Raw genomic sequence first — 54,726 nt, 5'->3', positions numbered from 1 at the left:
GAATGACGGGGACGCTTGGTCGGCTGTGCCTTTCCCAAGCGCGTGAGCGGGTGTAACCGCTCCGGTCATGGGAGTGCCTGAAATGAGCGTCATCGACCCGCGCGACCAGCTGATCTGCCTGCGCGCTGGCGACGACCTGTCGGAGAGCGGCGGCATGGTCCTGCCGCCGATCGCGCAGGCATCGATCTTCCGCAAGGAGACGATGGAAGAGCTTCACCGCGAGCTCGGGCAGGAACACCTCGCGACGGTCTATTCGCGCGGAACCAACCCCACCGTGCGCGTGCTCGAGCGGACGCTTGCCGAGCTGGAGCGGGGTGAGGCGTGCAAGTGCTTTGCCTCCGGCATGGGCGCGATCGGGGCGTTGCTGTTCGGCCTCCTCAAGGCGGGCGACCATGTGCTGTTTGTCAACGACATCTACGGCCCGACGCTCCAGCTCGCGCAAAAGCTCGAGGACTTCGGAGTCTCCCACGACCACATCCTTGGCGGATCGGTCGAGGAAGTGGCCGCGGCGCTGCGCGACGAAACGCGGATGATCTACCTGGAGAGCCCCGGATCGATGCTGTTCGGTCGTGTCGATGTTGAAGGTATCGCTGCGCTTGCCAAGGCGCGTGGGGTACTCTCGGCCATCGACAACACCGTCTCCACGCCGTTGCTGCAGAAGCCGATCACGCTGGGCGTCGACCTCGTGATCCACAGCTGCTCGAAATACATCGGCGGGCACAGCGACGCCATCGGCGGTGCGCTGGTTGGCCCGGAGGACCTGCTCGAGCGCATTTTCTACGACGCCTACCTGTTGCTCGGCGCGCGCATGCCTCCGTTCGAAGCCTGGCTGTTCCTGCGCGGCCTGATGACCCTGCCCGCGCGGATGGAGCGGCACCGGGCCGACGGGCTGGAGGTGGCGCGGTTCCTCAAGGCGCACCCGGCGGTGGCGCGGGTTTTCCACCCCGAACTGGAAGGCAATGCCGGCGCACACTCGGGCCTGTTCTCGTTCGAACTGGGCGAGGGCGGCTTCCAGCGCGCAGTCGAAGTCGCGAACCGGCTCAAACTGTTTGGCAATGCCGTGAGCTGGGGCGGGGCGGAGAGCCTGGTGATGACCGGCCACAAGTTTGATCCCGCAGGCGGCCCCGAACCGCGATTGCCCGCATCGCTGTTGCGCCTGTCCGTCGGTCTGGAAGGGGCTCAGGCGCTGATCGACGACCTCGCCGCCGCGCTCGGCTAGGCTACCGCGCCCCAGTCACCCGACTTGCCGCCGGTCTTGGAGACCACGCGGATGCCGGAAATCTCCATCGTCCGGTCGATCGCCTTGAGCATGTCGAACAGGGTCAGGCAGGCGGTGGATACGGCCGTCAGCGCTTCCATTTCCACACCCGTCGGTCCGGTGGTGCGGACCTCGGCTTTTACCGCGAAGCCGGGCAAGTCATCGTCGGGTGCTATCGTCACGCTGACCTTGGACAGCGCAAGCGGATGGCACAGCGGGATGAGGTCGGCAGTGCGCTTAGCAGCCATGATCCCGGCGATTTCCGCGGTCGAAATCACCGCGCCTTTCGGCGCCTTGCCCTTGCGCACCGCGTCGAGCGTGGCGCTTGCGCAGGTCAATCTTCCCCGAGCCGTCGCGACGCGCGCTGTGGCCTCCTTGCCGGAGACGTCGACCATGTGCGCACGGCCCTGATCATCCAGATGGGTAAGCTCGCTCATGTCCGCCCTTCCAGCAGGACCATGCACGCCTGTCGAGGACAAATCGCTGGCGGGTTTGCCTGCTGACGGCGGCATGTTACGCGATAGGGCAATGGACACGCCTTCCACAGACAAGCCGATTTCGATGGCCGCCCTCGTCGAGAGCGATCCTGCGGCTGCCCTGCCGCGCCTGCGGGCGGCGGTTGCGCGCGATCCGGCACTGGCACCGGCCCATCGCCTGCTGGCGCGTGCGCTGCGCAAGCTGGGCGAGGAGGCTGAGGCGGATGCGGCGGACATGGCCGCGGTCCGGGCGACCGCCGCCGATCCCGAAATGCTGGCCATCGCCATCGCGTTGCAGGACGGGGACCTGCCCCAGGCCGAGGGCCTGCTTCGCCAGCGACTGACCCGCCTGCCGACCGATGCCGCCGCGATACGCCTGATAGCCGAACTCGCAGCGCGTCTCGGGCGACTGCCCGATTCAGAGCGGCTGCTGCGCCGCGCTCTCGAAATCGCCCCCGGCTTTACTGCAGCGCGCGCGAACCTCGCCAACGTGCTCTACAAGCAGAGCCGTTACGAAGAGGCCGCCAAGGTCCTCGATGAGGTGCTCGAGCGTGACCCGGCCAATCCGGGCAACCGCAATTTGATGGCCGCGACGCTGGGCCGCATCGGCGACTATGACGAAGCCTTGAAGCTTTATGGCGAGCTGACAGAAACATTCCCCGACCATGCCAAGCTGCAGATGAGCTACGGTCACATGCTCAAGACGGTAGGGCGGCAGGACGAGGGCATTGCCGCGTATCGTGCCGCACTCGCTGCGCAGCCCGACCTCGGCGAGGTCTGGTGGAGTCTAGCGAATCTCAAGACGGTAGAGTTCACCGACGCGGACGTTGGGGCGATGGAAGCCGCCCTCGAAGGCAATCCCGCGCACGAGGATGCGCTCCACCTCCATTTCGCCCTCGGCAAGGCCTATGCCGACAGGGGCGATGCACAGGCAGCCTTCCGTCACTACGAGCGCGGCAACGCCTTGCGGAGCGAGGAATTGGCCTACGACCCGCAGGCGATCACCGACCAGGTCGACCGGATGATCGCAGTGATGACGCCCGAATTCGTCGCAGCGCACAAGGACGTAGGCGATCCCACGCCGGACCCGATCTTCATTCTCGGCCTTCCGCGCGCCGGATCGACGCTGCTCGAACAGATCCTGTCGAGCCACAGCCAGGTCGAAGGGACGATGGAATTGCCCGACATCCCGGCAATGGCCATGCGCGAGGCGCGCAAGTCGGGCGGCGACCTGCGCGACTGGCCCGATGCCGTGGCGGAGATGGACGCGGCACAGTTCGCCGAACTGGGTGCCGAATTCCTCGAGCGCACCCGCGTGCAGCGCAAGAGCGGCAAGCCCTTCTACATCGACAAATTGCCCAACAACTGGAGCTATGCCGGCTTCATCCACCTGATCCTGCCGAATGCGAAGATCATCGACGCGCGGCGCCATCCGATGGATTGCTGCTTCTCCAATTTTCGCCAGCATTTCGCCAAGGGGCAGGGCTTCTCCTATTCGCTCGACCACATCGGCCGCTACTATGCTGATTATGTGCGGGCGATGGACCACTACGATGCCGTGCTTCCCGGCCGCATCCATCGTGTGATCCACGAACGCCTGCTCGACGATCCCGAGGGTGAGGTTCGCGCGTTGCTGGCCTATCTCGACCTGCCGTTCGAAGAGGCGTGTCTCGAATTTCACCGCAACACACGGGCAGTCCGCACCGCGTCGTCAGAGCAGGTGCGCCGCCCGATCAATCGCGACGGGGTCGGGCAATGGGAGCCCTATCGGGAATGGCTCGGACCGCTCGAGAAGGCGCTCGGAGATTTGCCGACCACATACGTGCGCTAGCAACTTCCTTGCCGTTCGGTCGCTGGGGCCGTTGCAAAAATGCCATGAATTCGACGGAAAGCTGTGGGGAGTCGACGCAGGCCAGCCGTCTGGCCTTGGCAAAACGGCACAATTGTGGCGGTTATGAAGCGGGGACGCATTCAAGGAGGGAATTATGGTATTCGAGCACAAGCGCCGTCGCCTTAGCATGGCGGCCAGCCTGCTCGCGGGGACCGCGCTTACCGCCACGACTCCTGCGCTTGCGCAGGATGCCGGTGCCGCTGAAACGGACTCAGACGTCATCATCGTGACCGCGCAGAAGCGCGCACAGGACCTGCAGGACGTGCCGGTTGCCATCACGGCAATCGGGACCGAGAAGCTCGACCAGCTTCAGGTCAGCGAGCTGCAGGACGTGGTGAAGTTCCTGCCGTCGGTCACGATCCAGACGGCTGCGCCGGGTTTCAGCCAGGTCTATTTCCGCGGCGTCGCCAGCGGCGAGAACGCCAACCACTCTTCGTCGCTGCCGACCGTCGGCACCTATCTCGACGAAATGCCGGTGACGACCATCCAGGGTGCGCTGGACATCCATGCCTATGACCTCGCCCGCGTCGAGGCGCTGGCAGGCCCGCAGGGCACGCTCTACGGCGCCAGCTCGATGGCCGGAACGATCAAGATGGTCACCAATGCGCCCGACTACGGCGACAGCTACGGCGCCATCGACCTCGAACTGAACCAGGTCGCGCATGGCGGCATCGGCGGCACGGCGGAAGGCTTCTACAACGCCAGCCTCGGCTCGAACGCTGCGCTGCGCGTGGTCGGCTGGTATCGCAAGGATGCTGGTTACATCGACAATGTCGCAGGCAGCCGGACCTACCCGACCTCGGGCATTACCCAGAACAACGCTGCCCTGGTCGAGGAAGATTACAACGACGTAGAAACCTATGGTGCGCGTGTCGCCCTGGGCATCGAATTGGACGACAACTGGACTGTCCGTCCGACGGTGATGGGCCAGGTCCAGACCGCCAACGGCAGCTTCTCGCAGGAACGCTCGACCGCAGTCACCGGCGATCTCCAGACGGTCCAGTACAATCCCGAATATTCGAAGGACAAGTGGCTCCAGGCCGCCCTGACCATCGAAGGCAAGCTGGGCAACTGGGACCTCACCGCCACCGGTGGCGGTCTGTGGCGCAAGGACCACGTCGAATCCGACTATTCGGACTACGCGTATTTCTATGACGCACTCTACGGCTACGGCGCGTATTTCTACGACAACAACTACGATCTCATCAGCCCGAACCAGTACATCCAGGGCGGCGACAAATATCGCCGGATGTTCGGCGAAATCCGCGTGGCCAGCCCGCAGGAAGCGCCGATCCGCTTCATCGGCGGCCTGTTCGCCCAGCGCCAGCGCCACGAGATCACGCAGAACTACATCATCGACAATCTGACCGACCTGTTCACGGTCACCGGCACGGAAAGCAATGTCTGGCTGACCCGCCAGACGCGTACCGACCGCGACTATGCAGCGTTCGGCGAACTGAGCTTCGACGTTACCGACCAGCTGACGCTGACCGGTGGTGCGCGCCTCTACAAGTACAAGAACTCGCTCATCGGGTTCTTCGGCTACAACGCCAACTTCTCGAGCCGCACGGGTGAGGCAGCATGTTTCGCCGGTCCGATCGTGGACGGCACGCCCTGTACCAACCTCGACAAGGTCACCTCGGACACCGATGCGATCTGGAAGCTCAATGCGACCTACGAGATCAATCCGGACGTACTGGTCTATGCGACCTGGTCGCAAGGCTTCCGTCCGGGCGGCATCAACCGTCGCGGCACGCTGCCTCCTTACAAGCCGGACTCGCTCGACAATTACGAGCTCGGCTGGAAGACCCGCTTCGGCGACGTCACCTTCAATGGTGCGGTCTACCAGGAGGACTGGAGCGACATACAGCTGTCCTTCCTCGGCGAAAACGGCCTGACCGAAATCCGCAACGCGGGTATCGCTCGCATCCGCGGTCTCGAAGCCGACTTCAGCTACCGTGCGAACGGCCTGACGCTTTCGCTTTCGGGCAGCTACAATGATGCGACGATCCGCAAGGACTTCTGCCGCATCGCCAATCCGGACTTCGATTGTACCTTCGATCCGGGCGATGGTCGTGTGAACGCGCTGCTGGCCCCTGCCGGGACGCGCCTGCCGATCACTGCCAAGTTCAAGGGCAACGCGATTGCGCGCTACGAATTCCCGCTGGGTTCGTGGGACGGTCACGTTCAGGGCGCTCTCGCCCATATCGGAAGCCGGCGGAGCGATCTTCGCACCTTCGAGAACGGGCTGAAGGGTACCTTCCCGGCCTACACCACGCTCGACCTGAGCATCGGGATGAAGAACGACAAGATGCGCTTCGAGCTCTTCGCGACGAACCTCTTCGACGAGCGCGGGGTGATCAACACCGGGGTGCAGTGCCTCGAAACCACCTGCGGCGATCCCGACGGGATCAGCAGCACCGGCGGCGTCTTCTACGACACCGTCATCAAGCCGCGCGTGATCGGTATCAAGACCGGCTTCGATTTCTGATCGGAACCACCGGTATTTGACGGGAAAGGCCGGGCCGAGCGCCCGGCCTTTTTCGTTTCAGCCCGCGAGACGATCGAGCCAGGCCTCGGCCAGTTCACTTGCCTGCTCTGGCGCAAAAGGTGCGTCGCCGAGCGAGAGTTCGAGCCACAGGCCGTCGATGAGTGCGGTGAGGGCTATCGCCGCGAGTGCCGGATCGGCGAGGTCGGGCCGCCATTCGACCAGCAGTTTCTCAAGGTCGGCACGGTAATCGCGATAGACCTCCGCCCTGACCCCCGCGACCGAGGAGTCGCTGCGGGTGAGGCTCCACAACGCGACATAGCTGGCGAGGAGGTCGGGCGACGCGATGGGCGGCCTGAAGCTGGCGGTGAGATAGGCGAGCACGCGGGCGCGCGGATCGGGACCGGCATCGGCCACCGCTGCATCGAGCGCCTGCGCGATCCGGGCGCCCATCCAGCGATAGGTTTCGGCAATCGCTTCGGACACGCCGGAAAAGTAATGCCGCAAAAGGCCTGGGGAGACGCCTGCCTCTGCGCAGATCGCGCGGACCGAAACTCCTGCTGCTCCCTTGTCCGCCAAGACGCGAGCGGTCGCTTCGATAAGGCTCTGTCTGCGCTCGTCGGGATCGGCGCGGGTAAAGGCGGGTTGTGCGCTCATATACAGCTTGTTATACGAGTGTATAGCAAGGAGCGCGCAATGGCAACGCTAGCGGATGTACTTCATCAACCAGACCCCCTCGAAGGGTGGAGCCTGCCTGCGTGGACGTACCACGATGAAGAATTCCATCGCCTCGAGCTCGACCGCATCTTCCGCCCCAGCTGGCAGATCGTCTGCCATGTCAGCGACATTCCCGGCCATGGCGATTGGCACACGCTCGACTATTGCGGCGAAAGCGTCATCGTCGTGCGCGGCAAGGACGACGTGCTGCGCGCCTTCACCAATGTCTGCCGCCATCGCGGCTCGCGGCTGGTCGATGGTGCGGTCGGTTGCGCGAAGAAGCTGGTGTGCCCCTATCACGCGTGGACCTACGACCTCGATGGACGCCTGACGGGCGTGCCCGACAGCGCGAGCTATCCCACGCTCGACCGCGACCGCGCGGGACTGGTGCCGGTCGAACTCGAAATCTGGCGCGGCTTTATCTTCGTCCGGCTGGAGGACGATGGCGGGCCGGGTGTGGCGCAGATGATGGCGCCCTATGAAGCCATGGTCCAACCCTATCGTTTCGAGGAACTCGGCGCGCTGGGTCGTGTGACCCTGCGCCCGCGCGAGGTGAACTGGAAGAACGTCGGCGACAACTACTCGGACGGGCTCCACATCCCCGTCGCGCACCCCGGCCTCACCCGCCTTTTCGGCAAGAGCTACGGCGTGGAAGCCGAGGCCAACGTCGACCGGATGTGGGGTGATATGCAGGACCGCGAGAGCGCCAACTGGTCCGAGCGCATGTACCAGAAGCTGCTGCCGCCGGTGCCACACCTGCCCGAGGCGAGCCAGCGCCACTGGCTCTACTTCAAGCTGTGGCCGAACGTCGCCTTCGACATCTACCCCGACCAGGTCGACTTCATGCAGTGGCTGCCGACCGGCCCGACCACCTGCCTGATCCGCGAGATCAGCTATGTCCTGCCGGATGACAGGCGAGAGATGCGCGCCGCGCGATACCTCAACTGGCGGATCAACCGGCAGGTCAATGCCGAGGACACCATGCTGATCACGCGCGTGCAGGAAGGCATGGCCTCGCGCAGCTTCTCGATGGGGCCGCTGAGCGACAAGGAAGTCTGCCTCAAGCATTTCTGCAAGCGCATGCGCGACACCATTCCCGAGGCACGCCTCGAACGCCAACCCCCTGCCGGCTGGAGCCACAAATGACCAAGCAATACGACGCCGTGATCATCGGCGCGGGCCACAACGGGCTCGTCTGCGCCTTTTACCTCGCCCAGGCAGGGCTCAAGGTCCGCATCGTCGAGCGGCGCGATGTCGTCGGCGGCGCGGCGGTAACCGAGGAATTCCACCCAGGTTTCCGCAATTCGGTGGCGAGCTACACGGTCAGCCTGCTGCAGCCCAAGGTCATTCGTGACATGCGCCTGCACGACCATGGCTATCGCGTGATCGAACGCCCGATCTCCAACTTCCTGCCGCAGGTAGACGGCGGCTACCTCAAGCTCGGCGGCGGGCTTGAGCGGACGCAGGCCGAGTTTCGCAAGTTCTCGAATGCCGACGCCGAGGCGCTGCCCGCCTATTACGATGCACTCGAAGGCGTCGCCGAAGTGCTGCGCGACCTCGCGCTCAAGAGCCCGCCCAATGTCGGCGAAGGGCTGCGCACGCTCATCGCGGGTGCGACGCAGGGCTGGGGAATGTCACGTCTCGACCTTGCGGCCAAGCGCGACATTCTCGACCTCTTCACCAAGTCGGCGACCAGCTTCCTGGGCCAGTGGTTCGAGAGCGAGGCGGTCAAGGCCGCTTTCGGATTTGACGCCGTGGTCGGCAATTACGCCAGTCCCGACACCCCGGGCAGCGCATACGTCCTTCTGCACCACGTCTTTGGCGAGGTGAACGGCAAGAAGGGCGCCTGGGGCCACTCGGTCGGTGGCATGGGCACGATCACGCAGATCATGGCCGATGTCTGCCGCCAGTGCGGGGTGGAGATCAGCCTCGAAGCGCCGGTTGACCAGGTGCTGGTCGATGGCGATGCGGTTGCCGGCGTCCGCCTCGAAAGCGGTGAGGAGATCGCGGCGAAGCGCGTTATTGCCAATGTCGGGCCGAAGCTGCTCTACGGAAAGATGCTCGATGCGAGCCACCAGCCCGAGGATTTCCGTCGTCGGATGAAGGGCTTCAAGGCTGGCGGCGGCACCTTCCGCATGAACGTCGCCCTGACCGAACTGCCGAAGTTCACCTGTCTCCCCGAGCCGGGCGAACATCACCAGTCGGGCATCATCCTCGCCCCGACGCTAGACTACATGGACAAGGCCTTCCTCGATGCGAAAGCGCATGGCTGGTCGAAAAAGCCGATCGTCGAGATGCTGATCCCGAGCACGGTGGACGACAGCCTCGCCCCTCCCGGCCAGCACGTCGCCAGCCTGTTCTGCCAGCAGTTCGCTCCCGAGCTTCCAGACGGTCGCGACTGGGACGACGAGGAAGACGCAGCGGCCGACACTATCATCGACACGGTGGAGGCGCAGGCGCCCGGCTTCCGCGCCTCGATTCTCGGTCGGCAGGTGCTCAGCCCCAAAGGGCTCTACAAGAAGTTCGGCCTCGTCGGCGGCGATATCATGCACGGACACATGAGCCTCGACCAGCTGTGGTCGGCGCGTCCGGTGCTCGGCAACGGCGCCTATCGCGGACCGGTAAAGGGCCTCTACATGTGCGGCGCGGGGACCCATCCGGGCGGCGGCGTCACCGGTGCGCCAGGCCACAATTGCGCGCGCGAGGTCATCTTCGATCGCGGCAACTGGCGGCGCTTCTCCGCGGTTTGACGCGTCCGGCGGCGGTGCTAGGCCTGTCCCGAAATACGAGAGGAATCACTTGAAATGCGTGCCAGTCTGATCGCCGCGAGCCTGCTCGCGCTTGCCGCCACCACCCCCGCTTCTGCCAAGAGCACCCCGGCAGCAGTCCAGCAGGTCATCGACCTGTCGAAGCAGGCAATCGGGATGCGCTCGGTGCGCGGAGAGGGCAACCAGACCGGCAAGGTCGCCGAACTGTTCCGCGACACTCTGCTCAAGGCTGGCTGGGCCGCGAACGACATCGAGATCGTGCCGGTCGACGACACCGCCTACCTGATCGCCACCTGGCCCGGCAGCGATCCGACGCTCGGCCCGATCGTGCTCTCGGCGCACATGGACGTGGTCGAGGCCAAGCCCGAGGACTGGGAGCGCGATCCCTTCACCGCGGTGGTCGAGAACGGGATGCTCTATGGCCGCGGGGCGAGCGACACCAAGTTCGATGCGGTGCAGGCGATGGTCGCGGCGATCACGCTGCGCCAGCAGGGTTTCAAGCCGAAGCGCAGCATCGTCATCGCCTATTCGGGCGATGAAGAAACCACGATGATCACCTCCAAGATGATCGCCGAGAAGCTCAGGAACGCCAAGCTGGTGCTCAATGTCGACGGCGCTTCGGGCTCGCTCGACGAGGCGACCGGCAAACCCGCTTACTGGAGTTGGCAGGGGGCGGAAAAGACCTATGGCGACTTCAAGCTCGAGATCACCAATCCCGGCGGTCATAGCTCGACCCCGCGTGACGAGAACGCCATCGCGCAACTGGGTGCGGCGCTTGCGAAGATCGGGGCCTATCGCTTCACGCCGGAAGTGAACGACATCACCCGCGACTACTTCACCAAGGCCGCGCAGTTCGAAGGCGATCCGCTGCTCGCCGCCGCGATGCGTGCCTTCGCCAAGGACCCGAACGACAAGGGGGCGGTGGCGGTACTGCGCGGCAATCCTTCCTACATCGGCAAGATTGGCACCACCTGCGTGCCGACGATGGTGGAGGGCGGACATGCACTCAATGCCCTGCCGCAGCGCGCCACCGGATACGTCAACTGCCGCATTTTTCCCGGCCATTCCAAGGCCTCGATCATCGAGGAGCTGAAGAAGGTGGCCGGCGAGCCGGCGATGACGATCGAGGAAATCAATCCCGAATATGTCGTCGAGGCCGACGCCTCGCCCTACGACAAGGCATTTGTCGATGCTGCGACCAAGGCGGTCCATTCGGCCTTCGGCAATGTCCCGATTATCGCTTCGCAGGCATCGGGCGCATCGGATTCGATGTGGTACCGCGCCCTTGGCGTGCCGAGCTACGGCGCCAGCGGCACCTTCACCAAGGACAGCGATGACTACTCGCACGGCCTCAACGAGCGCACGCCGATCGGCAATATCGGCAAGAGCATCGACTATTACCACGTGCTGCTGACCGAGCTGGCGAGCAAGTGAAGGCACTCGCACTCGCTGCAGCGCTGATTGCGACGCCCGCTTCGGCGGGCAGCCTCTATGTCGAGGCAGGCAAGCTCCTCGACGTCGGAACCGGGACCGAGGCGAGCGGCCAGTGCATTCTGGTCGAGGGCGAGCGGATAGCGCGGGTCGAACCCTGCGCAGCTACGCCCGAAGGTGCCGAGCGCGTCGACTGGTCGGGCTATACCGTCCTGCCGGGCCTGATCGACCTCCACACCCATCTCGCCGATGCGGGGCAGGATGCGGACGTCGCATTGCCGCTCAGGACCTCGCCGCAGCTGACCGCGCTGATCGGAGCGCACAATGCCAAGGTGACGCTCGAGGCCGGCTTCACCACCGTTCGCGATGTCGGAACCTATCGCGGGCTGACCGACGTGGCATTGCGCGATGCGATCAATCGCGGTCTCGTCCCCGGGCCGCGCATGTTCGTTGCGGGGGCCTATCTGACCCATCCGGGCGGCGGGGGCGAGCTCAACGGCGTTGTGCCCAACGACCAACTGCCTGCGGATATGCGCCTTGGCGTGCTCACCAGTCCCGAGGAAGCCGCCCAGAAGGCCGAATACCTGCTCGGCCACGGAGCCGACTTCCTCAAGATAATCGCCACCGGCGCGGTGCTGGCGATCGGCACCGAGCCGGGCGAGCCGGAAGTGACCGAGGACGAAATGCGCGCCGCGATCGCTGTCGCCAAGGCGCACGGGACCTATGCCACCGCGCATGCCCATGGCGCCGAGGGCATCAAGAACGCCATCCGTGCCGGGGTCCGCAGTATCGAACACGCCAGTCTCATCGACGAGGAAGGGCTCCGGACGGCGAAGGCGCAAGGTGTCTGGCTGGTCATGGACGTCTTTAACGGCGACTACATCGACGACATCGGCACCAAGGAGGGCTGGCCCGAAGAATATCTGCGCAAGAACCGCGAGACGACGCAGATCCAGCGCGACAATTTCCGCCGCGCCGTGGCCATGGGCGTACTGCTCGCCTTCGGCAGCGATAGCGGGGTCTATCCGCACGGCATCAACGCGCGCCAGTTCGCTTACATGGTCGCCAACGGGATGACGCCCGCGCAGGCCATCCGCGCTGCCACGCTGAGCGCGGCGACAGTGGTCGGGAAGCAGGACGAACTCGGCTCAATTGCTGCCGGCAAGTTCGCGGACATGATCGCCGTTGCCGGTGACCCGCTCGCCGATGTGCGCACGCTGGAGACGGTTGCGCATGTCATGAAGGGAGGCGCGCTGGTGAAGTAGCCATCGCTCGGCCTTGCAATCGCTGCGCAAAAGCTGTGAGGCATGGCGCGAGAGCTAGAGAGGTATCGCCGATGAAGATGCGGTCATGGCTGTTCGCCCCGGGCGACAGCGAGCGGAAGATGGAGAAGGCGGTCGAGGGCGCGGCGGATGTCGTGATCTTCGATCTCGAGGATGCCGTCGCCATCGAGAACAAGCCCCAGGCCCGCCGCATGGTCCGTGACTTCCTTGAAGCCAACCCGGACGCCCGCGAACAGATATTCGTGCGCGTGAACCCGCTCGACGGACCGCATACTCTCGATGATCTGGCCGCAATTATGCCCGGCAAACCGGGTGGCATCATGCTGCCCAAGGCCTATGGCCGGCAGGATGTGGAGGCGCTCGACAAGTACCTGTCCGCGCTTGAAGTCGCGAATGGCATCGAAAACGGTTCGACACTGGTCATCGTGCTCTTGACCGAGGTTGCCGAATGCATGTTCCATGCCGGCGACTTCAAGGGCGCACCGCGGCTTGTCGCGCTGACCTGGGGGGCGGAGGACCTGGCGGATTCGATCGGGGCGAGCACCAACCGCAATCCCGACGGCAGCTTCACCTTCACCTACGAGCTTGCGCGCAGCATGTGCCTGCTCGGCGCAGCGACTGCAGGTGTCCCCGCCATCGAGACGATCCAGAGCGATTTCCGCGACACCGAGGGCCTCAAGACGCGCGCGGAAAACGTGCGTCGCGCGGGCTTCCGCGGCATGCTCGCCATCCACCCGGCGCAGGTCGAGGTGATCAACGAGGCCTTCACCCCGGGGGACGAGGAAATCGCCGAAGCACGCGAGATCGTCGGCCTATTCGAGGCCAATCCCGGTGCCGGCACGATCGGCTGGAAGGGCGGCATGCTCGATCGGCCGCACCTTTCCCGCGCGCGCCAGCTGCTCTCGCAAATCGACTGGGATTGATCCCGCGAAACGCGTTCTCGTTTGCAACCCATCGCGCGGCTTGGCATGCAGGTCGCAAATTTTGGGAGAGACGAACGCATGACCGATTCCGCAAGCAAGGGTCCGCTGACCGGCCTCAAGGTGGTCGAATTCCAGGGCATCGGGCCAGGGCCGCACGTCGCGATGCTGCTCGCCGACATGGGCGCGGAAGTGGTCCGGATCGAGCGTGAGGGCCATGTCCCGATGAACACCGTGGTCGAACGCGCCCGCCATCGCGCCGCGGTCGATCTCAAGAGCGATAACGGTCGTGCCTTCGTCAAGTCTGCGCTGGCCAGGGCCGACGTGCTGATCGAGGGTTTCCGCCCCGGCGTGATGGAACGTCTGGGCCTTGGGCCGGAAGAGATGCTCGCGGCCAATCCGCGCCTCGTCTACGCCCGCATGACCGGCTGGGGCCAGGACGGTCCGCTCGCCATGGCTGCTGGCCATGACCTCAATTACATCGCCATTACCGGCGCGCTCGATGCCATCGGCAAGCGCAATGATTTGCCGATCCCGCCGCAGAACCTGGTTGGCGATTTCGGCGGCGGCTCGATGTACTGCGCGCTCGGCATCCTCGCCGCGCTGTGGGAGCGCGAGCGCAGCGGCAAGGGGCAGGTCGTCGACGCGGCGATCGTCGATGGCGTGACCAGCCTGATGAGCTTCTTCTACGGCCAGCCGCACAGCGCGCTGCGCACCACCACGCGCGGTGCGGGCCTGCTCGGCGGCGCGGCGCATTTCTACCGTTGCTACACCTGCAAGGACGGCAAGGAGATCAGCGTCGGCGCGATCGAGCCGCAGTTCTATGCCGAGCTGCTCCAGCGCGCGGATGCTCCCGAAAAGCTGCGCGAAGGACAGATGAACCCGGCCAACTGGGACGATTATGCCGACGATCTCGCAGCCATGTTTGCGACCAAAACCCAGGCCGAGTGGTGCGAGCTCCTCGAAGGCACCGATGCATGCTTTGCGCCGGTCGTGCCGCTAGACGAGGCGAAGGACCATCCCCACATGAAGGCGCGCGGCGCATTCGTCGAACACGGCGGTCGCTGGCACACCGCGCCGGCCCCCCGGTTCGACCGTACCCCGAACACGATCCGCGACAGCGCGCAGGATGGTGAAGCAGTCGTTGAGCGCTGGAGCCGAGACGGCTAGAGCGCATCCCGAAGGAGAGTCCCCCCATGTACGAGTATACCCAGTTCTACATCGACGGCCAGTGGGTCGACCCGGTTACGCCGAACACCGTGCCGGTCGAGAACCCCGCCACCGAAGAGACGATCGGTCACATCTCGCTCGGCACCAAGGCCGATGTCGACAAGGCCGTTGCCGCAGCGCGCCGCGCCTTCGAAAGCTGGCAGTTCTCCTCGCGCGCCGAACGGCTCGACCTGATGCGCTCGATCCTCGCGGAGATCGACAAGCGCAAGGAAGACCTCGCCCGCGCCGTCAGTGACGAGATGGGTGCGCCCATGAGCCTTGCCAGCGGTCCGCACACCGGCCTGCTCTCGGGCCACCTGATGACCGCCATCGGTATTCTCGAGAACTTCGAGTTCGAGAAGACCAACGGCAACACCACGCATCTCTACGAACCGATCGGTGTGGTCGGCATGATCACCCCGTGGAACTGGCCATTGAACCAGATCGCCTGCAAGGTCTTCCCCGCGCTGGCGACCGGAAACACGATGATCCTCAAGCCGTCCGAAATCGCGCCCTTCGACGCCGCGATCTTTACCGAGATCATGCATGCCGCCGGCACCCCGGCCGGTGTCTACAACATGATCAACGGTGACGGCCCGGGCGTCGGCACCGCCATGTCAGGCCATGAGGACATCGACATGATTTCCTTCACCGGTTCGACCCGCGCCGGCATCGCCATCGCCGCCAATGCCGCCAGCACGGTCAAGCGCGTGGCGCAGGAACTGGGCGGCAAGAGCCCCAACATCATCCTCGACGATGCCAGCTTCGCCCGCTCGGTTGCCAAGGGCACTACGGGCATGATGGGCAATTCGGGCCAGACCTGCACCGCGCCCAGCCGCATGTTCGTGCCCAAGGCGCGCATGGAAGAGGCCAAGGTCGCTGCGAAGGAAGCCGCCGAGAGCGTCATCCCCGGCGATCCCAAGGGCAATGCCACTATCGGTCCCGTCGTCTCCAAGGCGCAGTGGGACAAGATCCAGGGCCTGATCGAGAAGGGTATCGAGGAAGGCGCAACGCTGGTCGCCGGTGGTCCGGGCAAGCCGGAAGGCCTGGAGACCGGACACTACGTCAAGCCGACCGTCTTCGCCGACGTCACCAACGACATGACCATCGCGCGCGAGGAAATCTTCGGCCCGGTGCTGTGCATCCTCGGCTACGAAGATCTCGATGATGCGGTGCGCATCGGCAACGACACCGAATACGGCCTCGCCGCGCACATCATGGGCGAGGATACGGAGCAGGCCAAGGAACTGGCCAAGCGCATCCGTGCCGGACGCGTGGCGATCAACGGCGGCTACGACATGAACGCCTCCTTCGGGGGCTACAAGAAGTCGGGCAACGGCCGCGAATGGGGCGTCTTCGGCTTCCACGAGTTCCTCGAGGTCAAGTCGGTCATGGTTGCCTGATGGCAGGACGCTTTTTCGACGAATGGCAGGTTGGCGACCGGATTACGCATGAGATTCGCCGCACGGTCACCGAGACCGACAACCTGCTGTTCACGACCATGACGCACAACCCGCAGCCGCTTCACCTCGACGTGGAAGCGGCGCGGGCGAGCGAGTTTGGCCAGATTCTGGTCAACGGCACCTTCACCTTCTCGCTGATGGTGGGGCTTTCGGTCGGCGACACCACGCTCGGCACGCTGGTGGCGAACCTCGGATATGACAAGCTCGTCATGCCCAAGCCGGTGTTCATCGGTGACACGCTGCATGCGACCAGCGAAGTTATCGGGCTCAAGGAAAGCAAATCGCGGCCCGGTGCCGGGATCGTCACCTTCCTCCATGAGGCGATCAACCAGCGCGGCGAGGTTGTCTGCCGATGCGAACGCGCAGCTTTGCTGAACAAGAGGAACTGATCGGGGAGCCGTAAGGGCTCTTCGCGCGTTGGCTCACGCGAGGAGCACCATCTTGTCGCAACATGCCCATGAAAGCGTGACCGAAGTCCTCGGCGAACTCGACGAGCTCGCCGCGACGCGTGAAGAGGTGTGTATTGGCGATGTCCTCGACGACTTCGGCGAGCGCAGCTTCGGCCCCTTCATCATGCTCCCCGCACTGATGGAAATGACGCCCATCGGTGGCATTCCGGGGGTGCCGACGTTCCTGGCGCTGGTTATCGCGCTAACTGCGCTCCAGCTACTGATGGGACGCGAACACGTCTGGATGCCCGATTTCATCCAGCAGCGCTCGGTTTCGGGCAAACAGTTGCACAAGGCGGTGGGCAAGATGCGCGGGTTCGCGGACTTTCTCGACCGCCACAGCGAAGGCAGGCTGGAAGCGCTAACGGAAGGCCTGGCGCCCAAGCTGGTCGCGGTCGTCGTCCTGCTCCTGTGCTGCACCGTCCCGCCGCTCGAGTTCCTGCCCTTCGCCAGTTCGATCCCGATGCTGGCCAATGCGGTCCTCGGCCTCGCCCTGACCGTGCGTGACGGCGCCTTGTTGCTCGCTTCGCTGATCTTCACCCTCTTTGCCAGCGCCGTCGGCGGCTGGATGTTCGTCACCTTCGATGCCGCGGAGAAGCTGACCGGTTGACGCGCCACAGGCCTGCGCGCACATTCCCGTCCGAGAGGGCAGGGGAGAGCTGGAATGAAGGCATGGTGGTTGGCTGCGGCGTCTTTGACGCTCGCGGGCTGCAATATGGGTCCGGGTGGCGTCGATGAAACGCAGAGCGGCGATGGAACCGACACGATCAAGCTGGCGGAGTTTCCGGACCGACCCTATTGGGGCGACACTCACCTCCACACCGACATTTCGGTCGATGCCTTCGGGTTCGGCGTTCGCCTGGGGCCCGAAGACGCGTTGAAATTCGCCCGCGGTGAAGAGGTCACGGCGACTACCGGAATGAAGGCGCAACTCGCGCGGCCACTCGATTTCCTCGTCATCTCGGACCACTCGGACGCGATGGGTGCAACCAGGCGCCTGTACGATTCCCCGCGCATGCTCGTGCGCGATCCGGTCCTGCGCCGCTGGTACGACATGATGCACGAGAGCCCCGAGCAGTCGCAAAGGGCCGTGGCTCAGTTGATAACCGCGGCCGCCAATAACGAAATCCCCTCTGCCATGCGCGACCCGGAAAGGACCGCCAAGGCAACGCGAAATCTCTGGACGCGCCATGTCGCCCTGCTCGACCGCTACAACCAGCCGGGCAAGTTCACCTCCTTCGCCGGGTTCGAATGGAGCCTGATGCCCGACGGCAACAACCTCCACCGGGTGGTCATGTTCAGGGACGGCGCGGCAAAGACAGGGCAGGTGGTGCCGTTCCCGGGCCTCGACATGAAAGTCGAGCAGCTGTGGGACTACATGGACGCCTACGAGAAGGACACCGGGGGCCAGATCCTCGCGATCCCCCACAATTCCAACCTGTCCAACGGCATGATGTTCGAACTGGTCGGGCCCGACGGCGGACCGATGACGGCCGAGTATGCGCGCCGCCGTTCGGCGCATGAGCCTGTCGTCGAGGCGACGCAGATCAAGGGCGACAGCGAGACCCATCCCTTCCTTTCGCCCAACGACGAGTTCGCCGGTTTCGGGGTGACCGGCTGGGACCTCGGCAACCTGCCGCTCACGCACAAGACGACGCCCGACATGTTTGCCGGGTCCTATGTGCGATCGGCGCTCCTGCGCGGCCTGACGCTGGAGGCGCAACTGGGGGTCAATCCCTATGCCTTCGGCCTGATCGGTTCGACTGATAGCCACACTGCGCTGTCGACCGGCGACGAGGACAATTTCTTCGGCAAACATACCGGCAACGAGCCGCGGCCGGGCCGCGCCATGGAACCGCAGAACCTGGGTACGCGCGTTGGGCGCTTCGGCTGGAACTACCTCGCGGGTGGTTATGCCGCCGCCTGGGCGCGGGGGAACACGCGTGCCGAGATCTTCGATGCGTTCAAGCGGAGGGAGACCTATGCCACGACCGGACCGCGCATGGTCCTGCGCCTGTTCGCCGGGTTCGACTTCACCGCGCAGGACTGGGGCGGCGACTGGGTCCGTGCAGGATACAAGCGCGGCGTGCCGATGGGCGGCGAACTGGCCGACAGCGGCAAGCCGCCGGTTTTCCTGATCTCGGCCCTCAAGGACCCCGACGGGGCCAACCTCGATCGCGTGCAGGTGATAAAAGGCTGGGTCGACGCTTCGGGAAAGGCGCAGGAGAAGATCTACGACGTCGCCTGGTCGGACATGGACGGCAAGCGCGCCAGGGTCGGTGGCAAGATCCCGCTGGTTGGCGACACGGTCAATCGCGCTGAGGCGAGCTACCAGAACGCGATCGGTGCTGCCGAACTGCGTGCGACCTGGACCGACCCGGACTATCGCGCGGGGCAGAGGGCATTCTACTACGTTCGCGTCCTCGAAATCCCGACGCCGCGCTGGATCCTGTTCGATGCCAAGCGCTTTGGCATTAAGCTGTCGAAGGACGCGATGGCGTCGGCAGTCGCGCAGGAACGTGCCTACAGTTCGCCCGTCTGGTTGCGCCCTGCAACGCCGAAGCAGGTCGGTGACGCCCCGCCGATCATGGAGGGTACGTGATACGAAGGCTGCTGCGCGAACCGCTGGTTCATTTCCTGCTGGCGGGCGCGGCCATCTACATCGGCCTTGTGTGGTTCGGTAACCCGGTCGACCCTGCCTCCCGCACCATTTCGCTAAGCGATGACGAGCGGGCGGGGATCGCCCTTGGCTTCGAGCGCACCGTCGGGCGCTCTCCGACCGATGCCGAAATGGACGGGCTGATCGATCGCTGGGTGCGTGAGGAAGTTCTCTACCGCGAGGCTCTACGGCTCGGTCTCGACCGCGACGACGCTGTGGTTCGGCGCCGCCTCTCGACCAAGATGGACGAGCTTGCCTCTGCCAGCGCCGAAACCGAGAGCGTGAGTGACAAGACGCTGGAGAAGTGGCTGGCGGATCACCCGCAGCGCTTCGTCGACAATGGCACGGTAAGTTTCGACCAGCTGTATTTCGCCAGCGAGGAAGCAGCCGGTAATGCCAAAGCCCAAGCTAACCCGCGCGGCTTCCCGATTAGCCTTCCGGCGAGCGTCGATGCCAAGGACAGACGCGAAGTTCGCGACATCTTCGGCCAGCAGTTCGCCGAGGCACTCGCGCAGCTTTCGCCGGGGGAGACGTGGCAGGGGCCTATCCCTTCGGGATTCGGCTGGCATCTCGTCCGCCTGCTCGCGCGTGAAACCGGCAAGGTGCCGCCGCTCGCGGAGGTCAGGGACAGGGTCGAGGCAGACTGGCGCAACGCGACCATCGCGGAGCGGCGCGAACGGGCCTATCGCGTGCTCCGCGATGCCTACCGCGTAAGGGTCGACTGATGCGTTGGCTGGCGGCGCTGCTTGTCCTGCTTCTCTTCGCAGGTCCTGCCGCGGCGGACGAGTTGCGCCCGGTGTCGATCCAGTTCGAGCAGTCTGTCGGTCAGCAGTGGCGCCTGAGCTGGAAGCAGCCGCTCTCCAGCCCAGCCGACGACGAGCTTCTGGTGCCGACGCTTCCCCGAGGGTGCCGCATGGTAGGGCAACCCGCCCGCGACCTGGCGGCGCTCGCGCTGGTCGGTCGGGCGAACGTCGCTTGTGCCGGGCACGTCGAGGGTGGCGAGATCGGCTGGCCTGCGCTTGCCGGCAACGCAGATGCGATCGTGCGGATCGCGCCAGCGGGCCGTCCGGTTCAGGTCTACAGGCTCACCACCGAAGCGCCCACTGCCCGGATCGCGGCGAAGCCGGAAAGCGCACAGGTGTGGCGCAGCTATTTTCGTATCGGGGTGATCCACATCCTCGAAGGGTGGGATCACCTGCTGTTCGTCATCGCGCTGGTCCTGCTGGTCGCACGGCCGTGGCCGGTGGTGAAGGCCGCCACCGCTTTCACCGTGGCGCATTCGCTGACCCTCGCCGCCGTGACCCTTGGCGTGACGGGCCTGCCGCAGCGCCCGGTCGAGGTGCTGATCGCCCTGTCGATCGTGTTCCTTGCCGTCGAACTGGCGAAAGGGGAGCGCGAGACGCTCGCACGGCGACTGCCCTGGGTAGTGGCCTTCGTTTTCGGCCTGCTTCATGGTTTCGGTTTCGCTGGCGCCCTGCGCGAAATCGGCCTGCCCGAGGGGGAGGTGCCGGCAGCATTGGTGAGCTTCAATCTCGGCGTCGAAACGGGGCAGCTACTCATCATAGCCGCCGTCCTCGGCCTAAGGGCACTCGTCGAACGCTTCGCTCCCACTGTCGAACAAGCCATGCTGCGGATCGCAACCTATGCGATAGGGGTGACCGGAGCCTTCTGGCTGATCGAACGTATCGCTGCCTGAGAGCGAAAATATCGCGGGCGCAGTCAACTTGCCATTCACCGGTGCTATCCTACATTGGGTGGCACGAAAGGATTTGTGCGCATGAGCGACGAAAACCAGCCCGGACCCGAGAACAATGGGCCCAACCCATGGGTGAAGAGCCTGATGATCTGGGGCGGTATCTTCCTCGCCCTGCTGATGGTCGTCTCCGTTTTTGGCGGCAGCCAGTCTGCGGGCACGCCGATCCTTTATTCCGATTTCCGTGACAAGGTCGCCGCCGGAACGGTGAAGTCGGTCCAGATTTCCGAAAAGCAGATTGTCGGCGAATTGAAGAGCGGCGAGGCTTTCTCGACCGTTCCGGTAGCCAATGACGTGTCGCTGCCGCAGCTGCTCGAAGACAATGGCGTCAGCTATTCGGGCAAGAATGCGGATGAGGGCAACATGCTGCTCTACATCCTCGTCCAAACGCTGCCGTTCCTGCTGATCCTCGGCATTGCCTTCTTCGCCCTGCGCCAGGTCCAGAAGGGCGGCGGTGCTGGGGGCGCGATGGGCTTCGGCAAGTCCAAGGCCAAGCTGCTTACCGAACGCCAGGGCAAGGTGACCTTCGACGATGTCGCGGGCATCGATGAAGCACGCGAGGAGCTGGAGGAAATCGTCGAGTTCCTCAAGGACCCGCATCGCTTCTCCAAGCTTGGCGGCCAGATTCCCAAGGGCGCGCTGCTGGTCGGCTCGCCCGGTACCGGCAAGACACTGCTCGCCCGCGCGATTGCAGGCGAGGCCGGCGTGCCCTTTTTCACTATCTCGGGTTCTGACTTCGTCGAAATGTTCGTCGGCGTCGGCGCCAGCCGCGTGCGCGACATGTTTGAACAGGCCAAGAAGAACGCGCCCTGCATCGTCTTCATCGACGAGATCGACGCGGTCGGCCGCCACCGTGGCCACGGCCTCGGCAATTCGAACGACGAACGCGAGCAGACGCTGAACCAGCTGCTGGTCGAGATGGACGGTTTCGAGGCCAACGAAGGCATCATCATCATCGCGGCGACCAACCGACCCGACGTGCTCGACCCCGCGTTGCTGCGTCCGGGCCGCTTCGATCGCCAGGTCGTGGTCCCCGTGCCCGACATCGACGGGCGCGAGAAGATCCTCGCCGTGCACATGAAGAAGGTGCCGCTGGCGCCGGACGTGAACCCGCGTACCATTGCGCGCGGCACTCCGGGCTTCTCGGGTGCCGACCTTGCCAACCTCGTCAACGAGGCTGCCCTGTTGGCCGCGCGCCGCAACAAGCGCCTCGTCGCAATGCAGGAATTCGAGGACGCCAAGGACAAGGTCATGATGGGCGCCGAGCGCCGCTCCATGGTCATGACCGAGGACGAGAAGAAGATGACCGCCTATCACGAGGCCGGCCACGCGCTCGTCAGCATCAACGAACCCGCGTCCGATCCCATCCACAAGGCGACCATCATTCCGCGCGGCCGTGCGCTGGGCATGGTCATGCGTCTGCCGGAACGCGACAATTACTCGTACCACCGTGATAAGATGCATGCGAACCTGGCCGTTGCGATGGGTGGCCGTGTCGCCGAAGAAATCATCTTTGGGCACGACAAGGTGTCGAGTGGTGCGTCGGGCGATATCCAGTACGCGACCGACCTGGCGCGCAACATGGTCACCAAGTGGGGCATGTCCGACAAGCTCGGCCCGCTCCAGTACGAGGCGAGCCAGGAAGGCTACCTCGGCATGGGTTCGACCCAGCGGACCATGGCCGGTGCCGACACCAACAAGCTGATCGATTCCGAGATCAAGGACCTGGTTGAAGGCGGATTGAAGCGCGCGCAGGACATCCTGTCGAGCCAGGAGGACAAGCTCCACCTGCTAGCCCAGGCGCTGCTCGAATACGAAACGCTGACCGGCGAGGAAATCGACCAGCTGATGAAGGACGGCAAGATCGACCGGCCCGACGCCCCGCGTGGTCCGGTTTCGGTCAAGCCTGCCTCGGCAGTCGCGGTTCCCAAGGCCGGGCGCAAGTTCGGTGGCGAGGGCACCCCCCAAGGGGCCTGATCCAGTACCCAAACGATGGAAAGGGGCGTCCTCGCGGGCGCCCCTTTTTCGTTGTCGCTCAGAATACTCCGATGACCAGCAGTAGCTGCAGGAACAGCGAAAGCACGATCATCACGAATATGCTCAGTACGCACAGGCGCCAGAACGCCGAGAAGCGGGAGAGGCCGTAGGCTCCGCGCAACTGCTTGTAGATGTGCAGCGGCGGCACAAAGCCAACGAGTATGCCCCAGGTCCATTCAGGTGCTCCCATCTTCACCAGGACCGAGATAATGATGAAGAGCAAAGACATGAACGCGATCGAATAGGTCACAAAGATCGCGTGGTCATAGGCGCGGTACTTTCGGCGCCACAGGAATAGCAGTGACATGAAGGGAATGGACAGCGGGATCAGCAACCAACTGAATTTGTAACTGTTGCTCTGCAGCTTGTAGAGCATGAGGCCGGGGTTTGATTTCCATTTCTCCAGCCCCTTATCGATCCACGGCACGCCGATACCGTTGACCTTTACCCCGGACGCGACCTTTGTATCGACTACCAGCGACCGGGCTTTCTCCAGATCGGCCAGCTCTTCCTCGTACTTGTCGAGGCGGGCCTTGGCGTCGGCATAACGTTCGTTGTCCGGAGCCATCTTGGCCACCCGCTCCCGCTGCTCGACGGTCTTGGTCTTCGCTTCGGTATAGACGTGTTCGAGATCGGCCTTCAGCGCATCCGACGTGTGAATTTCGGTCGGCGCAGACAGGCCCACTGCCTGGAACACGGCGAACATAAGGAAGATCGAAAAGAGGAACAACGCCATCGGTGAAACGAAGCGCGCCCTTTCGCCCTCGACATAGCGGCGGGTCAGTTCGCCCGGCTTGAAGAAGAGCATGGGCAGCGTTTTCCACGTCTTGCCTTCGAAATGCAGTGCGCCGTGGAGCAGGTCGTGCATGAAGGCGCCCATGGTTCGGTGGAGATGGGCCTTCTGCCCGCATTCGTGGCAATGCGCGCCGATTAGCTGTGTCCCGCAATTGAGGCAGCTGCCCTCGGCAAAATGGCCCTTCTCGAGCGCGGGTTCGCCGGGAGAGCCGCCCTCCTTTCGCGAGACTGCTTTCGAAAACAGCCCGCCTTCAATCGCTGTGCCCAGTGCTTCGCCAAAATCGCTCATTGCGTCCCCCGTGTGAGGCCCCGCCATATAGAATGCGCGATTTGGGAGGCAATCGCCAGCTTGCCGTTCTTCCGCATGCTTGCGACAAGGCGTCATGGCCGCGCCGGACGACACAGCCCAATTGCTCGCGTTCCTCGCAATGGCGGGTGTTTTTGGTATCTTCGCCGCGATCGAATTCGTCTCGCCGGCGCGCCCGACAGTTCGCGGGCATCGCTGGGTCACCAACCTTGCCTTGTTCGCAATCGACACGATTGCAGTCAGATTGCTGGTACCACTCCTGATGGTCGGCGCCGCTGCTCTTGCGGCGGAGCGGGGCTGGGGTCTTCTGAACCTTGTTGGATTGCCGGATTGGGCCGGTATCGCCATGGCCGTCATCGCGCTGGACATGGCGCTCTACTGGCAGCACCGAGCGACCCATCGCGTCCCGCTGTTGTGGCGGCTGCACAAGGTCCACCATTCCGATCCGCAATTCGATGTCACCACGGCGGCACGATTCCACCCATTGGAGATCGTCGCGTCGATGCTCTACAAGATGGCCGTTGTCGTTGCGCTGGGTTTGCCGGCGCTGGGGGTCTTCGTCTTCGAGACGGTGTTCAACATCGCGACGCTGTTCACCCATGCGAACTTCGCACTGCCCAAGGCAGTGGAAGGTTCGGCTCGGACAGTTCTCGTCACACCCGGAATGCACCGCATCCACCATTCGGCGCTCCAGCGCGAGACCGACAGCAATTATGGAACACTGCTGTCTGGCTGGGATCGCCTCTTCGGGACCTATACCGACCGCGCTGCTTCAGGACCGGATGCGATCACCATCGGACTGGACGAATACCAGGACGTGCGGCCGCACAGGCTTGGCTGGACCCTGTTGCTTCCGTTTCGAAAATAGCCTGGCCGGAAATGAAAAACCCGCCCGGTGAGGGGCGGGTCTTCATTGATCTGCCGATGGCAAACGGATCAGCCGTCGTAGTCGCCGCCGATCGAGGTCGAACGGGTCGGAGCCGATGCGGTAATGCGCAGGGCTTCGGCCGACTGGCTCAGCGAGCCGACTTCATCCATCTCGTCGTCGTCGTCCGGCAGGATCTTCTGCAGGTTGGTGACGGCGGCTTCCTGAAGATCCTTGGGCTTGATCGTCTGCTCGGCGATTTCGCGCAGCGCGACGACCGGGTTCTTGTCGCGGTCGCGATCGACGGTCAGTTCCGCACCGCCCGAAATCTCACGCGCGCGCTGGGCAGCCAGCAGCACGAGATCGAAACGGTTGGGGACCTTGTCTACGCAATCTTCGACGGTAACGCGCGCCATTGGGCACTCCGATATATTCTAGAGAATCCGGGAAAGGCGGCGACATAGGTTTTGTGGGCCGGACAGTCAAGGATTTGCGCCGCAGCGCGGGGGCGCTAATGCTCGCACCGATGGGAGAGAGCGAGACCACGCCCGCAACTGCACCTTATGCCGACCCGCCACCCTTCGCGGTCGAGGCGCAGGGCCAGTCGCTCACCTTCTATCCGGCAGGAGCGGACCGGCGCGAAGCGTTGATGGAAATCGTCGCCTCAGCCAAGGAGCGGCTCGACATCTGCTTCTACATCTTCGCCGAGGACCGGGTGAGCGCGGAACTGCGTGATGCGCTGGCCGCAGCCGCGAGGCGTGGCGTCGCAGTGACGCTGATCATCGACCGTTTCGGGGCTTCCGCATCCGACGCCTTCCTCCAGCCGCTGGTCGATGCAGGCGGGCGGTTCTTCTGCTTCTCGCCGCGGATCGGCCTGAGATACCTCATCCGCAACCACCAGAAGATGGTCATCGCCGACGGCAAGCGTGCGCTGTTCGGCGGGTTCAACATCGAGGATAGCTATTTCGCCCCGCCGGAAGAGAACGGCTGGAACGACCTCGCCATCGGGATCGAGGGCGATGCGGTGGGAGGCCTTACCGACTGGTTCGAGCGCCTCGCCGACTGGACCGACGATAAGGATGCCCATTTCCGCGCCATTCGCGAAACGGTCGGCAAGTGGGAGTGGACCGCGCCCGAAGGCCATGCGCGCTGGCTGGTCGGTGGACCGACACGAGGTCTGTCGAGTTGGGCACGCAGCGTCACCCGTGATCTCGTCGATGGCGAGAAGCTCGACATCTTCATGGCCTACTTTTCGCCGCCCTACACACTCCTTCGGCGCATCGCGCGGGTGGCACGCAAGGGCCATACCCGCCTGCTGATGGCGGCCAAGAGCGACAATGGCGCAACGCTTGGAGCGACGCGCTCGCTCTACTCCTACCTGCTCAAGCGTGGGGCGAAGATCTGGGAGTTCAGCCCGTGCAAGCTGCACACGAAGCTGCTGGTGCTCGACGACGCGGTTTACATGGGCAGCGCCAATTTCGACATGCGCAGCCTTTATCTCAACCTCGAGATCATGCTGCGGATCGAGGACCGCGTGCTCGCCGACACGCTGCGCGAATATATCGGACGCCAGATTGCCGCGTCGGAGGAGATCACCCCTGAACTGCATCGCCAGCGGCGCACCGTGTTCAACCGCGTGCGCTGGTGGATGGGCTGGGTGCTGGTCTCGGTAATCGACTACACGGTGACGCGCAGGCTGAACCTGGGCATCTGACCTATTCGTAGTCGTCCGTGTAGCGGATATCGGGGCTGCTGAACTTGGTATACTCGCTGTGGAACAGCAGGGGCACGTTGCCGGTCGAACCATGGCGCTGCTTGGCAACAATCAGCGTGGCCTTGTTGACCAGTTCGAGATGCTTGGCCTCCCACTCGGCATATTTCATCCGCACGTCTTCCGACGAGGTTTCGTCCGGCGTGTCGGGCTTCAGCGCGTTGTGGTAGTATTCCGCTCGGTAGATGAACCATACCATGTCCGCGTCCTGCTCGATCGAGCCGGATTCGCGCAGGTCGGAAAGCTGGGGCCGCTTGTCTTCGCGGCTCTCGACCTGACGTGACAGCTGGGACAGCGCGATAACCGGAACATGAAGCTCCTTGGCCAGCGTTTTCAATCCGCGGCTGATCTCGGAGATTTCGTTGACGCGATTGTCGCTTGCGCGACCCGACCCCTGCAGCAGCTGAAGGTAGTCGACCACGACGAGGCCGATATCATGCCGCCGCTTCAACCGCCGCGCGCGGGTGCGCAGTGCGCCGATGGTTAGGGCCGGCGTGTCGTCGATGTAAAGCGGGAGGTCGGTCAGTTCCTGGCTGGCGAAGGACAGGCGCTGGAATTCGTCGCGCGACAGCTTGCCAGAACGCAGCTTCTCGCTCGAAATCTCCGCCTGTTCGGCAAGGATACGCGTTGCCAGCTGGTCGGCGCTCATTTCGAGGCTGAAAAACGCAACGCCTGCCCCGGGCGAATCCGCGCGGTCGATCCCGTCGCGCAGGTCGCGCATCAGGCGTGAGGCAGCGTTGAAGGCGATGTTGGTCGCCAGCGAGGTCTTGCCCATCGCCGGACGCCCCGCGAGGATCACGAGGTCGGAATTGTGCAGGCCGCTGGTCTTGTCGTTGATCGTGTCGAGGCCGGTGGTCTTGCCCGAAAAGCGCCCGCCCGAATTCATCGCAGCCTGGACCACCTGTAGCGCGCCGAAGGCCGCGGTGCGGAAACTCTGCGCCTCGCTGCCCGTCGTCGCCCCTTCGGCGACGCGGTAGAGATCGGCTTCTGCCTGCTCGATCTTCTTGAGCGGTTCGACCTCGTCCGAAGTGTCGAGTGCGCCCTCGACGAGGTTGCGGCCCACCGTCACCAGCTGGCGCAGCAGGGCGAGGTCGTAAATCTGTTCGGCCAGTTCGCGCGGGTGCAGCAGGCCCTGGCCGTCGGCGGTCAGCTGCGCGAGATAGGTCGTCCCGCCGAGCTGCTTGAGCGCCTCGTCGCTCTCGAAATAGGGCTTGAGCGTCACCGGCGTCGCCACCGAATTGCGCTCGATCAGCTTGAGGATGCGCTCGTAGATGCGCTGGTGGACCGGCTCGTGGAAATGCTCGACCATCAGCGGGGTGGTCAGTTCCTCGATCACCCGGTTGTCGATCAGCACCGCACCGAGATAGGCCGCTTCCGCCTCGAGGTTGGCGGGCAGCTGTACGCCTTTCGCCGCCTTGTCTGCAGTCGAATCATCGGCGGGGAAGAGAAGATCGGTGTCGGCCATCCACTCCCAATGCATGGCGCGGCGTGCCAGTGACAAGCGATTTGGCACGCTATTTTTCAATCGTCGCCTGTGGATAGTGGGGACACTGCGCCAAGCCCTTGCCGCACCCCGCCTATCTTGCGAAAGCAGCCTGAAGGCATGACCGATTCAACAAACTCCTCCGGCGACCATCGGATCGCGCATATCGAGCTCGATGAGGAGACGATCATCTGGCGCAATGCCGATATCGAACAGGAACGGCGCATCGCCATCTTCGACCTGATCGAGGAGAATACCTTCAAGCCGTTGCGTTCAGTCGAGCGTGGGGAGACCGGGCCATATAACCTTCGCCTGGCGGTGCGCGACGGCCGCCTGCTGATGACGATCTCCGATACCGAAGACCGGTTGCTGGAAGAACTGCTCCTCGGCCTGGCCCGTTTCCGGCGCCCGATCCGCGAGTATTTCGCCATCTGCGACAGCTATTACCAGGCCATCCGCAAGGCGACTCCGATGGAGATCGAGACGATCGACATGGCCCGCCGTGGGGTTCACAACCGCGCCGCGGAACTCCTGCTGGAGCGGCTCGAAGACAAGGTCGAAACCGACTTCGCAACCGCGCGCCGCCTTTTCACACTCATTTGCGTCCTGCATATCAAGGGCTGAAGGGGCGCATTTCATGGCACGCAAATCGACGAGGAAGCGCAAGGCCACGCGGCCACGGCAAGTCTCGCGCTCGGCCTTGATGGCGTTCTTCCTGCTGCTGGTGGCGCTGGTCGGAGCAGCCTATGCCTGGACGCAGGGGCGTAGCTGGCGACCCGACGAGGCTACCTGGCCGGACCAGGGTGCGCTGGTCGGAGCGGCGGATGGGCCGGTGTCCTTCGACACGCTTGCCGGGCTCGGCGCGCGTTTTGCCTATCTCGAGGCAAGTCGCGGCGCGAAGGGCAGGGATGCGGGCTTTGCGCAGAACTTTTCCAGGGCGCGCGATGCGGGGCTGGAGGTCGGGGCGGTCCACGTCTTCGACCCCTGTGCCGTGGCGGATGGGCAGTCGGCCAATTTCGTGACCATGGTGCCGCGCGACAGCGACCTGCTGCCACCCGTGATCCTGCTCGATCAGACAGCCGCCGATTGTCCTGAACGGGTGTCCGACGCTGCGGTGCAGAGCGAACTAATGACGCTGGTCAACCAGATCGAGGCGCATGCGGGCAAAGCCGTCATCCTTGCGCCGAGCGAGGCTTTCGAGGACGAATATGGCGTATCGCGCCGCATCGATCGCCAGCTATGGCTGGAGCGCAGCTGGTTCGAACCCGACTATGCCTCGCGCCCGTGGCTGATGTGGACCGCCAATCGCTGGTACAAGAGCGAGGCGGCCGACCGCCCGCTGCGCTGGGCGGTGGTGCGACCCTTGTGATGTTTCCTGGGACGAAGACGAAATGACCGACGAAGACCTGATCGCCGCCGCCCGCGCTGCCGCCGCCAAATCCTATTCGCCCTATTCGAACTTCGCGGTCGGCGCGGCGCTGCTGCTGCAGGACGGCAGCGTGGTGACGGGCACCAATGTCGAGAACGCAAGCTATGGCCTCGCGCTGTGCGCAGAGACCGTTGCCGTGGCCAAGATCCTCTCCGAAAACTGGGTCGGCGGTCTCGAAAAAGTCGCCGTAACCGGTCCCGGCGCCGACCCAATCACGCCCTGCGGCCGCTGCCGCCAGGTGCTCAACGAGCTGGCGCAGCTGGGCGGCACCGACCCGGATATCCTTTGTGTCGGACCGGACAGCGTGACCAAGGTCAGGCTTTCGGAACTCCTCCCCCACGCCTTCGGGCCAGCCAGCCTGGCATGATTGCCCGCCGCACAGCGCTCGGGACGATGGCCGGAGCGCTGGCGGGACTGGCGATGCCCGCCGCCGCTGCACCGCACGCGCCGCGCAAGCTGCCGCGCCTGCGAGAGGGCGATACCGTCGGCCTCGTCGCGCCCGCGACGGCGCTGACGCTACCCGACGAACTCGACCGCGCGGAATACTGGATGCGAGGCATGGGTCTCGTGCCCAAGCGCGGTGCGCATGTGACCGAACAGGACGGCTACCTCGCCGGGACCGATGAGGCGCGTGCCGCCGACCTCAATGCGATGTTCGCCGATCCCGACGTGCGCGCGATATTCGCCATTCGCGGCGGTTGGGGCGGGGCGCGCATCCTGCCGCTGCTCGACTGGGCGACGATCCGCGCCAATCCCAAGCTGCTGGTCGGCTACAGCGATACCAGTGCGCTGCACCTCGCCTTCGCGGCGCGGGCAGGGTTCCCGACGATCCACGGTCCCAACGCCGCGAGCCGCTGGGAAAAGGCGAGCTGGGAAAGTCTCTGGCACCTCGGGTTCGCCGGGGTGGCTCCGGTGCTCGGGGGCGAAGCGGTCGAAGTGGAAACCATGCGGGCCGGGCGGACGATCACGGCTGGGACGGCCAGGGGGCGGCTGCTCGGCGGCAATCTCACCATCCTTTCGACCCTGCTGGGAACGCCTTGGGTTCCGGACTTCGATGGTGCGATCCTGTTCGTCGAGGACGTCAATGAGGCGATCTACCGTGTCGACCGCATGCTCCAGCAACTGAAGCTTGCGGGCATCCTCGATCATGCGGCTGGCGTGGTTTTCGGCCAGTGTACGCACTGCAATCCGGACGATCCCGAGAGTGTCGGCTTCACTCTCGACGACGTGATCGACCATCACCTGCGCCCGCTTGGCATTCCCGCCTTTACCGGAGGCAACATCGGTCACGTCCGCAACCAGCTGTGTCTGCCGCACGGTGCCACGGTCGAACTCGATGCGGAGGCGCGGACTCTGCGCCTGCTCGAACCCATCGTCGCCTGAGGGCATTCGGGTCGCGCGTTAACCATTTTGCGAGCGTTAGTCGGCTATCGCGGCTGCGCTCAGGAGATGGTTTGAAATGAAGTTCATCAAGCTCGAATCGCGTGGCGGCAATTATCTCGTGGTGGCCAGCAACATCGCCTGGCTGCGTACCGCCGAAAACGGACAGACCAATGTCGGCATGGTCGGCGGCCAGCCGCTGCTGGTGACCGGCTCGATCGAAGAAGTCGCCGCGAAAATTCTCGAAGGTTGAACGAAAAATGCCGGGGTCGCCCCCGGCATCTCTCTTACTTGTCCTTGGCGTCGAGCCACTCGAGCAGAGCAGCGAGGCAATCGCGCGCCAGCATCTTGCAGCGCTCCGGGCTCCAGCCCTGTTCGGGCTCGGGCTTAGCCGGATTGTCCTTGTAAGGCATTTCCAGCGTCATCGCCGTCGCACCGAAGCGCTCGGCGACCTGGTTGGTGCTCATGGTTAGGTTGGCCTGGCCGGCGGCAGCCTTGGTGTAACCCTGCTCGGTCTGGAAGTCGGGCGTCCGGCGGTCGAGGATGCGTTCGTAGAGGTAGAAGCGCTCGCCCTGCGCCTCGGTCCAGCTCGGGATGCCTTCGTAGCCGGCGAGGAAAGCGACCGGGATCGCCTCGTCGCCATGCACGTCGATCGCGAAATCCACGCCGGTCTTGTCCATGGCATTGCGGATGGCGAGCACTTCGGGGCTCTTCTCCGGGGTCGGATTGGCCCACTCGCGGTTGAGGTTCACGCCTACTGCATTGGTCCGCAGGTGACCGCGGCGCGAGCCGTCGGGATTGGCGTTCGGCACGACATGGATGCGGCAGCGCTGGCGCAGTTCGCGGCCCACGCTGTCGCTGGGATCGGTCAGCACTTCGAGTGCGCCTTCCATCCACCATTCGGCCTGCGTCTCGCCCGGGTGCTGGCGGGCATAGAGCCAGACCTGGAAATCGCCTTCGCCCATGGTGAGGCAGTCGATCGGCTGGCCGTCGAGCGTGGTGCCGAGGTGCTTGTACTCGACGCCCTCCGAGGCAGCAGCCTCGGCGATGAGGTCGTGGTGGCGCTCCATCGAATAGGGCGCGAAATAGGCGAACCAGACGATGTCACTGGCAGGCGCATAGCGGATCGTCAGCGTTCCATTGTCCTCGTCCTTGTCGAAGCTCGAGGAGGCGCGGCCCCAGTAGTCGCGATCTTCCGAAACGCAGGCATCGTAGTCGGGCCAGCCGCCGGGATAGGCGCTGTCGTTGAGACCGGTGATCTTGAGTTCGAGCTCGCGACCGGCAGCGCCAGCGACGCGGAAATGGAACCACTGCGCGAATTCGCTCATGTGGTCCTTGCGTACGGCCAGCTTCGCCTTTGCCCCCGAGGTCGACAGCACTTCGATGTTGCCGCTGTCGAACTGGGTATCGATCCTGATATCGCTCACTCGCTAACCTTCACTTCTATCGTTTCGCCATTGTTGCCCGGAAACTCCCGGAACAGCGCGGAGGCGACCGTCTGGGCGTTCGCCTGCGTGCGCGCAAGGGGTGAATTCTCCGGCGGGCGGAAATCGGCGCGACCTTCCCACAGGCTCGCCTGCGTGGCCTTGTCGGTGATGCGGACGGTGAGCGTGGTGCCCAGCCGATCCTTCTCTCCTCCGCCAAGGTTGATGCCGATGCCAAGGCCCACGCCCGAGCCGTAGCTGCCGGTGGAACCGCCGACTCCGACGCTGACCGGGCTGCGCTTGCCGCCTGCGGCCAGCGTGTATTTTTCGACCGATACCTGCGCGACCTGGCTTGCGCCCGCACGATCGGCCTCGACGTAACCAAGCCGCTTGAGTTCTGCGGCAACTGCGGCCTTGTAGGGTGCCAGCGCAAGGGTATCGCCTTGCGAACCGGCGAGGCTCTCCACGAAGACCGTGCCTTGACCCAGCTGGCCGACACGTTCCGGCGCAACGAAGCGCGTGACCTCGACCGGGCCCGGCGGTGTAGCGCAGGCGCCAAGGGCGAGGGTGGCGGCCAGCGCCACGGCGGGAAGTGGATGTCTCATCTTGCGATCCTTTCGCGTCTCTCTCGTCGCACCACGGTATCCATGCAACGCATGGCGACCGTTTTGCGCTCCGGGACGCTTGGCGGCGCCCCTAGACAACTTGCCGTTACCAAATCGTATGCTACTCGGCGAGCCATGGACGAAAACGGCAAAGTCCCGGTGCTGGTCACCGGCGGGGCAGGGTATATCGGCAGCCACGCGGTCCTCGCCCTGCGCGATGCCGCCTGGAGCGTGGCAGTGATCGACAACTTGTCGACCGGCTTCGCCTTCGCCATTCCCGAAGGCGTCCCGCTCTATGAAGGCGACATCGCCGACGCCGACCTGTTGGCGCGCATTTTCCGCGAGCAGGGCACCAAGGCGATCATGCATTTTGCCGGCTCGATCGTGGTGCCGGAATCGGTCGAGAACCCGCTCAAGTATTACGACAACAACACGGTGAAGAGCCGCGCCCTGATCGAGGCGGCGGTGAAGGGCGGGGTGGACCACTTCATCTTCAGCTCGACCGCGGCGACCTATGGTGTGCCCGAAGTCGAGGCGGTGACAGAGGATACGCCCAAGGAGCCGATCAATCCGTACGGCTGGTCGAAGCTGATGACCGAGCGCATGCTCGCCGATGCTAGCGCGGCGCACGGCTTCAACTTCTGCGCCCTGCGCTATTTCAACGTTGCCGGGGCCGATCCCGACGGGCGCACGGGCCAGTCGACCGCAGGGGCGACGCACCTGATCAAGGTCGCCTGCGAGGCGGCGACTGGCAAGCGCGACCACGTGGCGGTATTCGGCACCGATTTCGACACGCGCGATGGCACCGGGGTGCGCGATTACATCCACGTGAGCGATCTTGCGGCCGCACACGTCCTCGCTCTCGAGGCACTGATCGAGCAACCGAAGTGTTCGTTGACGATGAACTGCGGCTACGGACGCGGTTTCTCGGTCCTCGAAGTCCTCGACGCGGTCGACCGAGTGACCAACCAGACGATCGTGCGCAGGATGGAGCCGCGCCGTGCGGGCGATCCGGGCCAGCTGATCTCCGATCCCTCGCGCATTCGCGCCACCTTGCCGTGGCAGCCGCGCTTTGCCGATCTCGACATCATCGTCAGCCACGCGCTGCAGTGGGAACGGCGACTTGCCGAAATGCGCGGAGACGGTTGACGGGAATCACCCTCGCCGCTAACGGGCGCGCTTGAATTTGCCGCGTCGGGGGCCCATCTCCGGCGCGTATTTATTTGACGAGAAGACCTATGAAGATCCGCAACAGCCTCAAGTCGCTCAAGGACCGCCACCGGGATTGCCGCGTGATCCGTCGCCGCGGGCGCACTTACGTCATCAACAAGACCAACCGCCGCTTCAAGGCCCGCCAGGGCTGATTCGGCGCGCCGCGCCCCGCGCGGTGCATGTCTTGCTGACCGGCCCGGCTCCGAAGGGAGTTCGGGCCGTTCGCGTTTGAGGTGACGGGAATGGCGATCCAGGCTGTCGTGTTCGATGTAGGCAAGGTCCTCTATCAGTGGGACCTTGCGCTCCTGATGCGCAAGGTCGAGAGCGACCCGGAGCGGCTGCGCGAGCTGGTCGAGGAGGTCGTTACCGTCGAATGGCACTCGCAGCACGATGCCGGCGTGCCGCTAGCGGAAATGGTTCCGGCCCGTATCGCCGAATATCCGCATCATGCAGAGGCGTTGCGTGCCTATGCGACGCGGTTCAACGAAACGATTCCGGGACCCGTGCCCGGCAGCCATGACCTTGTTTCGAGGCTCGATGCTCGCGGGGTGCCGATTTTCGGGATCACCAATTTCGGAGCCGAGTTCTGGGCCGAGTTCCGTCCGACAGCACCCGTCTTCGACGTGTTTCGCGACATCGTCGTTTCTGGCGAAGAGAAGCTGGCGAAACCCGATCCCGCAATATTCGAACTTGCAGAAAGGCGTTTCGGCCACCCCGCGAATGCCATGCTCTTCATCGATGACAGCCTCGCCAATGTGGAATCAGCCAAGGCCTGCGGCTGGCAGGTGCATCATTTTGCCGACGCGCAGACGCTGGAAGCCGACCTTGGGACGCGTGGGCTGATTTAAGCGCATGAAAAATGGGCCCTGGCATTGCTGCCAGAGCCCTGGAGGAATCCCACCGATGGAGAGGGGTGGGGGGTAAGTTCGTCAGGATCCGATCAGCCGTTGCACTTTGCAAGGTTATCGGCGGCCAGTTCTTCACCCTTGGCGGTGAAGCCGGCGATTTCGCCGTGTTCCTTCTGGAGTTCGCGGCACACGCGCAACGGACGCGAAGCGCCCTTTGCAGCGATGCAGGTATCGCCCTTGCAGCTCCACACGACACCGCCAGCGACGGTGGTGGTGGCCTTTTCGACGGGCTTGGCGAGCTGTGCGGTGTAGAACACCTGGTTGCCGGCGGCTTCTGCCGGGGCCGGCGCAACGGCAGCGCCGAAGGTCAGCGAGGTATATGCGAATGCGGCGACGATTGCGCCGATGTTGACCGAGCGGGGGAGAGTGATGGCCATGGGGAGGTCCTTTACGCTTGCAATTTTCTCAACAGGGCTTGCCATTCGTGCAATTGAGTTTCAAATAGCAACCAGTTGCGAATCGCTACCTATAAAACTAAGTTGCGCATTGCAACCCTTTCGTGGAAAAATTTTTTGGCATCGGCGATTTTCGCGCTAGATAGGTTTCTGGAAGAGGACTGAAAAAAATGGGCGACCTTCGCGAACCTTTGCGTGAACTGACCGAATGCGGCCTGCCGCAAGCTCTTGAAGTCATGGGCGAACGATGGAGCTTCATGATCCTTCGCGCCAGTTTCAACGGTTTGCACCATTTCGAGGAATTCCTCACCGAACTGGGAATCGCCCGCAATATTCTCTCCAATCGGCTCGCCAAACTGGTCGAACATGGCATTCTCAAGCGCGATCCCTGCGCCGAAGACCGTCGCAAAATCGAATATCGCCTGACCGAGAAGGGCTTCGATTTGCTCCCTGCCATGGTTGCGTTGCGCCAGTGGGGTCAGAAATACGGTTCCGAAGTTGTCGAAAACCCGGTTCTGGTCGATGAACGCGACCGTCTGCCCATCGGGCCGACCTCCATCCTCAGTCACGATGGCCGGATCCTCGGTCCTCAGGATCTCTGGCTCGTCGAGCGCAACAATCTTGGTATCCGCGCCGACGGCAGCCGCGCGACAGCAGAAGGTTCGCTCGCGAACGGCGATGTCGTTGACCTCGGTGCGATCCGCAAGGCCAAGGACGCGGCCTGATCAGCGCGAGTAGGGCGGGACAGCCGGTCTCACATCGTACGTTATCCTGATCCGTACCCATTCCCCGACTTGGGGACGCCCACCTATCTGCGGCGGACGCACCTTGAATTGCCAGGCCGCGGCCAGAACCGCTCGCCCCATGTTCGAGCCTTGCGGCCCCTCGGACACCAGCACGCAATTCTCCACGCGATACTGCGGTGCGGTCTGGCAGTTGATCAAGGCATATCCTGGACCAGAAGCCGTCGACAGGTAGCCCTGCAATTCCTGGTCGGTCGGCTCGCGGTACCAGCGCGCGGCGTAAAGTGGTTCGCCATTGGGTCCGCTTCCGGCAATGCGTTGCGAGTCACCGGGGCGCGCAGTGTCGACAGGACCATAGGGTTGCGCGCCGACGATAGGCCTGGAGGGCTGAGCCCGCGAAATGTCGAGCGATCGCATGCTGTCGGGGGAAACCGCGATCAGCGCCGGGACGGGCGTTTGGCGGGCGTCCGTCGGTTGCTGGACCGGCTCTTCTTCCTGCGGGGGCTGCGGGGCCTGGGAAGCAGGGGAATCTTCTGCAGGATATGACCTGGCTTCGGATGGCTCGTCTTCTTCAGCGGGATTCTCGCTCATGGTCACGGTAACCAGAGAATCGCTCATTGGCACCGGTTCGCGGTTCACGATGCCCAGCGACAGCAGCAACAGAACCAAGAGGGCCTCGATGCCTACGGCGAGTGAAAGGCCCACCGCCTTGCGCCGCCACTCCGGATCGAGACCGGCGTACCGCTCGCGACACCAGTCAGCCAGGCGCAAACGCCTGTCTTCGTCGCGACTCCGAGATTGGGGGGAATGCATTCGCGCTTCAAATAGCCGCGCAAGAGTGACGTCACAATCGCCCATGGCTGCGTGACGTCATCGTTAAAGCGATCTCAATACGTCGCTGCCACCAGAGAGGGAATTCCCGATTCCCATTGGTACAGCCGGACCCCGCGACACGTGATCGACATCGAAATCCAGAACGAGACGCACCAGACGGTCTTCCGTATCAAGGTGGTCACCGTGCCGCGCATTGGCGAAGGTATCCGCTTGCAGGAACCCACCGGCTCGTGGGCGTCCTACGACATCCTCGACGTCTGGTATCAGAAGGCCGACTATGGCGATGTCTGGATGCCCTATATCCACGTGCGCATGACGCCCGACGAGTTGAAGGCGGTGGAGATGGCCAAGTCGAATCCCATGGTCGATCGCAGCCAGGCCATGCCGATCGAGGAATTCCTCAAGAAGTTCGAGGGCGACCGCGAGCACGAGACGGTCAAGCTCAACCTCGACCTGACCGAGGACCACTGACTTCAGGCGCGCGGCGCATGCCTGCGGTAGCTGAGTGCTTCGGCGATGTGAATGCGACCGACCGTTTCCATTCCCGCAAGGTCGGCGATCGTGCGCGCGACGCGCAGCATCCGCGTGTAGCCGCGGGCCGACAGGCGCATCGCGCTCGCCGCCTGCATCAGTAGCTGGCGGCCAGGCTCGTCGGGCGTCGCGAACTTCTCTAGAGCATCGCCCTGCAGGTCGGCATTGGTTCGCGCGCGCGTTTGCTCCGCGCGCCCGGTCTGAATCGCGCGCGCCTTGAGCACCCGGGCGGCTACCTCCGCGCTCCCTTCGGCAGGCGGGGGCAGAGCGAGGTCCATGGCACTCACCGGATCGACCTCCACATGCAGGTCGATCCGGTCGAGCATCGGACCGGACACCTTGCTCTGGTAGTCGGCGGCGCATCGCGGCGCACGGCTGCACGCCAGCGCCGCATCCCCCAGGTGCCCGCAACGGCACGGATTCATCGCAGCGACCAGCTGGACGTTGGCGGGAAATGTCACGTGAGCATTGGCACGCGCGACGTCGACCTTCCCGGTTTCGAGCGGCTGGCGCAGCGAATCGAGCACCGCGCGCTGGAATTCGGGCAGTTCGTCGAGGAACAGCACGCCGAGATGCGCGAGGCTTACCTCTCCCGGCTTCACTCGCAATCCGCCGCCGGTCAGTGCAGCCATGCTCGCCGAATGATGCGGCGCGCGGAACGGCCGCGCACGGCTGATCCGGCCATCCTCGAGCGTCCCCGCAACCGACTGGACCATGCTGACTTCGAGCGCTTCGGGCGGGGTTAGTGGCGGGAGGATGCCGGGAAGGCAGCTGGCCAGCAGCGACTTGCCCGCACCCGGAGGGCCGACCATCAGCAGATTGTGTCCGCCAGCCGCAGCGATCTCGAGCGCACGCTTGGCGGTTTCCTGGCCTTTCACCTGCTTCAGGTCGGGCCCGATGCCCGGCTCGTCAACCAACCCCGGCTCGGGATCGGGCAGGCGCTGCGTGCCCTTGAGGTGATTGAGCAGGCTCGTAAGGTCCGGGGCGGCGCAGACCGGGATGTCGCTCGCCCACCGCGCTTCGGAACCCTGGGCCCTGGGGCAGATGAGCCCGACATCGGCCTCGCTGGCATGGATCGCCGCCAAGAGCACGCCCGGTGACGGCACGATCCGCGCATCGAGGGCGAGTTCGCCTACGGCTATCCAGTCGCACAACTGTTCGGCATCGGTGACCCCCATCGCGGCCAGCAGGGCGAGTGCGATGGGCAGGTCGTAGTGCGAACCCTCCTTGGGCAGGTCGGCGGGCGACAGGTTGATGGTGATCCGTTTGGGCGGAAGGGCGAGGCCCATTCCGGCGAGCGCGGCGCGGACGCGTTCCTTGCTCTCCCCCACCGCCTTGTCTGCCAGACCGACGATATTGAAGTTCGGCAGTCCCGGCGCGACCGAGCATTGCACCTCTACCCCGCGGGCTTCCAGCCCGAGGTAAGCGACCGTTTTGACCAGTGCGACCAGCGTTAACCCCCAACCCCGTATTCATACGTGGCGATGGCTGCAAACACCTGATTTGTCGAGAGGAACAGCCTCCGCATCGGTGGAGAAGGGATGCCGTTAACCCCGCTTTAGGCACGTGCCTTTGGAAGCTGGCAAGATGCCGGGGAGCAATCCTGCCGAATGCTTCGAATAGCCAGCCTTGTCTGCTCGGTTTTCGGCCTCGCGCTTGCCGCTCCGGCGAGCGCGCAGTCGCTGAGCATCATGACTGTGCCGGTGGTACTGGCTGCGCAACCGCTGGCCCAGTTGGCCGTGGAGGATGCGCGCCGGATCGGGGTGGTTCGCGATACGGCGGGTGCCGATTTCACGAACCTGCGCTTCGCCATTCCGGGTCGAAGCGAATTCGCACCTGTTCCCGCCACCGCCCGTCCGGCGGTCGATCGCAGTTTTCGCGATTATCGGCGGGGCATCGCCCGCTTCGGTCCCTTCCTCGTCCTCGATTCGCGTCGAGTCGCGCTGGTTGACGAGACGGGGCACGACACGCCCGCCGTCTTTGCCGCCATGCGCCGTGCCTTTCCCGACCTGGTCCAGGTCGACATGGTCGAGTGCCCGGGTACGCGCGACGACAAGGCCAACATGGAACTCGGACGGATGATCCGTGCCGCGCATATGGTCACGCACGTCCCGCCGATCGGTTCGGTCCGGTCCGGCGCGGTAGAGTTGTTCCTCGCCGGTGTTGAGCGCGACATTGCCGACGGGGCAGAGTTCGCGGTGCATAGCTGGATGGACGAATACGGACGCGAAGCTGGCGATTTCGGCGAAAACGCACCAGAGAACCTCAAGTACATCTCTTATTATCGCGAGATGGGAATGGGCGAGCGGCAGGCGCGCGCATTCTACGCCTTTACCAACTCGGTGCCCCATGCCGAGGCACTGTGGCTCGAGGCGCAGGACATGCGCCGCTGGGCTGCGCCCGCTCCGGCACAGGCGGTGGTGGAACCGCCCGCACAGCAGGCACCCAAACTGGCCTATTCCGACATGACTTTCTCTTGACGTAGCGGGCGCGCTTCCTTATGCGCGCGCCATTCAAGCGGTCACCCCGCCCGGGTGGCCCTTTTTGTTGGTGGCGTCTCGCGCCGCCGGAACCAGAAGATTTTTGTAGGACACTTCCGATGAAGCGGACTTTCCAGCCCTCGAACCTCGTGCGCCAGCGTCGCCACGGTTTCTTCGCGCGCAAGGCGACCCCGGGTGGCCGCAAGGTGCTTCGCGCCCGTCGCGCCCGCGGCCGCAAGAAGCTTTGCGCCTGAGCTGATTCGCTGCGCTTGTGCGCGGCGATCGACGGACGAATGCGAGCGGGCTCCCATCGGGGGCCCGTTTTGCGTATCTGGCATCCATGCACCCGAGCCTATCCGTGATCCGCAAGCGCAGCGACTTCCTCGCCGCGAATCGGGGCCTCAGGGTCGCGCGACCGGGATTCGTGCTGCTCGCCAACCCGAACGGCGGGAAGGGCAAGCGCTTCGGGATCACTGTGACGAAGAAAATCGGCAACGCCGTCGTGCGCAACCGGATGAAGCGACGCTTCCGCGAATTGCTGTGGGCAGCGCTGCCCGAGCAAGGGTTGCCGGATCACGATCACATCCTGATCGGGCGCGAGGGCGGGGTAGAACGCGATTTCGCCACGCTGAAGGACGAACTGTCCGCAGCGCTCGCCCGTGCGAGCGAGGGCAAGGGCGATCGCCCGCGTCCGCCTCGCCACCAGAGGAGCCGCCGCGCATGAAGCATGTCTTTATCTTCATCGCCCGCCTGTGGCAGTGGGGTCCCAGCCGGATCCTGCCGCCCAGTTGCCGCTATGCGCCCTCGTGCAGCCAGTACGCGATCGAGGCACTGGGAAAATATGGCGCGATCAAGGGTGGATGGTTGGCGACTAAGCGTATAATGCGCTGCCACCCTTGGGGCGGACACGGCCATGACCCGGTGCCATAGCGCCGGTGTATTGAAAGCCTGATACACCTTCCCACATTACGATTTTCGATTGAACTAGACGGGACCGACCTTGGAAAACCAGCGCAACCTGATCCTGGCCATCGCGCTTTCATTCCTGCTCCTCATCGGGTGGGACTATGCGATGAACTACTTCTACCCCCAGCCCGAGCAGGCGCTGGTAGAGGACAAGGCCGACACTCCCAGCGAGCAGGCGGCCACCGCCAAGACCCAGCACACCCGCACCGGCGGGCTCGTCGACCCGACGCTGCAGGCGCTCGAGAAGGCGGATCTCAAGACCGCGCTTTCCTCGCCCGACCGCGTGAAGATCGATGGGCCGCGCGTGGCCGGGTCGATCAACCTCAAGGGCGGCGTGGTCGATGACATCGTGCTCAAGGACCACATGGAAGGCACCGGCAAGGATAGCGAACCGGTTCGCATCTTCTCCCCCAACGGCACGCCCGCGCAGCAGTTCGCCCAGTTCGGCTGGGTCGGCTCCAACCTCAAGGTACCCGGTCCCCAGACCGTCTGGACCGCCGACGGCAAGGTGCTGACCAAGGAAGCGCCGGTCACCCTGACCTGGGACAATGGCGAAGGGCTGACCTACGCCATCCGCTATTCGATCGATGACAACTACATGCTCACCGCCGCGCAGTCGGTGTCCAACGGCGGTACCAATCCGGTGGTCCTCCAGCCGTTCGGCCTGGTCAACCGCACCAGCAAGACTGCCAGCCAGGACATCTGGATCGCGCATTCGGGCCCGATGGGCGTGTTCGGCGACACCGCCGATTACGACATCGATTATTCCACGCTCGACGAGGACAAGAAGGTCACTCCCGAAGGACGCACGCGCTGGGCGGGATTCACCGACATCTACTGGCTTTCGGCGCTTGTCCCGCAGGACGGCCTTGCGCCCGAAACCACTTTCCGCGCCATGGGCAACGAGACCTATCGCGCCGACATGATCTACGAACCGGTCACCGTTCCTGCCGGCAAGAAGCTCACCACCACCTCGCGGCTCTATGCCGGTGCGAAGGAAAGCGTGGTGCTCGACCAGTATCAGAATGCGGGGATCGAGAAGTTCGGCTTCGCCATCGAGTGGGGCTGGTTCCGCTGGTTCGAAAAGCCGATGCTGTGGCTGTTGCGGACGCTGTTCGAAGCGGTCGGCAACTTCGGCATCGCCATCATCCTGCTGACCGTGATCGTGCGCGGCCTGATGTTCCCGATCGCCCAGAAGGGCTTCGCCTCTATGGCTTCGATGAAGGCCATCCAGCCGAAGATGAAGGCGATCCAGGAGAAGTACAAGGACGACAAGCAGAAGCAGCAGATGGAGATCATGGAGCTCTACAAGCGCGAGAAGGTAAACCCGGTCGCGGGCTGCCTTCCCATGCTGCTGCAGATCCCGGTCTTCTTCGCGCTCTACAAGGTGCTCGTGCTAGGCATCGAGATGCGCCACCAGAAGTTCCTCTGGATCAGCGACCTTTCGGCGCCCGATCCGGCGAACCTTGCCGCGCTGCTCTCGATCGGCGGGATCACCGTGCCGAGCTGGCTGATGATGATCTTCGGCCTCGGCGTGCTGGGCGTGCTGCTCGGCGTGACGATGTGGCTGACCTTCAAGCTCAACCCCAGCGCGATGGACCCCGTGCAGCAGCAGATCTTCAACATCATGCCCTGGGTGCTGATGTTCGTCATGGCTCCGTTCGCGGCGGGCCTGCTGCTCTACTGGGTCACCTCGAACATCCTGACGCTGGCACAGCAGAAGTACCTTTATTCCAAGCATCCGCAGCTCAAGGCCGCGGCTGACGAGGAAAAGGCTGCAAAGGCCAGGGAAGCGGCCAAGGCAGGCTGATGGACGAGGAAGAGCTCCTCACGCTCGAAAAGCGGGCGAACAAGCTGTTCTCGGGCCGGGTGGAGTTTCTTCTCTCGGCTCCGCAGCTCAAATTCCTCCCCGAGCCCGACGTGCCGGAAATCGCGTTCTGCGGACGCTCCAACGTCGGCAAGAGCTCGCTGCTCAACGCGCTCACGGGGCGCAAGGCCATCGCACGCGCCTCAGTGACGCCAGGCCGCACGCAGGAACTGAACTTTTTCGAGGTCGGCGACCCCACCCTGTTCCGCCTCGTCGACATGCCCGGCTACGGCTTTGCCAAGGCACCGGTGAAGGTTGTCGAGAAATGGAAGGAACTGGTCCGCACTTACTTGCGTGGCCGCCCAGCGCTTGCCCGCACGCTGGTGCTGGTCGATGCGCGACACGGCCCCAAGGACGTCGACCGCGAGATGATGAAGATGCTCGACCAGGCGGCTGTCGGCTACCGCGTCGTGCTGACCAAGGCCGACAAGATGAAGGCGAGCGAGCTGGAAAAGGTCGTTGCTGCGACCGAGGCCGAGGCGCGCAAGCACGTCGCCGCCTATCCCGAGGTGCACGTCACCTCGAGCGAGAAGGGCATGGGCATCGGCGCTTTGCGGGCGGCTGTGCTGGCGGACGCCGGGGTCTGAAGACATAGGCTCATTCGAGCGATATGGAGCCAGGATGTCCCGGCTGCTCCTGTTCAACAAACCTTTCGGCGTCCTGTCTCAGTTCACTGACCGCGGATCGCCGACGATGCGCGCGACATTGTCGGACTTCATTGCGGTGAAGGGCGTCTACCCAGCCGGGAGGCTCGATCGGGACAGCGAGGGACTACTGCTGCTTACGGACGACGGGCGGCTGCAGGCGCGCATTGCCGATCCGCGGTTCAAGCTGCCGAAGACCTACCTCGTACAGGTCGAAGGCGATCCGCAGGAACCGGAACTGGAGCGTTTGCGGCAAGGCGTCCGTCTCAAGGACGGCATGACACTGCCGGCAGAGGTCGCATGCATCGACGCACCGGATCTGTGGCCACGCGATCCGCCGATACGCCAGCGCAAGTCCATTCCCGATAGCTGGCTCAAGATCACCGTCCGCGAAGGGCGTAACCGGCAGGTGCGGCGTATGACGGCGGCTGTTGGGCTGCCCACCCTGAGGCTGGTGCGCTGGTCGATCGGTGACTGGACGGTCGAAGGGATCGCGCCGGGACAATTCGAGGAAATTTTCGTCTAGGCGCAACCGCAGGCTCGTCTAAAGGCGGTGGCGTCCCATGAACTACCGCCACTCATTCCATGCCGGAAACAGCGCCGATGTCGTGAAGCACAGCCTGCTGATCGCCCTCGTGCGGGCGCTGCAGCAAAAGCCGAGTGCGCTGACGATCATGGACACCCACGCCGGCTGCGGGATTTACGATCTTCACGGCAACCAGGCGAAACGCACCGGCGAGGCAGCGCAAGGCGTATTGCGAGCCTTTGCCGATGCGAGCCCCTTGCTCGACGACTATCGCGCTACGGTACAGGCGGTGAACCTCGGGCCGGAGCCGCGGCTCTATCCCGGTAGCCCGCGCATTCTGGCGCAGCTCTTGCGTGAGCAGGATGTCCTGATCCTCAACGAGAAGCATCCGGAGGATGCCAAGGCGCTGCGTGCCGCGATGCGGGACACGTCCGCCGCGGTGCATCAGCGCGACGCGTATGAGCTGTGGCTGGCAATGCTGCCGACCCGGACGCCGCGCGGTGTGGTGGTGGTCGACCCGCCCTACGAACAGACGGACGAACGCGCACGGATCACGGACACGCTTGCCGCTGCCCGGCGCAAATGGGCGCATGGGGTGACGGTGATCTGGTATCCGCTGAAGGATCGCGCCACGCATGTGCGGTGGAAGCAGCAGCTGCGCCGGCTGGGCATACCCAAATTGATGAGCATCGAGCATTGGCTGTATGATGCGGAGCAGCCTGGCATTTATAACGGCGCAGGTCTCTTCATCGTCAATCCGCCCTACGCCTTCACGCAGACGCTGCCGCCTCTGCTTGAAGCCCTCCGTGTTACGCTTGCCCCGGAAGGGCAGAGGGGAGAGATCAGCTTCGAGTGGCTCGGCAATTGAGGCGAGACCTCTACCAGAGATGCGACACTTCCTCGCCGAAGTGACAGGCAGGCCAGGTGGCTGCGCCGATATGTGGGGCAAAACTGGTTAGGCGGCAGCTGGCGAAATCGGGTCGTCAACCGCATGTCGCCTTTTGGGTGCGCCTAGGTCGCGAAAAGCATATCGTCGCTGGCGAAGGCCTTCATCTCCAGCGCATTTCCACTCGGGTCGCGGAAAAACATCGTCGCCTGCTCGCCGGGCTGGCCCTTGAAGCGGATCGTCGGGGGGATCGCGAATTCGACGCCTGCTGCAGTCAGTCGCCCGGCGAGTTCCTCCCAGTCCTCCATTTTCAGAACGATGCCGAAATGCGGCACCGGCACGCCGTGGCCGTCGACGTGATTGGCAGCGCGATCGCCTGCCTGGCCCGGCGCGAGGTGCGCGACGATCTGGTGGCCGTAGAAGTCGAAGTCGATCCACTCATCGCTGCTGCGGCCTTCGGCACAGCCCATGGCCTGGCCATAGAATGCGCGTGCGGCGGCGAGATCGTCGACGGGAAAGGCGAGGTGGAAAGGGCGCAGGCTCATGCCACTCGTCTAGCGCTGAAGTCGCCGGTCGCAAAGCCGCAACGTTCATCCTCGACAGGCGGAAGCTGAACCTCTACCGCGCCGACAGCGAAAGGTGGGACGCGCATGAAACTCGTGATCGGAAACAAGAATTATTCCAGCTGGAGCCTGCGCGGTTGGCTAGCGGCGAAGCAGTCGGGCCTGTCGTTCGAGGAAATCATCGTCCCGTTGTTCGGCGAGAACTGGGAAGCCGATCGCAATGACGGCCAGATCCGGCCTTCGTCCGGCAAGGTGCCGCTGCTGTGGGACGGCGAGGTCGTTGTCTGGGACAGCCTCGCGATCATGGAATATCTCGCTGACAAGGTCGGACGGGACCGCTTCTGGCCCAAGGATGACACGGCGCGCGGCATGGCGCGATCGATGGTCGCGGAAATGCACTCCTCCTTTGCCAATTTGCGCGGCGAGTGCCCGATGAACGTACGCAAGCGCTTCGACGGGTTCGAGCCGAGCGAGGCTTGCAAGGCAGACATCCTGCGCATCCTCGGCCTCTGGGCAGAAGCTCGCAGCCGCTTCGGCAGCGGCGGGCCGTTCCTGTTCGGCACTTTCGGCGCGGCCGACGTATTCTTTGCCCCCGTCGTGTCGCGGTTCATCACCTACCAGATCCCCGTACCGGGCTTTGCCATCTCCTACATGGAAGCGGTGTGGGAACACGAATGGATGCAGGCCTGGATCAACGCGGCCGAGGACGAAGAATGGGTCATCGAACAATACGAAACAGTGGGCTGAACGTAATTGCGGCGGCGGCTGCGCTCGTTATTCCCGCGCAGGCGCAGGCCTGGGGTTTCTATGCGCACAACGTCACCGCCGAAATCGCGCTCGAGAATGTGAAACCCGAAACGCGGGTGAAGATTGCGAAGCTGCTGCGCGCGGCGCCGCAACTGGGAACGCCGGGGTGCGCGCTCAGGACGCTGGGCGATGCCTCGACCTGGCCCGATTGCCTGCGCGGCGAGAGCTGGCGCTGGGGCTATACCTTCGCCTGGCACTACCAGACCGAGCCGGTCACGCAGGACTATGACGTGCGCAAGAACTGCAGCGGCGGCAATTGCGTCTCCGCTCAGATCGAACGCAACCAGCGCATCCTCGCCGACGAGGGCCTGCCCGACAACGTCCGGCTGGAGGCGCTGGCCTTTCTCGTCCACTTCATCGGCGACATTCACATGCCGCTGCACTCGGGCGATTTCGAGGATCGTGGCGGCAACGACCGGGTGACCGATTACGGCATCGTGCCGAGCCTCAACCTCCACTGGATTTGGGATGGCCCACTGGCAGAGCGTGCCATCACCAGTGCGCAACCCTCGCTCGTCCGGCGCTATTCGGAAACCGAACGGGCTGAGCTCGGCGGCGGCGACGCGGCGGTATGGGGGCGCGAAAGCTGGGAAATCGCCAAGGGGTTTGTCTATCCCGAGGCCTTCGACTGCGAACCTTGCGAAGGCGCTTTGCCGAAGGAAACGGCGCTCACGCAGGACGATATCGAGCGCGCCATTCCCATCTCGCAACGCCGCGTGACGCAGGCAGGCATCCGCATGGCCGAATATCTCGATGCGGCCTTTGCGCCCGGCCCCTTGCCGGAACCGCAGCGCAACTAGGGCAGTCGTTTTGTCGGATAGCGCGTGCCGTCCTTGCGGGCGTAGCCTTCGGCGTCGAAGACCATGTCGATATCGGGATATTCGCCCGAATCGTCATCATCCCCCGCGCTGATGGCGACGAAGATGCACGGCTGGTCGGTTCGGTTGTGGAGGCGATGGCCGTTCTCGACTCCGGCTGCCCACGCCAGCACGTCGCCCGGACGGATCACGGTCTCGCCCTCGTCTTCGATCAGCACCGCTTCGCCGTCGAGCATGACCAGCAACTCGTCCTCGAGCCGGTGCCAGTGTCGCTGCGACGAGTAGGCGCCCGGCTCGAGCGTGACATGGCTCGCACCCATTCGGGTCAGCCCGGCGACAGGGGCGAGGCGGCGATACCAGCGTCCCTGGACCTCGGCATCGAATGGCGCGGGATAACCCGTCGCATTGGTCTGGGGGATGGCATCGAGATCGAGCTTGGGCATGGGCGCGCACTCCTGCTAGCGAGGCGTTCATGACCCAAGTCCTCGACTTCGCCAAGCGGCTGATTGCCGCGCCCAGCGTAACGCCTGCGACAGGCGCAGTGTTTGATGCGTTCGAGTCACTGCTCGCTCCGTTCGGCTTTGAGATAAAGCGTTTCATTCGCGGCGACGGCGCACCCGGGACGCCCGATGCTCCCGTCGAAAACCTCTTCGCGATCCGCCATGGCCCGCCGGGTTCAAAGCACTTCGCTTTTGCCGGGCACCTCGACGTCGTGCCTCCCGGCCAAGGCTGGACCACCGGCGCCTTCGAACCCGAAGTCCGCGGAGACCTGCTCTACGGTCGCGGCGCGGTCGACATGAAGGGCTCTATCGCCTGCATGGTGGATGCAGTTGCCGACATCCCTGCCGACGCTGGTACGATCAGCTTCATCATTACCGGGGACGAAGAAGGTCCGGCACTCCACGGCACGCGCGCGCTCATCGACTTCATGGCCGCGGCAGGTCACACGCCCGACCTGTGCCTCGTCGGCGAACCGACCAGCGTCCATCGCCTCGGCGACATGATGAAGATCGGACGGCGCGGTTCGCTCAACATCTGGCTCGAGGTGGAGGGAAAGGAAGGGCATGTCGCCTATCCCCACCTCGCCGACAACCCGATCCCGAAGCTCGTTGCGATGCTCGCTGAACTCGACGCCCTCGTGCTCGATGAGGGGAACGACTGGTTCCAGCCGTCGAACCTCGAGATCACGGACATGGAGGTCGGTAATCCAGCCACCAACGTCATTCCCTCGCATGCCAGAGCGCGCCTCTCGATCCGGTTCAATGACAATCATACCGGCGCGGAGTTGTCTGCACTCGTCACCGAGATTGCGGAACGACATGGCGGCACGGCGCGCCCCGTCATTTCGGGCGAACCCTTCCTCACACCGCTTGGCGAATTCAGCGCCATCGTCGCCGAGGCCGTGAAGGCGGAGACCGGGATCGACCCCGAGCCGTCGACCACCGGTGGCACTTCCGACGCGCGTTTCCTGCGCGCCGTCTGCCCGGTGATCGAATTCGGCCTGTGCAACGCGACGATGCACAAGCGCGATGAGGCGGTGGCCATCGAAGACCTTGCTGTGCTGGCGAGGATTTATCGCCGGATTGCGCTTGCTGCCCTTGCGCGCTGACCGCTTGCCCTGTTAGCCCTTGGCGCTGGAGACAATACGGGAGGGGTCGCATGGCCGGTACGGGCGTTGAACAGGCATTGCCGGTGGAGAAGCCGCAGTCGGCGTTGGGCTGGCTCTTTTATTACCTCTCGCGCCACCTGACCGCCTGCATTCTCGTCGGCCTCGTGTTTGGCGTAGTCGCGGGCTGGCTGGTCAATCAGGGGCTTCTTGCCGGACTCGCATCGACCGACGACTGGGCTCGCGGCTTCCAGATGCTCTCCAATATCTTCCTCAACCTGATCAAGATGCTGGTCGCACCACTCGTGCTGGCGACTATCATTTCGGGCCTCGCCCACATGGGCGACAGCAGCGCCGTGGGCCGGATAGGCGTGAGGGCGATTGGATGGTTCATCATTGCCAGCCTCATTTCGATCAGCCTCGGCCTCGTCATGGTCAACCTCTTCCAGCCCGGTGTCGGAGTCGACGTCACCGCACCGACGCAGGCTGTGGGCGAGGTCAAGAAGCTCGATTTCTTCGAGTTCATCGAGCACGTTTTTCCCAAAAACGTCATCGGCGCGATGGCCGACAACAACGTCCTCCAAATCCTCGTCTTCGCGCTCTTTGCGGGCGTGGGGCTGACCGCCATCGGCGAGAAGGGCAAGCCCCTGGTCAGGGGCGCCGAAGCGCTGGCCGAACTGATGCTCGAGATCACCGGCTACGTGATGCGTTTCGCCCCCTTCGCGGTCTTCGGCGCGCTCGCCAATGTCGTGGCGCAGAACGGGCTCGGGATACTCGTCGTCTATGCCCGTCTGCTCGGCGAGTTCTACCTCGCGCTGCTGCTGCTTTGGGCTTTGCTGCTGTTTGCCGGCTTCGTCTTCCTTCGCAGCCGGGTTTTCTCGCTGGTCCGCTATGTGCGAGAGCCGGTGTTGATCGCCTTCTCGACCGCCTCATCCGAAGCGGCGATGCCCAAGCTGTTCGAACAGCTCGACCGCTTCGGCGTGCCGCGCCGCATCTCGGGCCTGATGGTGCCGCTGGGCTACAGCTTCAATCTCGACGGTTCGATGATGTACGCCAGCTTCGCGACGATCTTCATCGCGCAGGCCTATGGCATCGACCTGTCGATCGGGACGCAGATCGCAATCCTGCTGACCCTGATGATCAGCTCCAAGGGCATCGCCGCCGTGCCGCGCGCCAGCCTGGTGGTCATCGCCGCGACTCTGGCCATGTTCGATCTGCCGGTCGAAGGGATCGCGCTGGTCCTCGCCATCGACCACTTCCTCGACATGGGCCGTACGGCGACCAATGTCCTCGGCAATGCAGTGGCGACCGGGGTCATCACCAAGTGGGAAGGTATGCTTCAGCCGATGCGCGACCCGGACCTCGACGAACCGGTCGCTCCGCATCACACTTCATCGGAAGGGCGGGCCGGCCTCAACCTCGATCCGGACGTCAACCAGTAGGCGCGGGAATAGGCGTCAGCCTCCCGGGCAGAACGCCTCGCAAACGGTGGTTCCGGAGGGCAGGAATGTCCCGCTTACACGCATCCGCACACCGTTTTCGAGCCGATAGGTAGCGACTTCGGCATGGGCGAGAGCGTCAGCCTCGACCGGGCCGCCCATCGGGAAATAGGTTGTCGTTGTGCCACCTCCGCCCCTTCGCGAGGGCGCATAGACCGGGCCGCTGCTGCCATTGCTCGAGCGCGAGGCGCGGATTTCTTCGCCAACCTGGCCCATGGCGCCGGAAATCGCATCGCCCAGCGACCTCGCGCCGCTTTGTTGCGCAGGCGCGCCGCTCAGGATGACCGCAGTTTCGGCCGCATCCTGGGCCTGAACGCTGCCTGCGGACATGATGACGATGGCGCCAAGGGCGAATGGCAAAATTCCACGCTTGATCATCTCGAGGGTCCTCCCTGCATGTCGGCCGAGACTGCGCCTTCGAAGTGTGGATGGCAAGCCGGGTGGCTCATGGCGTCGATACGGTTCGCCGATAGAGATGCCAAGTCGCATGCCCGAGCACGGGCAATGCCACCAGCAGGCCAAGAAACAGCGGCAGGATGGCGACGAAGAGCACTAGGGCAATGAACAGCGCCCACAACAGGAGAACCCCCGTGTTTGCTCGCAGGGCTGCCACGCTCGTGATGATGGCAGTGATGAAATCGACATCTCGATCGACGAGCATCGGAAGGCTCATGACGGTGATGGCATAGAACAGATAGGCGATGATCGCGCCAACGGCTCCGCCCACTGCCAGCATTGTCAGCCCGGTGCCGGAGCGGAGGAACTCCATGCCTTCACCCAATCCGGCGGACGCCACGAAGATCGCAAAGATCATGTGCGCGATGATCACCCAGAAGCTGAAGCCGACGAAGATGAAGCCGCCCATCAGGAGCAACTGCTGGTCCCCGTGACCACGCATGGCTCCCAGTATTGCGCCCCAGTCCATCGCCATGCCCAGTTCACGCCTGCGGCTGACTTCATAGAGTCCGACTGCGGCGAAAGGGGCAAGCAAGGGAAAGCCCGCGATGGAGGCGATGAGCCAGCGCGCCTGTCCGCTCACCATGAAGAGATAGTAGAGCGTTACGCCGATCGCGACATAGAACGAGGCGAAGAACAGGCCGAAGACCGGTCGCGCGGCAAAGTCGCGCCATCCCGCTGCCAGCGCCGAGACGAGGTCCGAGACCTTGAGATCGCTTGCCACCGTGGGCCGGATTCCGCCGACGTCAGTATCCATCGCATCTTCTCCCCGGACATGAAAATGCCGCAGCCGCGGCGCCGGTTCAAGTATACGTGGCTTCCTTGCGTCCCTTGGGCTTTTCCAGCACCTTCTTCTTGAAGCTGCAAAGATCGGCAACCTTGCACCGCCAGCATTCCGGCGTGCGTGCCTTGCAAACGTAGCGGCCGTGCAGGATCAGCCAGTGGTGCGCGCCCAAGCGGAAGGGTTGCGGAACGCGCTTTTCCAGCTTGACCTCGACCTGATCCGGCGTCTTGCCCTTGGCGAGGCCGGTGCGATTGCCGACGCGGAAGATGTGGGTATCGACGGCAAACGTCTCCTGCCCGAACCAGCAGTTGAGCACCACGTTCGCGGTCTTGCGTCCCACACCGGGAAGGCGGACGAGGTCTTCGCGCCGGTCGGGCACCTCGCCACCGAATTCGTCGACGAGCAATTGCGAGAGCGCGATGACGTTCTTGGCCTTGGAGTTGAACAGGCCGATCGTCTTGATGTGTTCCTTCAGCCCCTCCTCGCCCAGTTCGAGCATCTGCTGCGGAGATTTCACCTCGCGAAACAGAGCCCGCGTCGCCTTGTTGACGCCGATATCGGTCGCCTGTGCGCTCAGAGCCACGGCGACCACCAGCTGGTAGCAATTGCCGTATTCCAGCTCGGTCTCAGGCGAAGGATTGTCTTCGGCAAGCCGCCGGAAGAATTCGAAGATCTGGTCGCGGGTCATTGAAGGCAGTCGGATAAAGCTTTGAGCGGGTTATGCCAGCCTGACGTGCGCCGCGTCACTGGCGTGGCCGTGAACGCGATCGTTCGAGCGCGGCGATTTTGGCTTCGATATGCTCGTCCTCGATATCCAGCGCTTCGAGGTGCCTGCGCATGTCATCGATGAGGTGATCGCGTCGACGCTGCATGGCATCTGAGAATGCGGCGACGATAATGCCGGTCGGCATGGCAACGAATGCGATGCCCGACATGGCGAGCCCCGCCGCAAAGACCTTTCCCAGAGGGGTGATGGGCACCACGTCGCCATAGCCGACGGTCGTCAAGGTAACGGTCGCCCAATACAGCGCGCGGGGGATTGAACCGAATGCTTCGGGCTGGATGTGCCCCTCGATCATGTAAAGCGCGGTGGCACCAAAAAGGACGAGGATGAATGCCACTGCGGCGGTGATGATGAGATCGTCGATGCGGTCGGAAATCGCCCGCCACAACTCGGTGATGGCATATGAAAAGCGGCCGAACTTCATGACCGCAATCACGCGCATCAGTCGCAACATCCGAAGCATTGCGGCATCTGCGACGATGAGTGGCATCAAGGTGGAAAGAACCACGAGCAAGTCGATAATGCCCAGTGGCGAGCGGATGAAGCGCCACCGCTTGTCCCACTCACTTCCTTCGCCTTCGTCCTCGGCCGCCGCGAAAATGCGGGCGAGGTATTCCAGCAGGAATACGGTACCGAAGACGAACTCGCTCAGCAGTAGCGCGCGGTGCCAATGGGGTGGGATCGTTGGTTCGGTCGAGAGGGCCGCTGCGACAATAGCCAGGACGATGGTGATGATCAGCAGGCGGTTAAGAATGGTAAGGCGGCCGTCCGGATGCGCCCCGACGAACAATTGTTCATGCAGCTTCGTCCGCAAGCCCGCCATGTCCTCCCCTCCTGTTCCCGTCAGCTAAATACCAAGAACCTCTTCCATCCGATAGCGTCCGGCTTCACGCCCGATCAGCCACTCGGCTGCCTTCACTGCGCCGCGTGCAAATATCGCGCGGTTTTCTGCGCTGTGAGAGAGAGTGAGGCGTTCCTCTTCGCCTGCCAGAATCACTGCATGTTCGCCAACGACGGTGCCTCCGCGTAGCGAGGCGAAACCGATTGCACCGCTGTTGCGTGCTCCGGAAACGCCATCGCGACCGCTCTCACGGTTCGAAGCGAGTTCGATCCCGCGACCCTCCGCTGCGGCCTGCCCCAGCAGAAGCGCCGTTCCGGAGGGCGCGTCTACCTTGCGGCGATGGTGCATCTCGACGATCTCGATGTCCCAGTCAGGCCCTAGCCGGGATGCCGCCTCGCGCACGAGATGAGCGAGGAGGGTGACGCCCAGCGAAGTGTTCCCCGTCTGCAGGACGGGCACCGCGCGCGCGGCGTTGTCGATCGCCAGGTGATGTACGTCTTCAAGGCCGGTTGTCCCCACGAGGATCGGAATTCCGGCCCCGATCGCGGCATGGAGATTGTGCTGGAGCGCTCCCGGAGCGGAGAAATCTACCAGAACGTCGCTTGCGTCGGCGAGGCGAGCTGCGTCGCCGCCCTTGTCTACTCCGCCCGAAAGTTCGTGCCCGGCCGCGGCAATCACCATGGCAAGAGCATGACCCATCGCTCCCTCGCTGCCGATTATTCCGATCCGCGCCATTGCCACTCCTTTGTCGAAGTGGTTCATGGCCTTGATGACCGGTATTCGCAACATCGTGGTCCTGACAGGCGCAGGGATTTCCGCCGAAAGCGGGATCGATACCTTCCGCTCCGAAGGCGGATTGTGGGAACAGCACCGGGTCGAGGATGTGGCGACGCCCGAAGGCTTCGCGCGCGACCCCGATCTCGTCCTGCGCTTTTACGACATGCGGCGCGAGGCGATCCAGACCAAGCTGCCCAATCCCGCGCATCAGGCCCTGGCGCGACTTGATGCCGCTTGGAAGGGCGAACTGCTGATAGTCACTCAGAACGTCGACGACCTGCACGAGCGCGCTGGGGCGAGGCGGGTCCTCCACATGCACGGTACCCATCTCAATGCCTGGTGTACTGCATGCGACACGCGGTCACCTTGGACAGGGCCGATGATCGACAGGCCTCCGTGCCCTTCGTGCGGCGCGCGTGCACTGAGGCCGGACGTCGTGTGGTTCGGTGAGATGCCTTACGAGATGGACCGCATCTATGGCGCAATCAGGCAAGCTGACCTCTTCGTGTCGATCGGCACTTCCGGCGCGGTCTACCCCGCCGCCGGATTCGTCCGCGATGCGCGCGAACTGCGGGTGCGGACCCTCGAACTCAATCTTGAGCGCAGCCAGGGTTCGCACTGGTTTCACGAAAGTCGACAGGGGCCTGCCAGCAGGCTGGTCCCCGAATGGGTAAACGAGGTTCTAGGCGGCTGAACCGCAAGCCTTGCAGGCGGGGTCCTTGGCGATCATGAAGCTGCGCATTGCGGGCGCGGCCCCGTCGAGCAGGTGGACCTTGCCCCATTCGATCTCGCCCATGTTGCCTACCCCTGCGAGAAGGATCCGGACGGCCTGCATCGCCGCGAATGTCGCGACCCAGCCTGCCATGGCGCCGAGCATTCCATCGTCGGCGCAGGTGTCGCAGTCCTCAGCATCGAAGGCATCGCCCACAAAACAGCGG

General features: G+C 64.0%; 60 protein-coding genes (2 of these 60 cut by a window edge). 42 read left to right on the top strand and 18 right to left on the bottom strand.

The genetic code is table 11. From position 1 onward, the window contains the following. Positions 1-2, top strand: a 2-nt sliver of a protein-coding gene (locus tag IRL76_RS10965; RefSeq protein ID WP_200981376.1) for a TolC family protein. It extends 1,264 nt beyond the left edge of the window; a 2-nt sliver of its 1,266-nt coding sequence is all that appears in the window; its start codon lies off the left edge, out of view; the stop codon is cut by the window's left edge — 2 of its three bases fall inside, at positions 1-2. 80 nt (positions 3-82) lie between these two features. Next, positions 83-1,219, top strand: a complete 1,137-nt coding sequence (locus IRL76_RS10960) for a trans-sulfuration enzyme family protein (protein ID WP_200981375.1) — start codon at positions 83-85, stop codon at positions 1,217-1,219. Here the strand turns inward: IRL76_RS10960 and moaC are convergent. Next, entirely contained in the window at positions 1,216-1,695 is a 480-nt protein-coding gene (gene moaC / locus IRL76_RS10955; protein ID WP_200981374.1) for a cyclic pyranopterin monophosphate synthase MoaC, read from the bottom strand. The two genes, IRL76_RS10960 and moaC, sit on opposite strands and share 4 nt — an antisense overlap. 91 nt (positions 1,696-1,786) lie before the next feature. On the opposite strand from moaC, the gene IRL76_RS10950 reads away from it, so the two are divergent. Further along, a complete protein-coding gene (locus IRL76_RS10950) occupies positions 1,787-3,565 on the top strand; it encodes a tetratricopeptide repeat-containing sulfotransferase family protein (protein WP_200981373.1) in 1,779 nt (592 codons plus the stop codon). Positions 3,566-3,719: 154 nt separating this feature from the next. Next, positions 3,720-6,116: a TonB-dependent receptor gene (locus IRL76_RS10945; RefSeq protein WP_200981372.1), complete on the top strand. Its 2,397-nt coding sequence runs from the start codon at positions 3,720-3,722 to the stop codon at positions 6,114-6,116. Between the two features lie 57 nt (positions 6,117-6,173). Here the strand turns inward: IRL76_RS10945 and IRL76_RS10940 are convergent, their stop codons facing one another. Next, entirely contained in the window at positions 6,174-6,770 is a 597-nt protein-coding gene (locus IRL76_RS10940; protein WP_200981371.1) for a TetR/AcrR family transcriptional regulator, read from the bottom strand. 39 nt (positions 6,771-6,809) lie between these two features. On the opposite strand from IRL76_RS10940, the gene IRL76_RS10935 reads away from it, so the two are divergent. The 13 genes from IRL76_RS10935 (at position 6,810) to ftsH (ending at position 22,742) form a co-directional block, all read left to right on the top strand. Then, positions 6,810-7,976, top strand: a complete 1,167-nt coding sequence (locus tag IRL76_RS10935) for an aromatic ring-hydroxylating oxygenase subunit alpha (RefSeq protein WP_200981370.1) — start codon at positions 6,810-6,812, stop codon at positions 7,974-7,976. Further along, positions 7,973-9,580: a phytoene desaturase family protein gene (locus tag IRL76_RS10930; protein ID WP_200981369.1), complete on the top strand. Its 1,608-nt coding sequence runs from the start codon at positions 7,973-7,975 to the stop codon at positions 9,578-9,580. The genes IRL76_RS10935 and IRL76_RS10930 overlap by 4 nt, the downstream gene beginning before the upstream one ends. Positions 9,581-9,634: 54 nt before the next feature. Beyond that, positions 9,635-11,032: a M20/M25/M40 family metallo-hydrolase gene (locus IRL76_RS10925; RefSeq protein WP_200981368.1), complete on the top strand. Its 1,398-nt coding sequence runs from the start codon at positions 9,635-9,637 to the stop codon at positions 11,030-11,032. Then, the gene (locus IRL76_RS10920; RefSeq protein ID WP_200981367.1) at positions 11,029-12,294 is read left to right on the top strand and encodes a Xaa-Pro dipeptidase; all 1,266 of its coding nucleotides are present in this window, start codon (positions 11,029-11,031) and stop codon (positions 12,292-12,294) included. Before IRL76_RS10925 ends, IRL76_RS10920 begins: the two co-directional genes overlap by 4 nt. A 71-nt stretch (positions 12,295-12,365) precedes the next feature. Beyond that, the gene (locus IRL76_RS10915) at positions 12,366-13,235 is read left to right on the top strand and encodes an HpcH/HpaI aldolase/citrate lyase family protein (RefSeq protein WP_200981366.1); all 870 of its coding nucleotides are present in this window, start codon (positions 12,366-12,368) and stop codon (positions 13,233-13,235) included. Between the two features lie 78 nt (positions 13,236-13,313). Then, a complete protein-coding gene (locus tag IRL76_RS10910; protein WP_200981365.1) occupies positions 13,314-14,402 on the top strand; it encodes a CaiB/BaiF CoA transferase family protein in 1,089 nt (362 codons plus the stop codon). Between the two features lie 26 nt (positions 14,403-14,428). Further along, positions 14,429-15,844, top strand: a complete 1,416-nt coding sequence (locus IRL76_RS10905) for an aldehyde dehydrogenase family protein (protein WP_200981364.1) — start codon at positions 14,429-14,431, stop codon at positions 15,842-15,844. Further along, positions 15,844-16,293, top strand: a complete 450-nt coding sequence (locus IRL76_RS10900; RefSeq protein WP_200981363.1) for a MaoC family dehydratase — start codon at positions 15,844-15,846, stop codon at positions 16,291-16,293. Before IRL76_RS10905 ends, IRL76_RS10900 begins: the two co-directional genes overlap by 1 nt. 52 nt (positions 16,294-16,345) lie before the next feature. Further along, positions 16,346-16,963 (top strand): exopolysaccharide biosynthesis protein, encoded by a 618-nt coding sequence (locus tag IRL76_RS10895; RefSeq protein ID WP_246449705.1) that lies wholly within the window; start codon positions 16,346-16,348, stop codon positions 16,961-16,963. A 54-nt stretch (positions 16,964-17,017) separates the two neighbouring features. Continuing rightward, the gene (locus IRL76_RS10890; RefSeq protein WP_200981362.1) at positions 17,018-18,955 is read left to right on the top strand and encodes a DUF3604 domain-containing protein; all 1,938 of its coding nucleotides are present in this window, start codon (positions 17,018-17,020) and stop codon (positions 18,953-18,955) included. Then, positions 18,952-19,737 carry a peptidyl-prolyl cis-trans isomerase gene (locus IRL76_RS10885; protein WP_200981361.1) on the top strand — a complete coding sequence of 262 codons (786 nt, stop codon included), beginning with the start codon at positions 18,952-18,954 and terminating at the stop codon, positions 19,735-19,737. The genes IRL76_RS10890 and IRL76_RS10885 overlap by 4 nt, the downstream gene beginning before the upstream one ends. Then, the gene (locus tag IRL76_RS10880) at positions 19,737-20,708 is read left to right on the top strand and encodes a HupE/UreJ family protein (protein WP_200981360.1); all 972 of its coding nucleotides are present in this window, start codon (positions 19,737-19,739) and stop codon (positions 20,706-20,708) included. The genes IRL76_RS10885 and IRL76_RS10880 overlap by 1 nt, the downstream gene beginning before the upstream one ends. 81 nt (positions 20,709-20,789) lie before the next feature. After that, positions 20,790-22,742, top strand: coding sequence for an ATP-dependent zinc metalloprotease FtsH (ftsH, locus tag IRL76_RS10875; RefSeq protein WP_200981359.1), 1,953 nt, complete (start codon positions 20,790-20,792; stop codon positions 22,740-22,742). Positions 22,743-22,800: 58 nt separating this feature from the next. Here ftsH and IRL76_RS10870 read toward each other — a convergent pair whose 3' ends face one another. Further along, the gene (locus IRL76_RS10870) at positions 22,801-23,886 is read right to left on the bottom strand and encodes a DUF3667 domain-containing protein (protein WP_200981358.1); all 1,086 of its coding nucleotides are present in this window, start codon (positions 23,884-23,886) and stop codon (positions 22,801-22,803) included. Positions 23,887-23,980: 94 nt separating this feature from the next. Here IRL76_RS10870 and IRL76_RS10865 point away from each other — a divergent pair, with 94 nt between their 5' ends. Then, positions 23,981-24,772, top strand: a complete 792-nt coding sequence (locus IRL76_RS10865; protein ID WP_200981357.1) for a sterol desaturase family protein — start codon at positions 23,981-23,983, stop codon at positions 24,770-24,772. A gap of 68 nt (positions 24,773-24,840) precedes the next feature. On the opposite strand, the gene rpoZ is transcribed toward IRL76_RS10865, so the two are convergent. Next, positions 24,841-25,185, bottom strand: a complete 345-nt coding sequence (gene rpoZ / locus IRL76_RS10860) for a DNA-directed RNA polymerase subunit omega (protein ID WP_200981356.1) — start codon at positions 25,183-25,185, stop codon at positions 24,841-24,843. A gap of 110 nt (positions 25,186-25,295) precedes the next feature. Here rpoZ and IRL76_RS10855 point away from each other — a divergent pair, with 110 nt between their 5' ends. After that, positions 25,296-26,483 (top strand): phospholipase D-like domain-containing protein, encoded by a 1,188-nt coding sequence (locus IRL76_RS10855; RefSeq protein WP_200981355.1) that lies wholly within the window; start codon positions 25,296-25,298, stop codon positions 26,481-26,483. 1 nt (position 26,484) lies between these two features. Here the strand turns inward: IRL76_RS10855 and IRL76_RS10850 are convergent, their stop codons facing one another. Then, positions 26,485-28,005 (bottom strand): replicative DNA helicase, encoded by a 1,521-nt coding sequence (locus tag IRL76_RS10850; RefSeq protein WP_200981354.1) that lies wholly within the window; start codon positions 28,003-28,005, stop codon positions 26,485-26,487. Between the two features lie 138 nt (positions 28,006-28,143). On the opposite strand from IRL76_RS10850, the gene IRL76_RS10845 reads away from it, so the two are divergent. The 5 genes from IRL76_RS10845 (at position 28,144) to IRL76_RS10825 (ending at position 31,085) form a co-directional block, all read left to right on the top strand. Next, positions 28,144-28,647 carry a UPF0262 family protein gene (locus IRL76_RS10845; protein ID WP_200981353.1) on the top strand — a complete coding sequence of 168 codons (504 nt, stop codon included), beginning with the start codon at positions 28,144-28,146 and terminating at the stop codon, positions 28,645-28,647. 13 nt (positions 28,648-28,660) lie between these two features. Continuing rightward, positions 28,661-29,392, top strand: a complete 732-nt coding sequence (locus tag IRL76_RS10840) for a glycoside hydrolase family 25 protein (protein WP_200981352.1) — start codon at positions 28,661-28,663, stop codon at positions 29,390-29,392. Positions 29,393-29,414: 22 nt separating this feature from the next. Beyond that, positions 29,415-29,819 carry a cytidine deaminase gene (gene cdd, locus IRL76_RS10835; RefSeq protein ID WP_200981351.1) on the top strand — a complete coding sequence of 135 codons (405 nt, stop codon included), beginning with the start codon at positions 29,415-29,417 and terminating at the stop codon, positions 29,817-29,819. Further along, positions 29,816-30,835: a S66 peptidase family protein gene (locus IRL76_RS10830; RefSeq protein ID WP_200981350.1), complete on the top strand. Its 1,020-nt coding sequence runs from the start codon at positions 29,816-29,818 to the stop codon at positions 30,833-30,835. The genes cdd and IRL76_RS10830 overlap by 4 nt, the downstream gene beginning before the upstream one ends. A 76-nt stretch (positions 30,836-30,911) precedes the next feature. Beyond that, positions 30,912-31,085, top strand: a complete 174-nt coding sequence (locus tag IRL76_RS10825; RefSeq protein WP_200981349.1) for a hypothetical protein — start codon at positions 30,912-30,914, stop codon at positions 31,083-31,085. Positions 31,086-31,119: 34 nt separating this feature from the next. Here the strand turns inward: IRL76_RS10825 and IRL76_RS10820 are convergent, their stop codons facing one another. After that, a complete protein-coding gene (locus tag IRL76_RS10820) occupies positions 31,120-32,259 on the bottom strand; it encodes a M14 family metallopeptidase (protein ID WP_200981348.1) in 1,140 nt (379 codons plus the stop codon). Then, on the bottom strand, positions 32,256-32,861 hold the full coding sequence (locus IRL76_RS10815; protein ID WP_200981347.1) for a DUF4136 domain-containing protein: 606 nt from the start codon (positions 32,859-32,861) through the stop codon (positions 32,256-32,258). Before IRL76_RS10815 ends, IRL76_RS10820 begins: the two co-directional genes overlap by 4 nt. A gap of 135 nt (positions 32,862-32,996) precedes the next feature. Here IRL76_RS10815 and galE point away from each other — a divergent pair, with 135 nt between their 5' ends. The 3 genes from galE to IRL76_RS10800 all read left to right on the top strand — a co-directional run bounded on the left by galE (position 32,997) and on the right by IRL76_RS10800 (position 34,921). Further along, positions 32,997-34,010, top strand: a complete 1,014-nt coding sequence (gene galE / locus IRL76_RS10810) for a UDP-glucose 4-epimerase GalE (protein WP_200981346.1) — start codon at positions 32,997-32,999, stop codon at positions 34,008-34,010. A gap of 89 nt (positions 34,011-34,099) precedes the next feature. Further along, complete coding sequence (gene ykgO / locus IRL76_RS10805) at positions 34,100-34,225, top strand: type B 50S ribosomal protein L36 (protein ID WP_029941846.1); 126 nt, start codon at positions 34,100-34,102, stop codon at positions 34,223-34,225. Positions 34,226-34,315: 90 nt separating this feature from the next. Next, the gene (locus tag IRL76_RS10800; RefSeq protein ID WP_200981345.1) at positions 34,316-34,921 is read left to right on the top strand and encodes an HAD family hydrolase; all 606 of its coding nucleotides are present in this window, start codon (positions 34,316-34,318) and stop codon (positions 34,919-34,921) included. Between the two features lie 92 nt (positions 34,922-35,013). Here the strand turns inward: IRL76_RS10800 and IRL76_RS10795 are convergent, their stop codons facing one another. Next, positions 35,014-35,358, bottom strand: a complete 345-nt coding sequence (locus IRL76_RS10795) for a DUF8200 family protein (protein WP_200981344.1) — start codon at positions 35,356-35,358, stop codon at positions 35,014-35,016. A gap of 188 nt (positions 35,359-35,546) precedes the next feature. Here IRL76_RS10795 and IRL76_RS10790 point away from each other — a divergent pair, with 188 nt between their 5' ends. Next, positions 35,547-36,101 (top strand): winged helix-turn-helix transcriptional regulator, encoded by a 555-nt coding sequence (locus IRL76_RS10790; RefSeq protein ID WP_200981343.1) that lies wholly within the window; start codon positions 35,547-35,549, stop codon positions 36,099-36,101. Here IRL76_RS10790 and IRL76_RS10785 read toward each other — a convergent pair whose 3' ends face one another. Beyond that, complete coding sequence (locus IRL76_RS10785) at positions 36,102-36,932, bottom strand: hypothetical protein (RefSeq protein ID WP_246449703.1); 831 nt, start codon at positions 36,930-36,932, stop codon at positions 36,102-36,104. It abuts the gene before it with no gap. A gap of 141 nt (positions 36,933-37,073) precedes the next feature. Here IRL76_RS10785 and IRL76_RS10780 point away from each other — a divergent pair, with 141 nt between their 5' ends. Continuing rightward, on the top strand, positions 37,074-37,424 hold the full coding sequence (locus tag IRL76_RS10780) for a hypothetical protein (protein ID WP_200981342.1): 351 nt from the start codon (positions 37,074-37,076) through the stop codon (positions 37,422-37,424). A gap of 2 nt (positions 37,425-37,426) precedes the next feature. Here IRL76_RS10780 and IRL76_RS10775 read toward each other — a convergent pair whose 3' ends face one another. Next, a complete protein-coding gene (locus IRL76_RS10775) occupies positions 37,427-38,935 on the bottom strand; it encodes a YifB family Mg chelatase-like AAA ATPase (RefSeq protein WP_200984288.1) in 1,509 nt (502 codons plus the stop codon). Positions 38,936-39,094: 159 nt separating this feature from the next. Between IRL76_RS10775 and IRL76_RS10770 the strand changes: the two genes are divergently transcribed. The 8 genes from IRL76_RS10770 (at position 39,095) to IRL76_RS10735 (ending at position 44,835) form a co-directional block, all read left to right on the top strand. Then, positions 39,095-39,964, top strand: a complete 870-nt coding sequence (locus tag IRL76_RS10770) for an alpha/beta hydrolase (RefSeq protein WP_200981341.1) — start codon at positions 39,095-39,097, stop codon at positions 39,962-39,964. 119 nt (positions 39,965-40,083) lie between these two features. Continuing rightward, complete coding sequence (gene rpmH, locus IRL76_RS10765) at positions 40,084-40,218, top strand: 50S ribosomal protein L34 (RefSeq protein ID WP_200981340.1); 135 nt, start codon at positions 40,084-40,086, stop codon at positions 40,216-40,218. Positions 40,219-40,304: 86 nt separating this feature from the next. Continuing rightward, positions 40,305-40,688: a ribonuclease P protein component gene (rnpA, locus tag IRL76_RS10760; RefSeq protein WP_200981339.1), complete on the top strand. Its 384-nt coding sequence runs from the start codon at positions 40,305-40,307 to the stop codon at positions 40,686-40,688. Next, positions 40,685-40,894: a membrane protein insertion efficiency factor YidD gene (gene yidD / locus IRL76_RS10755; RefSeq protein ID WP_200981338.1), complete on the top strand. Its 210-nt coding sequence runs from the start codon at positions 40,685-40,687 to the stop codon at positions 40,892-40,894. The genes rnpA and yidD overlap by 4 nt, the downstream gene beginning before the upstream one ends. A gap of 70 nt (positions 40,895-40,964) precedes the next feature. Beyond that, positions 40,965-42,740 carry a membrane protein insertase YidC gene (gene yidC, locus IRL76_RS10750; protein ID WP_200981337.1) on the top strand — a complete coding sequence of 592 codons (1,776 nt, stop codon included), beginning with the start codon at positions 40,965-40,967 and terminating at the stop codon, positions 42,738-42,740. Next, on the top strand, positions 42,740-43,384 hold the full coding sequence (gene yihA, locus IRL76_RS10745) for a ribosome biogenesis GTP-binding protein YihA/YsxC (RefSeq protein WP_200981336.1): 645 nt from the start codon (positions 42,740-42,742) through the stop codon (positions 43,382-43,384). Before yidC ends, yihA begins: the two co-directional genes overlap by 1 nt. A 34-nt stretch (positions 43,385-43,418) precedes the next feature. Continuing rightward, entirely contained in the window at positions 43,419-43,967 is a 549-nt protein-coding gene (locus IRL76_RS10740; RefSeq protein WP_200981335.1) for a pseudouridine synthase, read from the top strand. 37 nt (positions 43,968-44,004) lie between these two features. Then, positions 44,005-44,835: a 23S rRNA (adenine(2030)-N(6))-methyltransferase RlmJ gene (locus IRL76_RS10735; protein ID WP_200981334.1), complete on the top strand. Its 831-nt coding sequence runs from the start codon at positions 44,005-44,007 to the stop codon at positions 44,833-44,835. Positions 44,836-44,978: 143 nt separating this feature from the next. On the opposite strand, the gene IRL76_RS10730 is transcribed toward IRL76_RS10735, so the two are convergent. Next, complete coding sequence (locus IRL76_RS10730; RefSeq protein WP_200981333.1) at positions 44,979-45,398, bottom strand: VOC family protein; 420 nt, start codon at positions 45,396-45,398, stop codon at positions 44,979-44,981. A 105-nt stretch (positions 45,399-45,503) separates the two neighbouring features. Between IRL76_RS10730 and IRL76_RS10725 the strand changes: the two genes are divergently transcribed. Together IRL76_RS10725 and IRL76_RS10720 are read left to right on the top strand one after the other, a co-directional pair. Then, complete coding sequence (locus IRL76_RS10725; RefSeq protein WP_200981332.1) at positions 45,504-46,163, top strand: glutathione S-transferase family protein; 660 nt, start codon at positions 45,504-45,506, stop codon at positions 46,161-46,163. Further along, entirely contained in the window at positions 46,130-47,023 is an 894-nt protein-coding gene (locus tag IRL76_RS10720; protein WP_200981331.1) for a S1/P1 nuclease, read from the top strand. The genes IRL76_RS10725 and IRL76_RS10720 overlap by 34 nt, the downstream gene beginning before the upstream one ends. On the opposite strand, the gene IRL76_RS10715 is transcribed toward IRL76_RS10720, so the two are convergent. Beyond that, positions 47,020-47,484 carry a cupin domain-containing protein gene (locus tag IRL76_RS10715; protein WP_200981330.1) on the bottom strand — a complete coding sequence of 155 codons (465 nt, stop codon included), beginning with the start codon at positions 47,482-47,484 and terminating at the stop codon, positions 47,020-47,022. The genes IRL76_RS10720 and IRL76_RS10715 overlap by 4 nt on opposite strands. A gap of 29 nt (positions 47,485-47,513) precedes the next feature. Between IRL76_RS10715 and dapE the strand changes: the two genes are divergently transcribed. Continuing rightward, positions 47,514-48,650: a succinyl-diaminopimelate desuccinylase gene (gene dapE / locus IRL76_RS10710; protein WP_200981329.1), complete on the top strand. Its 1,137-nt coding sequence runs from the start codon at positions 47,514-47,516 to the stop codon at positions 48,648-48,650. A gap of 50 nt (positions 48,651-48,700) precedes the next feature. Further along, the gene (locus IRL76_RS10705) at positions 48,701-50,089 is read left to right on the top strand and encodes a dicarboxylate/amino acid:cation symporter (RefSeq protein ID WP_200981328.1); all 1,389 of its coding nucleotides are present in this window, start codon (positions 48,701-48,703) and stop codon (positions 50,087-50,089) included. A gap of 15 nt (positions 50,090-50,104) precedes the next feature. Here the strand turns inward: IRL76_RS10705 and IRL76_RS10700 are convergent, their stop codons facing one another. The 5 genes from IRL76_RS10700 to dapB form a co-directional block, all read right to left on the bottom strand. After that, positions 50,105-50,524: a hypothetical protein gene (locus tag IRL76_RS10700; RefSeq protein ID WP_200981327.1), complete on the bottom strand. Its 420-nt coding sequence runs from the start codon at positions 50,522-50,524 to the stop codon at positions 50,105-50,107. A gap of 67 nt (positions 50,525-50,591) precedes the next feature. Further along, positions 50,592-51,359 carry a DUF2189 domain-containing protein gene (locus tag IRL76_RS10695; RefSeq protein ID WP_200981326.1) on the bottom strand — a complete coding sequence of 256 codons (768 nt, stop codon included), beginning with the start codon at positions 51,357-51,359 and terminating at the stop codon, positions 50,592-50,594. A gap of 46 nt (positions 51,360-51,405) precedes the next feature. Then, positions 51,406-52,074, bottom strand: a complete 669-nt coding sequence (nth, locus tag IRL76_RS10690) for an endonuclease III (protein WP_200981325.1) — start codon at positions 52,072-52,074, stop codon at positions 51,406-51,408. 55 nt (positions 52,075-52,129) lie between these two features. Further along, entirely contained in the window at positions 52,130-52,993 is an 864-nt protein-coding gene (locus IRL76_RS10685) for an ion transporter (protein WP_200981324.1), read from the bottom strand. A gap of 24 nt (positions 52,994-53,017) precedes the next feature. Next, a complete protein-coding gene (dapB, locus tag IRL76_RS10680; protein ID WP_200984287.1) occupies positions 53,018-53,746 on the bottom strand; it encodes a 4-hydroxy-tetrahydrodipicolinate reductase in 729 nt (242 codons plus the stop codon). 34 nt (positions 53,747-53,780) lie between these two features. On the opposite strand from dapB, the gene IRL76_RS10675 reads away from it, so the two are divergent. Continuing rightward, positions 53,781-54,482 carry an NAD-dependent deacylase gene (locus IRL76_RS10675; RefSeq protein ID WP_200981323.1) on the top strand — a complete coding sequence of 234 codons (702 nt, stop codon included), beginning with the start codon at positions 53,781-53,783 and terminating at the stop codon, positions 54,480-54,482. Here the strand turns inward: IRL76_RS10675 and IRL76_RS10670 are convergent. Further along, on the bottom strand, positions 54,471-54,726 hold the final stretch of the coding sequence (locus tag IRL76_RS10670) for a HesA/MoeB/ThiF family protein (protein ID WP_200981322.1). Its footprint extends 518 nt past the window's final position; only the last 256 of its 774 coding nucleotides appear in the window; its start codon lies beyond the right edge, outside the window — the gene reads right to left on this strand; its stop codon occupies positions 54,471-54,473. The genes IRL76_RS10675 and IRL76_RS10670 overlap by 12 nt on opposite strands.

This window comes from Qipengyuania soli (genome assembly GCF_015529805.1).
GTDB classification, from domain to species: Bacteria; Pseudomonadota; Alphaproteobacteria; order Sphingomonadales; family Sphingomonadaceae; genus Qipengyuania; species Qipengyuania soli.
This window is presented reverse-complemented; position numbering and strand designations above follow the sequence as displayed.

Excerpts from the sequence above, each read along its gene's own strand:
- IRL76_RS10845 (WP_200981353.1), top strand. The coding sequence starts at position 28,144 with ATGACCGATTCAACAAACTCCTCCGGCGACCATCGGATCGCGCATATC.
- IRL76_RS10925 (WP_200981368.1), top strand. The coding sequence starts at position 9,635 with ATGCGTGCCAGTCTGATCGCCGCGAGCCTGCTCGCGCTTGCCGCCACC.
- IRL76_RS10890 (WP_200981362.1), top strand. The coding sequence starts at position 17,018 with ATGAAGGCATGGTGGTTGGCTGCGGCGTCTTTGACGCTCGCGGGCTGC.
- IRL76_RS10935 (WP_200981370.1), top strand. The coding sequence starts at position 6,810 with ATGGCAACGCTAGCGGATGTACTTCATCAACCAGACCCCCTCGAAGGG.
- IRL76_RS10705 (WP_200981328.1), top strand. The coding sequence starts at position 48,701 with ATGGCCGGTACGGGCGTTGAACAGGCATTGCCGGTGGAGAAGCCGCAG.
- rpmH (WP_200981340.1), top strand. The coding sequence starts at position 40,084 with ATGAAGCGGACTTTCCAGCCCTCGAACCTCGTGCGCCAGCGTCGCCAC.
- IRL76_RS10915 (WP_200981366.1), top strand. The coding sequence starts at position 12,366 with ATGAAGATGCGGTCATGGCTGTTCGCCCCGGGCGACAGCGAGCGGAAG.
- IRL76_RS10850 (WP_200981354.1), bottom strand. The coding sequence starts at position 28,005 with ATGGCCGACACCGATCTTCTCTTCCCCGCCGATGATTCGACTGCAGAC.
- IRL76_RS10795 (WP_200981344.1), bottom strand. The coding sequence starts at position 35,358 with ATGGCCATCACTCTCCCCCGCTCGGTCAACATCGGCGCAATCGTCGCC.
- galE (WP_200981346.1), top strand. The coding sequence starts at position 32,997 with ATGGACGAAAACGGCAAAGTCCCGGTGCTGGTCACCGGCGGGGCAGGG.
- IRL76_RS10900 (WP_200981363.1), top strand. The coding sequence starts at position 15,844 with ATGGCAGGACGCTTTTTCGACGAATGGCAGGTTGGCGACCGGATTACG.
- IRL76_RS10790 (WP_200981343.1), top strand. The coding sequence starts at position 35,547 with ATGGGCGACCTTCGCGAACCTTTGCGTGAACTGACCGAATGCGGCCTG.
- IRL76_RS10950 (WP_200981373.1), top strand. The coding sequence starts at position 1,787 with ATGGACACGCCTTCCACAGACAAGCCGATTTCGATGGCCGCCCTCGTC.
- ftsH (WP_200981359.1), top strand. The coding sequence starts at position 20,790 with ATGAGCGACGAAAACCAGCCCGGACCCGAGAACAATGGGCCCAACCCA.
- IRL76_RS10855 (WP_200981355.1), top strand. The coding sequence starts at position 25,296 with ATGGGAGAGAGCGAGACCACGCCCGCAACTGCACCTTATGCCGACCCG.
- IRL76_RS10865 (WP_200981357.1), top strand. The coding sequence starts at position 23,981 with ATGGCCGCGCCGGACGACACAGCCCAATTGCTCGCGTTCCTCGCAATG.
- IRL76_RS10785 (WP_246449703.1), bottom strand. The coding sequence starts at position 36,932 with ATGCATTCCCCCCAATCTCGGAGTCGCGACGAAGACAGGCGTTTGCGC.
- IRL76_RS10695 (WP_200981326.1), bottom strand. The coding sequence starts at position 51,359 with ATGGATACTGACGTCGGCGGAATCCGGCCCACGGTGGCAAGCGATCTC.
- IRL76_RS10940 (WP_200981371.1), bottom strand. The coding sequence starts at position 6,770 with ATGAGCGCACAACCCGCCTTTACCCGCGCCGATCCCGACGAGCGCAGA.
- IRL76_RS10825 (WP_200981349.1), top strand. The coding sequence starts at position 30,912 with ATGAAGTTCATCAAGCTCGAATCGCGTGGCGGCAATTATCTCGTGGTG.
- IRL76_RS10870 (WP_200981358.1), bottom strand. The coding sequence starts at position 23,886 with ATGAGCGATTTTGGCGAAGCACTGGGCACAGCGATTGAAGGCGGGCTG.
- IRL76_RS10830 (WP_200981350.1), top strand. The coding sequence starts at position 29,816 with ATGATTGCCCGCCGCACAGCGCTCGGGACGATGGCCGGAGCGCTGGCG.
- IRL76_RS10930 (WP_200981369.1), top strand. The coding sequence starts at position 7,973 with ATGACCAAGCAATACGACGCCGTGATCATCGGCGCGGGCCACAACGGG.
- IRL76_RS10960 (WP_200981375.1), top strand. The coding sequence starts at position 83 with ATGAGCGTCATCGACCCGCGCGACCAGCTGATCTGCCTGCGCGCTGGC.
- IRL76_RS10725 (WP_200981332.1), top strand. The coding sequence starts at position 45,504 with ATGAAACTCGTGATCGGAAACAAGAATTATTCCAGCTGGAGCCTGCGC.
- IRL76_RS10675 (WP_200981323.1), top strand. The coding sequence starts at position 53,781 with ATGACCGGTATTCGCAACATCGTGGTCCTGACAGGCGCAGGGATTTCC.
- IRL76_RS10945 (WP_200981372.1), top strand. The coding sequence starts at position 3,720 with ATGGTATTCGAGCACAAGCGCCGTCGCCTTAGCATGGCGGCCAGCCTG.
- cdd (WP_200981351.1), top strand. The coding sequence starts at position 29,415 with ATGACCGACGAAGACCTGATCGCCGCCGCCCGCGCTGCCGCCGCCAAA.
- IRL76_RS10700 (WP_200981327.1), bottom strand. The coding sequence starts at position 50,524 with ATGATCAAGCGTGGAATTTTGCCATTCGCCCTTGGCGCCATCGTCATC.
- dapB (WP_200984287.1), bottom strand. The coding sequence starts at position 53,746 with ATGGCGCGGATCGGAATAATCGGCAGCGAGGGAGCGATGGGTCATGCT.
- yihA (WP_200981336.1), top strand. The coding sequence starts at position 42,740 with ATGGACGAGGAAGAGCTCCTCACGCTCGAAAAGCGGGCGAACAAGCTG.
- IRL76_RS10740 (WP_200981335.1), top strand. The coding sequence starts at position 43,419 with ATGTCCCGGCTGCTCCTGTTCAACAAACCTTTCGGCGTCCTGTCTCAG.
- ykgO (WP_029941846.1), top strand. The coding sequence starts at position 34,100 with ATGAAGATCCGCAACAGCCTCAAGTCGCTCAAGGACCGCCACCGGGAT.
- IRL76_RS10815 (WP_200981347.1), bottom strand. The coding sequence starts at position 32,861 with ATGAGACATCCACTTCCCGCCGTGGCGCTGGCCGCCACCCTCGCCCTT.
- dapE (WP_200981329.1), top strand. The coding sequence starts at position 47,514 with ATGACCCAAGTCCTCGACTTCGCCAAGCGGCTGATTGCCGCGCCCAGC.
- IRL76_RS10715 (WP_200981330.1), bottom strand. The coding sequence starts at position 47,484 with ATGCCCAAGCTCGATCTCGATGCCATCCCCCAGACCAATGCGACGGGT.
- moaC (WP_200981374.1), bottom strand. The coding sequence starts at position 1,695 with ATGAGCGAGCTTACCCATCTGGATGATCAGGGCCGTGCGCACATGGTC.
- IRL76_RS10800 (WP_200981345.1), top strand. The coding sequence starts at position 34,316 with ATGGCGATCCAGGCTGTCGTGTTCGATGTAGGCAAGGTCCTCTATCAG.
- nth (WP_200981325.1), bottom strand. The coding sequence starts at position 52,074 with ATGACCCGCGACCAGATCTTCGAATTCTTCCGGCGGCTTGCCGAAGAC.
- IRL76_RS10735 (WP_200981334.1), top strand. The coding sequence starts at position 44,005 with ATGAACTACCGCCACTCATTCCATGCCGGAAACAGCGCCGATGTCGTG.
- rpoZ (WP_200981356.1), bottom strand. The coding sequence starts at position 25,185 with ATGGCGCGCGTTACCGTCGAAGATTGCGTAGACAAGGTCCCCAACCGT.
- IRL76_RS10840 (WP_200981352.1), top strand. The coding sequence starts at position 28,661 with ATGGCACGCAAATCGACGAGGAAGCGCAAGGCCACGCGGCCACGGCAA.
- rnpA (WP_200981339.1), top strand. The coding sequence starts at position 40,305 with ATGCACCCGAGCCTATCCGTGATCCGCAAGCGCAGCGACTTCCTCGCC.
- IRL76_RS10720 (WP_200981331.1), top strand. The coding sequence starts at position 46,130 with ATGGGTCATCGAACAATACGAAACAGTGGGCTGAACGTAATTGCGGCG.
- IRL76_RS10880 (WP_200981360.1), top strand. The coding sequence starts at position 19,737 with ATGCGTTGGCTGGCGGCGCTGCTTGTCCTGCTTCTCTTCGCAGGTCCT.
- yidD (WP_200981338.1), top strand. The coding sequence starts at position 40,685 with ATGAAGCATGTCTTTATCTTCATCGCCCGCCTGTGGCAGTGGGGTCCC.
- IRL76_RS10905 (WP_200981364.1), top strand. The coding sequence starts at position 14,429 with ATGTACGAGTATACCCAGTTCTACATCGACGGCCAGTGGGTCGACCCG.
- IRL76_RS10770 (WP_200981341.1), top strand. The coding sequence starts at position 39,095 with ATGCTTCGAATAGCCAGCCTTGTCTGCTCGGTTTTCGGCCTCGCGCTT.
- IRL76_RS10685 (WP_200981324.1), bottom strand. The coding sequence starts at position 52,993 with ATGGCGGGCTTGCGGACGAAGCTGCATGAACAATTGTTCGTCGGGGCG.
- IRL76_RS10910 (WP_200981365.1), top strand. The coding sequence starts at position 13,314 with ATGACCGATTCCGCAAGCAAGGGTCCGCTGACCGGCCTCAAGGTGGTC.
- IRL76_RS10730 (WP_200981333.1), bottom strand. The coding sequence starts at position 45,398 with ATGAGCCTGCGCCCTTTCCACCTCGCCTTTCCCGTCGACGATCTCGCC.